Genomic DNA, 55,513 nt, shown 5'->3' with positions numbered 1-55,513 from the left:
GCGATGCCGGCCCCCACGGCCGCGGCGAAGCCAGCGGCGGTAGCGGCAAAACCTGCCGTAACAAAGACCGCAGCTAAAAAGGCCGAGCCGAAGCCTGCACCGGCAGCGGTGAAGAAGCCGGCTGCAGCCGCCAAAAAGACGGCGGGAGCCACCAAGTGAGCGTTTCGGAAAAGGACGAGGTCGAACAATCGGCGGCTCCCCTGATGGAGCATCTGATCGAGCTGCGCCGGCGGCTGATGTGGTCGATCGGCGGGTTCTTCGTCGCCTTCCTAGTCTGCTTCTTCTTCGCCAAGCAGCTGTTCAACCTGTTGGTCATCCCGTTCAAATGGGCGACCCAATGGGCAGGGCTCGACCCGCATAAGGTCGAGCTGATCTACACGGCGCCGCAGGAATTCTTCTTCACCCAGGTCAAGCTGGCGATGTTTGGCGGCATGGTGATCGCCTTTCCGCTGATCGCCACGCAAATCTACAAGTTCATCGCGCCCGGCCTCTACAAGAACGAACGCAACGCTTTCCTGCCGTTCCTGATCGCTTCGCCGATCCTCTTCGTGATGGGCGCATCGCTGGTCTATTTCTTCTTCACGCCGATGGTGATGTGGTTCTTCCTCGCCATGCAGCAGGCCGGCACTGACGACCAGGTGCAGATTTCGCTGCTGCCGAAAGTGTCGGAATATCTCAGCCTGATCATGACACTGATCTTCTCCTTCGGCCTGGTGTTCCAACTGCCGGTGGTGACCAGCCTGATGGCGCGGGTGGGCATGCTGTCGTCTCAGGCGCTGGTCGAAAAGCGCAAATGGGCCATCGTCATCGCCTTCGTCGTGGCGGCTGTGCTGACACCGCCCGACCCGATAAGCCAGATCGGCCTGGCCATTCCCACGATCCTTCTCTACGAGGTTTCGATCTGGTCGGCCCGGCTGATCGAGCGCAGCAAGGAACGGGAACGTCTGGCGCGCGAGAAGCGGGAGGCTGCGGAAGAGGTGGCCGAAAAACCTGCGGACGCGTCGTCGACGTAGTCTGCACCTACATAGGCTGCATCCTGTCGCGCGCCCCTCTGTCCTGCCGGACATCTCCCCCACAGGTGGGAGATCGGCTGTCATCGCGACTTTCGCTAATCTCCAGCGTGAAGAGTGAGCCTCCGGCGAAGCTGCCAATCTCCCTCCTTGTGGGGGAGATGTCCGGCAGGACAGAGGGGGGCGCGAAGGAACTCGGCCTTGACATCTTGCATCAATCAAGGATGCGGTTTACGCCCTCTGGTCTTTGTTTTTGGGCATGCCGTTGTCCCAAAACCGCTGCGCACTTATGGGCGACTAGCCCGCCGAGGACGAACAAACCATGCTTGACATCAAATGGATTCGCGACAACCCGAAGGTCCTTGTCGAGGCGCTCAAGAAGCGCTCGTGGTCCGGCGATGATGCGCAGTCCACAGTCGATGATCTGATCGCCAGGGACGAGGCGCGGCGCGAACATCTGACCGAGCTACAGACCAGGCAGGAGCGCCGCAACGCCGCGTCGAAAGAGATCGGCAACGCCATGCGTTCGGGCGACGCCGCCCTTGCCGAAAGGCTGAAGGTCGAGGTCGGCGAGATCAAGGCCTTCATCCAGAATGGCGAGGCGCGAGAACGCGAGCTCGACAAGGCGCTGAATGACGTGCTGGCGGTGCTGCCCAATGTGCCGCTCGACGACGTGCCGGTCGGCAAGGACGAGCACGACAATGTCGTCAAGCGCACGGTCGGCAAGGTGCCGACGCGGTCGAACTGGGTGAAGGAGCATTTCGAGATCGGCGAAGCGCTCGGCATGATGGATTTCGAGCGCGCGGCGAAACTGTCTGGCTCGCGTTTCACGGTGCTGAAGAGCGGTTTGGCGCGGATGGAACGCGCGCTCGGCCAGTTCATGCTCGACCTGCACACTACAGAGCACGGCTATGAAGAGATCCAGCCGCCGCTGATGGTCAATTCGGCGACGATGTACGGGACGGGACAGCTGCCAAAATTCGCACTGGATTTGTATAGAATTCACGACGAAAGCAGCCATGCGCATTACGGCATGGAAGAACATGCTGCAGTCATCCCCGGAATACTGAACCAGATCGATCTCTTTCCAAAACTTGTAAAATACCTGAGCACCAGACGCTCGGATCCGGAAAGTGAAGCGCTGCTTCAAGCTCTTGCTAACGGCTTCGGCGATACGACGCTGGAAAGTGTCGAGTATTTTGCGGATTTTCTGAACTCAGTTGTCGATGGCTCGGAGGACCGCAACGGTTTGCTCTCGGATCGATGGCTCATCCCGACCGCCGAAGTGCCGCTGACCAACCTCGTTCGCGAAGAAATCACGGCGCATGAAAAACTGCCGCTGCGCTACACCGCGCTGACGCCGTGCTTCCGCTCGGAAGCCGGTTCGGCCGGGCGCGACACGCGCGGCATGTTGCGCCAGCACCAGTTCTACAAGGTCGAGCTGGTGTCGATCACCGATCAGGAGTCTTCGCTCGCCGAACACGAGCGGATGACCGAATGCGCTGAAGCGGTGTTGAAACGGCTGGAATTGCCGTTCCGCACCATGACGCTGTGCACCGGCGACATGGGCTTTGGCGCGCGCAAGACCTACGACATCGAGGTCTGGCTGCCGGGCCAGAACGCCTATCGCGAGATTTCGTCCTGCTCGGTCTGCGGCGATTTCCAGGCGCGACGGATGGATGCCCGTTACAAGGACAAGGACGGCAAGGGCAATCGCTTCGTCCACACGCTGAACGGCTCCGGCACCGCCGTCGGCCGCGCTCTTATTGCTGTCATCGAAAACTACCAGAATGAGGATGGCAGCGTAACCATTCCTGAAGCGCTTCGGCCTTACATGGGCGGTCTGGAAACGATCGAATCGAAATAATGCGCATCCTCCTGACCAATGATGACGGCATCCATGCCGAGGGCCTTGCATCGCTCGAACGCATCGCCCGCACGCTGTCGGACGACGTCTGGGTGGTGGCGCCGGAGCAGGACCAGTCCGGCTACGCGCATTCGCTGTCGATCTCGGAGCCGCTGCGCTTGAGGAAGATCGGCGAAAAGCACTTTGCGGTGCGCGGCACGCCGACCGACTGCGTCATCATGGGCGTGAAGAAGATCCTGCCCGCGGCACCCGACCTTATCCTGTCCGGCGTCAATTCCGGCGCCAACATCGCCGACGATGTCACCTATTCGGGCACCGTCGCCGGCGCCATGGAAGGCGCGCTGCTCGGCGTCCGCTCGATCGCCTTCAGCCAGGCCTATTCCTACGTCGGCGAGGACCGCGTCGTTCCCTATGAGACCACCGAGGCGCTGGCGCCGGCTTTGCTCAAGAAGCTTGTCGCGACGCCGTTGCCCGATGGCGTGCTGCTCAACGTCAATTTTCCGAATTGCCACCCCGAGGAAGTCGCCGGCACGGTGGTGACCTCGCAAGGCAAGCTCGTCCACAGCCTGTGGGTCGACGAGCGCCGCGACGGGCGCGGACTTCCCTATTATTGGCTGCGCTTCGGCCGCGAGCCGGTCGAGGGCAAGAAGGGCACGGACCTCTACGCGCTGCGCAACCGTCTGGTGTCGGTGACGCCGCTGCAGCTCGATCTCACCGCTCACGAAATCCGCGATCAACTGACCAAGGCGCTCGCATGAATCTGAACCACGGTCCGGTCGACGACCGCGAAGGCTTTGCCGCTTTCCTGCTTCGCTTGCGTGGCAGGGGCACGGTGCCGAAGGCGCTGATCGCCGCCTTCGAGGCGACGCCGCGGCGTGGTTTCCTCGCTGCTCACTTCCATCCGATCGCCTGGTCGGATCGCATGCTGCCGATCGAATGCGGCGAGGCGATCGAGGGGGCCGATCTGCAAGCCGCGGTGATCGCAGCGCTTGCCATCGAACCGGGCAACCGCGTGCTCGAGATCGGCACTGGGTCCGGCTACACCGCGGCGGTGATATCGCGGCTTGCCGTGCGGGTCGTCACCATCGACCGCTACAAGACGCTGGCCGAGCAGGCCAGACAGCGCTTCGAGGCGCTCGGCATCGGCAATGTCATCGTGCGCCAGGCGGACGGCTCCAACGGACTGGCGAACGAAGCGCCGTTCGACCGCATCGTCGCATGGGCGGCCTTCGACAGTCTGCCGCGCTTCCTGCTCGATCAATTGTCGAGCGGCGGCATCGTCATCGCACCGATCGGACCAGCGGAGGGCGAGCAGGTGCTGGCTAAATTGACCAAGGTCGGCAGCCGCTTCGAACGCGAGGAAATCGGCCTCGTCCGCCTGCAGCCGATCCTGCGCAGCATGGCGGCAGTCATCTAGGGGTATGTCGATATTCAGGTAATGCCCGCAGCCGACCTGTCTGGTCGCTTCTCACCCGTCTCCGACTCCGGCTCGGCCTGACCTGGAACCTCATCCATCCAAGTCCAGCTTTAAATATTTTAAGAAAATTTGCGTCTGATTCTAGCGGTTTAACCGACCGGTAACATTAACGCGCTTTAATCGCGGTTAGTTTGTACCGGGTATCTGCGGGTAAATGCGATGCAATTCAGTGTTTTGAAGGCAAACGGACGCAATCTGGCGCGTGGCTTCGCTGTCCTCATGGTCGCGGGTACTGCCGCGGGATGCAGTTCCCAGGTCTCGCGGTTCAACAGCGTCGATGATGTTTTCACCTCCTCGACCAACAACCAGCGCGCCATCATCGACAAGCAGGACGCCGCCCAGCCTTATCCCGGTGACGCTCCGGTTTCGGCCACGCCGCTCGACGGCAGCCATACCCAGTCAGTCACCCGCTCAAGCCTCGAACCGGTGACGACGCAGCAATTGCCGCCGGTCAGCCAGGCGCAGCCGGCCCCCGCGCTAGCGCCTGCCCCCCAGGTCGACCGGACCGCGACCGGGACAGTGGCAAAGCCGTTCAAGGATGCACAGCCTGACGCCCGCGTGGCGACGGCAGGCGGCGAACCGCGTGCCACCGAGGTCGTCGTCAAGGACGGCGAGACCATTTCTGGCCTGTCGCGGCGCTACGGCGTGCCCGCCGACGCCCTAATGAAGGTCAATGGGCTGAGCGCCACCAACGGGCTGAAGGCCGGCCAGAAGATCGTCATCCCGGCCTATGCCTATTCGAGCAAGAAATCGGCGCCGAAGCTTGCCGACGCCAAGCCTGCGAACGACACCAAGCATGATTTGCCGGCCAAGGCGCCGGAGATGGTGGCCGTGCTGCCGCAGCAGCCGAAGCTCAAGGAGGGCAAGTCCGCCGCGCAGGTGGATGCGTCGGCCGCAGCAAGCCAGCCGAAGGACGGAAAAGCCGCCCCTAAGCCGGCTGGCGCCGGTGGCACCTACACGGTCCAGCAGGGCGATACGCTGTCGGCCATCGCCAGGAAGACCGGCGTCGGCGTGGCTGCGTTGAAGCAGGCGAATGGAATGCAGGACGGTCTGCTCAAGATCGGCCAGACCCTGAAAGTGCCGGCCGGCGGAACCGCGACGGTTGCCAGCGCCAAGCCGGCAAAGGTCGATCCGGTAACGACGGCCACCACCCAGCCCGCGGCGAAGACCACTCCGTCGGAGACACTCGCCGCCTACACGCCGCCGAAGAAGGATACGAAGCTCATCCAGCAGGCCGAGGACGATGACGCGGTGGCACCGAACGCCACCGGTATCGGCAAGATGCGCTGGCCGGTGCGCGGCCGCGTGATCTCCAGCTTTGGCGGCGGCAAGGATGGTGTCGACATCGCCGTGCCGGAAGGAACGCCGGTCAAGGCGGCCGAGAACGGTGTCGTCATCTATGCCGGCGACGGCCTCAAGGAATTCGGCAATACGGTGCTGGTGCGCCACGAGAACGGGTTGGTCACGGTCTATGGCCACGCCCGTTCGATCGAGGTCCAGCGCGGCCAGAAGGTCAAGCGCGGCCAGGAAATCGCGCAGTCCGGCATGAGCGGCACCACCGACTCTCCGAAACTGCATTTCGAAGTGCGCAAGAATTCGGCGCCGGTCGATCCTTCGACCTATCTCGAATAAAAGAAAAGTCGATCCTTCGACCTATCTCGAATAGAAGAAGAAAAGCGTTTGCAGGCCGCCTGACCTCCAGTCCGGCCCGCCGGCTCAGCCCGCCCTGCCAAGGGGCGGGCTTTTTCAGTTGCTTTCTAGACCATGATCTTGTCCGAACCGAAGGTTCGGGATCATGGTCTAATCCTTGAGCGATTTGCCGAGCCGGCCTGCCAGGTCCTGGGTGAACTGCCAGGCAACGCGGCCCGAACGGCTGCCGCGTGTCGTCGCCCATTCCAGCGCCTCGGCGCGCAGCGTCTCGGGATCGACGGCAAGGCCGTGATGGCGGACATAGCCGTCGACCATGTCGAGATACTCGTCCTGCGAGCATTTGTGGAAGCCGAGCCAGAGGCCGAAACGATCAGACAGCGAAACTTTTTCCTCGACCGCCTCCGACGGGTTGATGGCGGTCGAGCGCTCATTGTCGATCATGTCGCGCGGGAGAAGGTGGCGCCGGTTCGACGTGGCGTAGAAGATCACATTGGCCGGGCGGCCCTCGACGCCGCCTTCGAGCGCCGCCTTCAGCGACTTGTAGGATGTGTCGTCGTGGTCGAAGGAAAGGTCGTCACAAAACAGGATGAAACGATAAGGCGCCGCCTTCAGCAGCGCCATCAGCTTCGGCAGCGTGTCGATGTCCTCGCGGTGGATCTCGATGAGCTTGAGCGGCAGGTCCAGTTTCGCCGAGGCATTGATGGCGGCATGCACGGCCTTGACCAGCGAGGATTTTCCCATGCCGCGCGCGCCCCACAACAGCACGTTGTTGGCTGCGTAACCGGAGGCGAAGCGCTCGGTGTTGTCGACCAATATGTCGCGGACGCGGTCGACGCCGCGGATCAGGCCGATGTCGACGCGGTTGACCTTGCGCACCGGCTCCAGATAGCCGGGATCGGCCTGCCAGACGAAGCAGTCGGCCTCGCCGAGGTCGCTTTCCGGCACCGGCGGCGGGGCGAGGCGGGCGACCGCCTCGATCAGGCGGTCGAGCTTCTTGTTCAGGGATTCGATGGTGCTGTCGCTCATCTTGTCTTTTTTGTGTTGCATTCGGGAGGGCATGAGACGGAACCTGTTTGGTTCCGGCGATTTCGGAACCGGTCCCAACCTTTTGTTAGAGCATGATCTTTTCTGAAAATCGGCGTTGTTTTTCGGGATCATGCTCTAACACGGCTCAACCAGCCGGAAAAGCAGCTGAAATGCTTGGCCGCAGTTGCATTGGCAACGTTACCGACTATATTCCGGCCAAATTTCACGGGGCCGCCAAATTTCCCAAGGACGGTTTGGCGGCTGTTTTTCAAAATTCAGGAGTACCTCGATGTTCGTGACACCGGCATATGCCCAAGGCGTCGGCACCTCTCCGGATATGTTCATCAGCATTTTGCCGTTTGTCCTGATTTTCGTGATCATGTATTTTCTGATCATCCGGCCGCAGCGCACGCAGTTGAAGAAGCGCGGCGAGATGCTGGCGGCGGTCCGCCGCGGCGACACTGTCATCACGGGCGGCGGTTTCGTCGGCAAGGTGACCAAGGTGATCGACGACAATGAGCTCGAGATCGATCTCGGCGGTGGCACCAAGGTAACGGCGCTGCGTTCGACGATCGCCGACGTGCGCGTCAAGGGTGAGCCGGTGGCGAACCAGAACGCCAAGAAATAGCCGAATTATCGGCGGAACGATCCGCCAGAACGCCCTGACGGACGACGCCATATGCTTTATTTCTCGCGCTTCAAGATGATCCTGATCTGGCTGGCCGTGGCCGCCACAGTGATCCTCGCAGCGCCCAATCTTTTCTCTGCAAGCACGCTGGCCCAGCTTCCTAACTGGGTGCCGAAGCGCCAGATGACGCTCGGCCTCGATCTGCAGGGCGGATCGCATATCCTGCTCAGGATGGATCCGAACGATCTGATCAAGGATCGGCTGGAGACGACCCGCGACCAAATCAGGACATTGCTGCGCGACGCCAAGATCGGTTACACCGGCCTTGCCGGATCAGGCCGGACCGTGCAGGTCCGCATCACCGATCCCGGTCAGGTCGATGCCGCCAAGACGGCGCTGAAGACATTGACCGACCCGGTGGCAGCCGGCCTTTTCAGCGGCGGCTCCGTCCAGGAGATGTCGCTGGATGATTCCGAGCCCGGCCTGCTCAAATTCACCGTCACCGATGCCGGCATCAAATACCGCACGTCGGCGGCGCTGACGCAGTCGATCGAGGTTGTCGGTCGCCGCGTCAACGAACTTGGCACCACCGAGCCGATCGTGCAGCGCCAGGGCGACGACCGCATCCTGGTCCAGGTGCCGGGCCTGCAGGATCCGCAAAGGCTGAAGGACATTCTTGGCCAGACCGCCAAGCTGACCTTCCAGATGGTCGACCAGTCGATGCCGGTGCAGGACGCGCTCAACGGCCGTCCGCCGGCGGGATCCTCGGTGTTGTATTCGCAGGACGATCCGCCGGTTCCGTATCTGATCGAGAACCGCGTCATCGTTTCGGGCGAAAACCTCGTCGATGCGCAGGCGACGTTTAACTCGCAGACAAACGAACCGGTGGTTTCGTTCACCTTCGATTCCAAGGGAGCGACGCGCTTCGGCCAGGCGACCTCGCAGAATGTCGGCAAGCTGTTCGCCATCATCCTCGACAATCAGGTGATTTCGGCGCCGCAGATCCGCGAGCCGATCCTTGGCGGCACCGGCCAGATCTCGGGCGATTTTACCGCCGAGAGCGCCAATGACCTCGCCGTGCTGTTGCGTGCGGGCGCGCTGCCGGCAACGCTGACGGTGATCGAGGAGCGCACGGTTGGGCCGGGCCTTGGCGAGGATTCCATCCGCGCCGGCAAGGTCGCCGGCGTGATCGGCTCCATCCTCGTCGTCGTGTTCATGTTCGTCGCCTATGGCTTCCTCGGCATCCTCGCCAACATCGCCCTGGCGGTGCATGTAGCGATGATCGTCGCATTGCTGTCGTTACTTGGCGCGACGCTGACCTTGCCGGGCATCGCCGGTATCGTGCTGACCATCGGCATGGCGGTCGATTCCAACGTTCTCATCTTTGAGCGCATCCGCGAGGAGCGGCGAAACGGCCGCTCGGTGATCCAGGCGATCGACACCGGGTTCACCAAGGCCCTGGCGACTATCGTCGATTCCAACGTCACCTCGCTGATTGCGACCGTGGTGCTGTTCTGGCTCGGTACCGGGCCGGTGAAGGGCTTTGCCGTAACCTTCGCCCTCGGCATCCTGACCACCGTCTTCACCGCCTTCACCCTTACCCGGCTGCTGGTGTCGATCTGGCTTCGCCGGGCGCGCCCGAAGGAGTTGCCGCGCGCGCCGGTGACCTTCGTTCCGGCGGGCACGAGAATTCCGTTCATGGGTATCCGCCGCTGGACATTCGCGCTGTCGAGCGCGCTTTCGATCCTGTCGGTCGTGGCGTTCACGACGGTCGGCATCAATTACGGCATCGACTTCAAGGGCGGTTCGCTGCTCGAGGTCCAGGCCAAGGATGGCACTGCCGATATCGCCGACATCCGCGGCAGGCTTTCGGAACTCAACATCGGCGAGGTGCAGGTGCAGCAGTTCGGCGACCCGAACGACGTCTTGATTCGCGTCGGCACGCAGGACGGCGGCGAGAATGCCGAACAGACCGTCATCGACAAGTTGCGTGGCGAGTTGCAGGACCATTACGATTTCCGCCGGGTCGAGGTGGTGGGACCGACGGTTTCCGGCGAGCTCGCCAAGCAAGGTACCATCGCCATGCTGATCGCGCTGCTCGGAATCCTGATTTATGTCTGGTTCCGCTTCGAATGGCAGTTTGCGGTCGGCGCCATCATCGCCACAGTCCACGATGTGGTCATGACGATCGGCTTCTTCGTCATCACCGGCCTTGAATTCAACCAATCGTCGCTTGCGGCAATACTCACCATCATCGGGTATTCGCTGAACGACACGATCGTCGTCTACGACCGTGTTCGCGAGGATTTGCGAAAATACAAGAAGATGCCGCTGCCGCAACTGTTGAACAACGCCATCAACGAGACGCTGTCGAGAACGACGCTGACCTCGTTGACGACGATGCTCGCGCTGCTGGCGCTGGTCCTGTTCGGCGGCGAGGTGATCCGCTCGTTCACGCTGGCGATGCTGTTCGGCGTTATCTTCGGAACCTATTCGTCGATCTTCATTGCCGCCCCGCTGCTCATCCTGTTCAAGCTGCGGCCACAGGCGGCGACGGCTGACGAGGAGAGGCCGGTGGGCGGCGGCAAAGCCGTGGCAACCTGACGATTGCCGCGCCCGTGGCAAAAGGCATCGTCATCCGCGAAGCGCATTTCCCCGGCCGCGCGCCGATCGAGGCCTATGGCAATGGCGGATTCCGTTTCGCCGACATGTCGCATCGCGGCTCGCTTCTGTGCCTGCCGTCGGGCATCTACGGCTGGGAGCCGGCTGATCCCCTGGCACTGACGGTGGGGGATTTCGCCAAGCTGCTCAACGAGGCCGACAAGGTCGAGATCCTGCTGGTCGGCGCCGGCAAGGATCTCAGGCCGTTGCCGGCGGCGTTGCGTGCCGCGCTGAAGGCGGCGGGCATTGCGGCCGATCCGATGTCGACGGGTGCTGCCGTGCGGACCTACAATGTTCTTCTGGCGGAAGACCGCGCGGTGGCCGCTGCGCTTATCGCCGTCGAGTGACGTGAGCGAAAACGCCAAAATCGTCATGGAAACGGTGCGAGCCGCCGACCATGACCGCTATGTTTCCGCGCTCTATGCGCCTGAAGACAAGCGTGAGGCACTTTTTTCGCTTTATGCCTTCAATGCCGAGATATCCGGCATTCGCGACCGTATCCGCGAGGCGCTGCCCGGCGAGGTGCGACTGCAATGGTGGCGCGATGTCATCGTGGCCGACGACGACGGGGCAGCCAGGGGCGACGGGGCAAACATCGGCCATCCTGTCGCGGATGCCTTGAAGGCAACGATTTCCGCCCACCGTCTGCCAAAACTCGCCTTCGAGAGCATGCTCGAAGCCCGCGTCTTCGATCTCTATGACGACCCGATGCCGTCGCGCACCGATCTGGAGGGCTATTGCGGCGAGACCGCAGCGGCGCTCATCCAGCTTGCGGCGATGGTGCTTGATCCCGCCGAAGCGCCGCGGTTTGCCGAACTTGCGGGCAGGGCAGGTTGTGCACAAGCGATGACCGGCCTGTTGCTCCTGTTGCCGCTGCACCGCAAGCGCGGGCAATGCTTCGTCCCGGCCGATATTCTGGCGGCGGCAGGGTCATCGCCGGAGGAATTCGTTGCAGGCGATGGCGGACCGGGGGCGCAACGCGCCGTGGCCGCGATGATCGCCCTGGCGCGGGAGCACTTGTCTGCTTTCGAAAGCGGCGCATCGGCTTTGCCAGTTTCGTTGCGCCCGGCATTTCTGCCGCTGGCCTTGTCGCGCGCCTATCTCGGCAAGATGGAAAGTGGCCGCCATTTTCCTCTCGACGGCGCGGCGCGACTCTCGGCCTTGCGCCGGCATTGGCTGCTGTTTCGGCGCGCGACACGAGGCTGGCCGGACGCCTGAAGGCAAGTATGAAGGAACCCCGGGGAGGAAACGGAAAGCCGGAACTGCTACCGTGATCGTTGAGCCGGATGACTACTATCCATCACGATGGATCGCTCGAACCACCATCGCGCATCAGCGTCTCATAGTCGCGGCCGCCGTAGAAGATGTTGACGATGTGGACGAAATCGTCATCCACGACATAGGCGATGACGGCGGAATGTTCGAATGGCACAGCTCGTAGTCCCGGCACGATGTCGTCGCGCGGGCGGCCACCGCGAGGGGCGTTGCCGATGTTCTGGCAGCGATCTTTGATCCGATCGACAAAACCATTTGCGATGCTTTCGCTTCCGCTGCTCGCAAGGATGTAGGCAGCAATCGCTTCGAGATCGGTGATAGCCTTTTCACTAAGAACGACGGCGAGACGCTGTACCATCACTGTCTCGCGCGAGTTGCGAAATCCGGCTCTTTACTCTGTCGATTGCTTCTTCGAGCGGAACAGCGGGTCTCGTATCCTCCATCGACGCCTTCACACGCGCCCTGATCGACGCCATACGCTGGGCGTGTTCTTCCTCTTCGCGCTGGAATGCGCGAAGCGCTGCGCGGATGACCTCGCTCGCCGATCCGAAGGAGCCGTCCTCGACTTTTTCGCGGATCATGCGCGCCATGGCGGGCGTGACGGTGACTGACAGTTTCTCGGCGGGCTCCATGGAGTTGCTCCTATGATGGAGAGTAGGATAGTATCCTACTCTCATGCCGCCCGACCGACAATAACAGAAAGGCGGCTATTCCGCCGCTTCCGCTCGCGAAGGCAGCCCCAGCCATTCGCGGCAGTCCGCCAGCGCGCGCGACGTCACCGCTCGCCGCTTGGCGACGGTCTTGTCCTTGCCGCGCAGGCGCTTCCCCTCGGCTTTCGGCGCTTCCACCGGAGGGAACAGGCCGAAATTGACATTCATCGGCTGGAAGGAGCGCTTTCCCGGCTCGTCGTCGGACACGATGTGGCCGCCGGTGATGTGGTTGAGCAGCGCGCCGAAAGCCGTGGTCAAGGGAGGCACCAACGGCGCATGGCCCAGCCGCTCGGCGGCGGCGAAACGGCCGGCAAGCAAACCAATAGCGGCACTTTCGACATAGCCCTCGCAGCCGGTGATCTGGCCGGCGAAGCGCAGGCCGGGCCGCGACTTCAGCTGCAGCGAGGCGTCAAGCAGGGTCGGCGAATTGATATAGGTGTTGCGGTGCAGGCCGCCGAGGCGGGCGAATTCGGCGGTTTCGAGCCCCGGGATGGTGCGGAACACGCGCACCTGCTCGGCGTGCTTCAGCTTGGTCTGGAAGCCGACCATGTTGTAGAGCGTTCCCAGCGCATTGTCCTGCCTCAGCTGCACGACCGCATAGGCTTTCACACCGGGATTGTGCGCATTGGTCAGCCCCATCGGCTTCATCGGCCCATGGCGCAGCGTCTCGACGCCGCGCTCGGCCATGATTTCGATCGGCAGGCAGCCGTCGAAATAGGGTGTGCCTTCCCATTGCTTGAACTCGGTCTTTTGGCCGTCGACGAGCGCCTGCACAAAGGCGAGATATTGTTCCTTGTCCATCGGGCAGTTGATGTAATCCTTGCCGGTACCACCGGGCCCGACCTTGTCGTAGCGCGACTGGAACCAGCAGATGTCCATGTCGATCGTATCGAAGTGGACGATCGGCGCGATGGCATCGAAGAAGGCGAGCGCATCGGCGCCGGTCACATCGGCGATCGATTGGGCGAGCCCAGCTGCGGTCAGCGGGCCAGTGGCGACGATCGCCTGGTCCCAATCCGCTCGCGGCAGGCCCGGCACTTCCTCGCGCCGGATGGTTATGAGCGGGTGCGCCTCGATCTTTCTGGTCACCGCTTCGGAAAATCCGTCGCGGTCGACGGCCAGCGCGCCGCCGGCAGGCACCTGGTTTGCATCGCCGGCGCTCATGATCAGCGATCCGGCAAGCCGCATTTCGGCGTGCAACAGGCCGACGGCATTGGTTTCGGCGTCGTCGGAGCGAAAGGAATTGGAACAGACGAGCTCGGCCAGCCCATCCGTCTTGTGCGCATCGGTGCCGCGGACGGGACGCATTTCGTGCAGCACGACCGGAACGCCAGCTTCGGCCGCCTGCCATGCCGCTTCGGAACCGGCGAGGCCGCCGCCGATGATGTGAATGGGATTCTTGTTCATGAGCGCCGAAATAATCTCTTGTAGCTGCGAATGCAATTGCACGAGTTAGCCGTGCTGTTGCCGCCAAGTGCTGCAATCGCTACTGTCGGAGAATGGGCGGGAATCTTGGGGTCTTTGTCAGAGCGACATTTCTGACAGTGGTGATAGCCGTAGGCGGATCAGCGGCCGCCGGCGAACTGGCCGCGACGGCTTCCAAGCGGATCCCCATATGCCACGGCTACAGTTGCAACTATCGCACGATGCTCGCGCTTGGCCCCGGCGACGGCGCGCGTTTCCGCTCTATCCTGCGTGCGGGCGCGGGTTCGCCTCAAGCCGAGCGTTCCGCCATTTCGAAGGCTGTCCGCTATTTCGAGCAGCGCATTTTCCGGGCCACCGGCGTTCGCGATCTGCCGCAGTCGGAATTCGGTGCATCGCGCATCAGGGGCCAGATGGATTGTGTCGACGAATCGACCAATACGCATGCGCTGCTGGTCTATCTTGCCGAGCGAAAATTGCTCAGGTTTCACAAGGTCGAGCGCAATGCCTCGCGAGGCCTGTTTGTCGACGGGCGCTATCCCCATTGGACGGCGGTGATCAGCGACCGCGGGGGCACCGAATGGGTGGTGGATACCTGGTATGCGCCGATGGGCGGCGCACCGGACATTTTTCCGCTGAGCCAGTGGAAGAAACGGGGCGTGCTGGAAAGCGGTGCGCTGAACTGACGACCGGGACTCCCGCCAAAACGGCCCTCAGAGTGCTTCGACCCTGAAAAACAACAACACCCGCCGGGGGAGGAGGTCCGGCGGGTGTCGTTTTGTTGGTCGATCCTCGGGAGGAGGTGAAGATCGACCGTATTCGTCATCGCCGGGGAGGAGGTCGGCTCTGACGAAATTCCTTTCGCCTGATGAAAGGGGGGCGAAACCCCAGGACGAAACTCGTTTTCGTCCTTGGGGACGAAAAACGCTGTTTTTCGCCCCTGGAAACAGCGCCCGCCGCGGGAGGAGGTGCGGCGGGCGCCGTTTTTGTGGTCAACCCTCGGGAGGAGGTGAAGGCTGACCGTATTCGTCAGGATCGGGGAGGAGGTCGATCCTGGCGAAATTCTTGTGACTAGATCGCCTTGCGGGCGACGGTCTTGATCTCGTCGCGGACGATGCCGAGATCATGGAGCTGACGGTTGGAAAGGCGACCCAGCTCGTTAACGGTGTCGCGGTAAACGCGCCAGTTACGATAGTTGCGGATCAGGTTCATTGTCGTTCTCTTTCAAAACTGGTTCGGACCATTTGCGGTCCGAAGAGGATTAGACCGCCTTGCGGGCGACGTAGTGAATGTCGCTGCGGCTGATGCCGAGGTCGGTCAGTTCGCGGTTGCTCAGGCGGCTCAGCTCGGAAACGGTGTCCCGGTAGCGGCGCCAGTTGCGGTAGTTGCGGATCAGGTTCATGGTATTCTCGTTTCGTCTTTCTTTCGGATCATTCCGTCTTTGTGTACGCCCTGAAGATAGGTGGGGTCATATCGATTTAAAAGCGCTATTGGTGCATGGCAGCAATGCAAATTGTGCAATGCACCATCACCGCGCGCTCACGTCTTCGACATAGATAAACCCGAATCGGAAAATGCCGTGGCGTCAACGGCTTGGCCGGATCGGCTGAAAAAAAGACCAAGCTGGGGGAGAGAGACATGGCGAGCTATTCGTCACGGGTCAGGACCGATATCGCACGATGGCTGCAGACCGGCCTGATCGATGCCTCGACGGCCGCCGCGCTGACGCGCGACGTCGAGACCAGTCAACAGAGATCGCTGAGCTTCGGTTCGATCCTGGCGATGATGGCGGCGCTGCTGTTTGGCGCCGCCATCCTGATCTTCGTCGCCGCCAATTGGGAAGCCATCCCGCGGCTGGCGCGGGTGGCAGCGCTCTTCGCGATCATCCTCGCCGGCTATGTCGGCGGCGCGGTGCTGAAGACACGCGACCATGCGGCGATCGGCGAGGCACTCTGGATCGTCGCCGCGGCAGCCTTCGGCGGATCGATCGCGCTGATCGGCCAGATGTATCATTTGTCCGGCGACGAGGCCTGGGCGTTGATCACCTGGGGCGCGGGCGCGGCCCTGGCGGCGGTCGCGCTGCGATCGAGCCCGCTGACCGTCGCTGCCGTCGGCATTGCCGACGCGTGGCTGTTCCTGAGAGCGTTCGACTATTTCGGGCGCGCGGAATTTCCGCATCTCTTTGTCGTGATGGCGCTGGTGCTGTTTGCCATTTCGTTCTGGACGCGCAGCCGGGCGGCGCGGCACCTGATGATCCTGTCGGTCATCTTCTATCTCGTGCTGATGGCTATGGAATACGAAACGCTGCAGGTCGCTGTCCCGCTCGTCGTCGTGTCGGCGCTGCTTTTTGCGGCTGCGATCTTCGCGGCCGAGCCCGTAGAAAGGATCATGCAGCTTGGTGGCCGGCTGCCCTTGCACGCGCTGATCGGATTTCTTGCCGGCCTGGCGATGATCCAGTTCGAACTGGCCGATGAAAGCGGCTACAATAGCGGCTTCGCAATTGCCTCGGCCGCGGCACTTGCCGGCATTGTCGCGGCAATCGTGCTGGGCGGCCGCGAAAGCAGGGGCCTGCGCTGGATTGCCTATGCCGGCTTCGCTTTCGAACTCGTCATCATCTATGTGGTGATGCTGCAGTCGATGCTCAACACGGCAGGCTTCTTCCTTGCGGCCGCCGTGCTTCTCGGCATCCTTGCCCTTGTCATCATCCGCGTGGAAAAACGCATGAGGGCCCCGAGCGTGGAAGGAGCGGCGGCATGATGACCGGCAAAAGACTTGTTATCTCGGCGTTGGTGCTGGCGCTTGTCCAGATCGGCTTCCTGAGCTGGATCATCGCCGGCCGGGCGGCGATCCTGCGCGACGGCAAGCAAGTGCTGCTCAAGGTCGAACCGATCGATCCACGCGATCTGCTGCGCGGCGACTATGTTCGCCTCGGCTACGAAATTTCGCGCATACCGGTGAAGCTGATCGCCAACGTCCCGGCCGGCAAGCTGACCAGTGACGATACATCCATCGTGGTCAGGCTGAAGCGGGGCGCCGACGGCTATTGGGCGGCGGCCGCGGCCTGGTTCGGGCAAGCGCCGGCGCCGGCGGCAACCGACGAAGCCGATATCGTCGGGCATGTGGCCGAGGGCTGGGATCTCAGCGCGGCCACGACGATCGCGCCGGATTACGGCATCGAGCGCTTCTACCTGCCGGAAGGCGAGGGGATGGCGATCGAGAACGACATGCGGGTGCGGCCGTTCGGCGTCCGCGTCGCAATCGCAGCCAACGGCACCGCGCAGATCAAGGCGCTGATGGACGGCGACAAGACGCTGTTCGAGGAGCCGCTTTATTAGAATTGGAAAGCGTGGCCCGATTGGAATTGGAAAGCGTCGGACAGCATCAGACATGACAATTATCCTGACGACACGAGAGGACATAAATCTCGACACCGTTTTCCGCGTCGCCTGGAAAAGAGACACGGTGCAGATCAGCGACAAGGCGCTGCAGCGCATCGCCGAGTGTCGCGCGTCGTTCCTGCGTCTTATTGAAACCGACCCTGTGCCGGTCATCTATGGCGTAACCACGGCCATGGGAGAACTGGCGAGCAGGCGGCTCGAGCTTGGCGAGCGGGATCGCCACGCGCGCATCAAGGCGTTCGCGGCCGCCACGTCATTCGGCGAGCCTTTGCCGGATCGCGTGGTCAGGGCGATCGTGCTCGCCCGCCTGGCGAATTTCCTCGAAGGAAATGCCGCGACCACGCCACGCATTGCGCTCGCAGTCGCCGCGATGCTGGACGGCGGACCCATGCCCATGGTGCCATCCTCCGGCCAGGGCGGCGCCGGTGAAATCCTCGCCCTCTATCCGCTGTTTGCGGAACTTTCGACGCGCTTCGACCTGGAAGTCAAGGAACGGGGCTCCCTCATAAACGGGTCGCCCTGCGGTGCCGCGCTGGTGGCCGACTCGGCCCTGGCGGCTCGCCGCCGCATTCGCCTTGCCGAAAAGGTCTTTGCGCTTTCGATCGAAGCGTTTCGCGCGCCGCTCGAACATTACGACCCGGCGCTCGACGCGCTTTGGGGCGATGAACATGAAGCAGCGGCCTTGCGGGGGTTGAGAGCGTTTCTTGCCGGCGCCGGCACCGGGCGCCGCAATTATCAGGCGCCGGTCAGCTACCGCATCGTCCCTCGCATCCTCGGACACGCGCATCGCGCGCTGGCAGCGGCGGAGCGGGCGGCCACCGTGTCGCTCGCTTCGGTCTCCGACAACCCGGTCTATATCCCGCCTGACGACATGCATCCGCTCGGACGCTGCATCAGCACGGGCGGCTATCACAATGCCATGGCAACGCCTGCCCTGGACGACTTGGCGGCGATATGGGCCGATATCTGCCTGTTATGCGACCGCCACGCCTCGAAGCTTCTGAACGGCAAGGTGTCGCTGCTGCCCGATCTGCTTTTGACCGGGCGTGACTGGAGCGACAGCGACGGTCACGGCAATGTGGGCTATGTGCCGATGGCGATCACGGGGTATCTGGAGCAGGCGAAACTTGCGGCCCAGCGCACCTTCATCCCGGGAACGGAATCGGCCGGCGCCGGGCAGGACGATGTCGCGACGACGGTCTTCCTCGCATGGACGAAGGAAGCGCGCGCCGGCCGCTGCCTCGATGCCGCGATGGCGATGCTGGCCGTGATCGCCTCGCAGGCCTTGCATGTCACCGACCGCGCGGCTCCTCTAGCGCTTCAGTCGTTCGTCGTGGATATCAGAAGCATCGTGCCGCCGGTCGGCGACGACCGCGTGCTGGGACCTGAACTTGCGAATTTGACCGAATGGTTCACGCGCCAGGTTTTCGAGGAGTAGGCCACCGTAGTGGTGCGGATGAAGGGACTCGAACCCCCACGCCTTTCGGCACTGGAACCTAAATCCAGGGCGTCTACCAATTCCGCCACATCCGCGCTGCCCGGCAATCCCATGTAGCCATCATTCTGTCAATGTCGCGGTCAAAATGGGGGCTATTCGCGGGGAGCGCGAAGATGGTTGAAAATTAGCCGCGCCTGTGACAAAAGGCGTGTCGAATGTGACGGGACGCGACGATCCGCTTCTGCTGAATGTGATAAGAAGTAGGAAAAACAAAGACTTATTCACATTTTGGAGCGTATTTTTGGACGAGTTGAGCCGCTTTGAGCGGACAGATCGCCAAGTCCCGCACCAAAAGCCATTCCCGGCGAGATCATACCGGCAGGCTGTAAACGGCAGGAGCCGTTTGGCGGCCCCATTGATGAAAACAAAGGTTTTATGATGCAGGTCACCGAAACGCTCAATTCCGGTCTCAAGCGCGAGATCAAGATCACCGTGCCGGCCGGTGACATGGAAGCCAAGCTGATGGCGCGGCTTTCCGACGCCAGGAGCAAGGTCCGCATCAACGGCTTCCGCCCCGGCAAGGTGCCGGTGCAGCACCTGCGCAAGGTCTACGGCAAGTCGTTCATGGCCGAAGTGGTCAACGAGATCCTCAACGATTCGACCCGTTCGATCATCACCGGGCGCGGCGAAAAGGCTGCCATGCAGCCCGAAGTGATCATGACCGAGGACGAGAAGGAGGCCGAGAAGATCCTGGCCGGCGGCGCCGACTTCGAATTCCGCCTGAATTACGAGATCATCCCGCCCATCGAGATCAAGGATTTCTCCGACATCAAGGTGACGCGTCAGGTGTTCGACGTGCCTGACAGCGAGATCGACGAGCAGGTCCAGCGTGTCGCCGAATCGGCGCGCACCTACGAGCCGAAGGCCGGCAAGGCTGCCGAAGGCGACCGTGTGACGATCGACTATGTCGGCAAGATCGACGGCGAGGCCTTCAACGGCGGCGCCGGCACGGACCAGCCTCTGGTGCTCGGCTCCAAGGAATTCATTCCCGGCTTCGAGGATCAGCTCATCGGCAGCAAGGCCGGCGACGAGAAGCAGGTCACGGTCACATTCCCGGAAAACTACCAGGCGGCGCATCTTGCCGGCAAGGAAGCCACCTTCGACGTCACCGTCAAGGAAGTGTCCCAGCCCGGGGCTTTGGAAATCAACGACGAAACGGCCAAGAACCTCGGCCTGGAGTCGCTGGAGCGCCTGCGTGAAGTGGTGCGCACCCAGATCGAGAACCAGTTCGGATCGATGACGCGCCAGAAGGTCAAGCGCCAGCTGCTCGACCAGCTCGACGCCGCTTACTCGTTCGAGGCGCCGTCGAAGCTCATCGAAGCCGAGTTCAACAACATCTGGAACCAGGTCAACCGCGATCTGGAAACCGCCGGCCGCACCTTCGCCGACGAGGAGACGACGGAAGAAGAGGCGCGCGCCGAATATATGCGACTTGCCGAGCGCCGCGTGCGTCTCGGCCTGGTTCTCGCCGAAATCGGCGAAAAGGCCGGCGTTACCGTGTCGGACGAGGAATTGCAGCGCGGCCTGTTCGAGCAGGTGCGCCGCTATCCGGCCGCCCAGCAGCAGGAAGCCTTCGAATTCTACCGCGGCAATCCCGAAGCATTGAACACGCTGCGCGCGCCGATATTCGAGGAGAAGGTGGTCGATCATCTCCTCGGTCAGATTTCCGTCACCGACGTCAAGGTCAGCAAGGAAGAGCTGATGGCCGACGACGAAGACACCGAGACGGCCAAGGCGAAGCCGGCGAAGAAAGCCGCTGCCAAGAAGGCCGACGCTAAGCAGGCCGACGCCAAGACGGCCGACGATGCGGAAGAGCCGAAGAAGAAGGCCGCGCCGAAGAAAAAGGCTGCCAAGGACGCCGAATAACACGGCGTTGTGCTGAATTCTGAATTTGAAAGGCCGCCCTCGAGGCGGCCTCTTTTCTTTTTTCTTTTCTAGGCGACCTGCAGATCGTCGGCGGCGATGTCGAGCAGCCGGTTCATCGCGGCCCTGGCTCCGGCGGTGTCGCGCATGCGGATCGCCTCGAGCACGGCCTGATGCGCCGCCAACGCCCGCGACTGCGCTTCCATCAGCCTGTTGGTGACGAGGAAGGATGCGCTCAGCGCCGCCTCCAGCATCCCGATCAACCCTTTCAGAACGACGTTGTGGCTTGCCGCGATCACGCTGCGGTGGAAAGCCAGATCCGCTCGGCAGACTCCATCGAGATCGTGCGGGATCGAATCGCGCATCGCGTTGAAGGCAGCCTCGATCGCCGCGAGATCGGAGCCGGTGCCACGCCTGGCAGCAAGTTCGGCCGCGGCCGGTTCGAAGATGCGGCGGGCCTCGATCAGACCGGAAATCAGCTCGCTGTCGTTCTGGATGTCAGGGTGCCAGCTCAACACCACAGGATCGAGCAGCCGCCACTCGTCGCGCGACAGGACGCGCACGCCGACCCGGCGCCGCGCCTCGACCAGCCCCTTTGCCGACAGCACCTTGATCGCTTCGCGTACCGAGGTGCGGCTGACACCGAGCATCGCGCAGAGCTCTTCCTCGCGTGGCAGCATGTCGCCTTGCCGATAGGCGCCGCCAAGGATGCGGCTGCCGAGCACGTTGACGACGGAATCGTGGATGCGGCTGCCGCCGGCGCCCTCGGTTTCGGCGCGGTGCAATGAACCGCCTTCAGCCACGCCAAGCTCAGATGCCATGTTTTCCCAGCCCTTCTCCAGCTTGCAACTCATAGGCGCGACCGGCGCGCCGCGCAACGACGCCGTCAGTCATGGTACAGCACCGAACGGCCGCCATCGACGACGATGCAGGCGGCGTTGATGAAGGGTGCCTCGTCGGAAGCGAGGAACAGCGCCGTCATCGCCACCTCCTCGGGTTTGCCAATGCGCTTCTGCGGATGCAGATCATAGGTACGCCGCCGCTCGGCCTCGGGGTCCGGAAAAGTGTTCCAGTAGTCGACGGCGATCTGCGTCTCGATATAGCCGGGCGCGATAGCGTTCACCCGGACACCCCTTGCTGCGTAGTCGATGCCGAGCGCCCGGGTCAGGCCCAGAAGTCCGTGCTTGGCGACGGGGTAGGGGAAGCAACCGGGGATGATCGAAAAACTGTGCGTGGAGGCAATGTTGACGATCGAGCCGGCGCCCCGGTCGAGCATGGCCGGCAATACGGCCTTGCTCATGCGCCAGACGCCGTCGAGATCGATGTCGAAGCAGCGCCGCCATTCGGCTTCGCTTGTCTCCAGCGGCTCGTGGAAGACGTTGATGCCGGCATTGTTGACGAGAATGTCGATACGGCCAAAGGTCTCCTTCGCCAGCGCGGCGACGGCTTCGACGGAAGCGTTCTGGCGGACGTCGCATGGCACAAACAGTGCGCTTGCCCTGTTTGGCGAAAGGTCGCTTGCGACCGCCTCGCCGGTCATCTTGTCAATTTCGGCGACGACGACCTTCGCGCCTTCGCGGTGGAAGGCGCGGGCGATCGCCGCGCCGATACCGCGTCCGGCGCCGGTTATGATCGCGACCTTGTCCTGCAGACGTCCGGTCATTTCATCCTCACCAGTGGTCCATCCTCACCAGTCGACGATTGTGCCGTCCGGCATCACGGCGTTCTGCGTGTGCAGCACCTCGGGTGCGAACGGATGGCGCGCGCAAGCCGCCTCGTCAACCTCGATGCCAAGGCCGGGCGCGTCCGGCACCTGCCAGAAACCGTCGACCATGCGGATCGGACCTCTGACCACGTCGAAATACCATGGCACCGCGCCGACCATTTCTTCCTGGATGACATGGTTCGGCGTCGAGACGGCGAAATGCAGCGCGGCAACGCCGGCGATCGGTCCGAGCGGATTATGGGGAGCGACGCCGACGCCGACGGCCTCGGCATGGGCCGCAATCTTCTTGGCCTCCGAGAGGCCGCCGCAATGGCAGATGTCGGGCTGGATGATGCTGACCGCGCTGGCTGAAAGCAACTCTACGAACTCCGCGCGTTCGACCAGCCGCTCGCCGGTCGCCAGTGGCACCGAAGTGCGGGCGCAGAGCGACTTCAGCCCGGCCGTATCGCCGGGCGGCAACGGCTCCTCGACAAACATCGGCCGGTTGGGGGCGAGCGCCTCGACATAGGCAAGTGCCGCGGCAACCGACGCCGGGCGGCCATGAAAATCCACCATGATCTCGATCCCCGGCCCGACTGCCTTGCGCAGGGCCTCCATCAGCCGCGCCACCTTGTCCACGTCGGGCAGCGGCGCGTGATAGTGCGTATAGGGAATGAACACCGCCTTGAAGGCACGGTAGCCTTTCTCGACCACGGCATGCGCGCGCTCGACCAGCGGATCGGTCTCCATAGTCTCGTAGACGGCGCGCATGTCGCCAAGGCCGAGATGGGTATAGACGCCGACCTTGTCGCGCACCTTGCCGCCAAGCAGGCGCCACACGGGCACGCCGAAATGCTTGCCCATGATGTCCCACAGCGCCATCTCGATGCCGGAGATCGCGCTCATACCGATTGCGCCGAGCCGCCAGAACGACTGCTTGCGCATGATCCGCACGGCCTGTTCGATGTCGCGAGAGTCGCGCCCGACGATCAGCGGCGCCAGATCCTCGACCGCGCCGACCACTGCCCGGGTCTTCCATTCCAGTGTCGCTTCGCCCCAGCCATGAAGCCCCGGCTCATCGGTCAGCACCTTCACGAATACCCAGTTTCGCATTTCCGCGTTGACCACGCGGGTCTCGATACCTGTGATCTTCACCTGGAAACTCCCACGCAATCGCTTGATAGATCATATCTATATGGCACATTAGTCGGCTTTGGCGATGCGTTCAACGCCAATTGTGATGCTGTGCTATGTAGCAATCTGGCGCTATTTGTGTCTCCACAGCGCCGAGAAAGGCGTTGACAGTCGCATTAAACATAGTATCTATAAATTAGTTTGATCCGATCTAGATGTTCAAGTCGATCTCGGATTGGGCAAGTCCCGTAGGGAGAGGTTTGCCTGCAGCCCGATCCGGCTGCGGCGCCGCGACGGGCGCAATTCACCATCCGTTGGGAGGACGACATGAAATCCATGCAGCAGTTCGCAATCGCCGCGCTTGCGGCGGCCACGCTTGCCTCGGCGGCCGCCCCGGCGCTGGCCGATTCGACCGGCATCGGCGCCATCTATCTCGACGACGTCGGTTTCTATGCCGCCGTGCGCAAGGGCATCCAGGACGGCGCCAACTCGATGGGCAAGGAGATCGAACTCCTCGAGACGAATGCACGCGCCGATCCGGGCGCCGAAGCCTCTTTCATCGACCGCCTTGTCTCGGCCGACGTCAAGGCGATCATCCTGTCCGCCGTCTCCGCCGACGGTTCGGTGCGCGCCATCAAGCGGGCGCATGAGGCCGGCATTCCCGTCGTTTGCTACAACACCTGCATCAACGACGCCGACATGAAAAAATATGTCTATGCCTATGCAGTCGCCGATCCGACGGAGTTCGGCCGCCAGCTCGGCGACGTCGCAGCCGACTATTTCATCGCCCAAGGCATCAAGGAGCCGAAGATCGGCGTGCTGAACTGCGAATTCGTCGAAGTCTGCGTCAAGCGCCGCGAAGGTTTTGAGGCGGCGCTCAAGGCCAAGGTTCCCGGCTATGTCATCTCGGCAAACCAGCGCGGCACCGTGCTCGATGACGCCGTATCGGTCAGCGACCAGATGCTGTCGGCCAATCCGGATATCGACGCTTTCTTCGGCGAGGGCGGCGATGCCGGCACCGGTGCGGTGCGCACCATCAAGCAGCGCGGCCTGGCCGGAAAGGTCGTCGTCTTCGCCGCCGACATGACGTCTTCAGCCGCGACCGAACTCGCCGACTTCTCGGTGATGAAGGCAGTCGCCGACGTGTCCGGCCAGGGCATTGGCAAGCTGGCGCTCGAACAGGCGCTGAATGGCGCCGAAGGCAAGAAAGCCGCTGATATCATCGTGCCCATGGGCATATCGATCTTCAAATCGGCCGACGAGGCCAAGAAGTGGCTCGAAACCCACAAGGACGGCCTTTCCTGATCGCATCCTCCCGAACCATGCGATGCTGGCCGCCGCATCACGGCGGCCAGTCCTTTCGGGGAATGACAACTTTTCGGGAAACCGACAATCTCGCATACTGCCCACGGCCGAAAGAGCCGGGGTCCGGAGCCTGAATCATGCCGAAAATGCTCGCCGCCTATCTTCCGGGCAATTCCACCGTCGACCTGCGCGAAATCGACCGTCCGAAGCCAGGCATCGGCCAGGTGCTCCTGAAGATGAAGGCTTCCGGCATTTGCGGCAGCGACATCCACTACATTTATCACAAGCATCTCGGCGACGATCCGCGCACGTCCTACCAAGGCGTCGTGGCGGGGCATGAGCCGGCCGGGCAGGTCGTCGACCTTGGCGCCGGCTGCCGGCATTTCAAGCCGGGCGATCGTGTCGCCGTGTATCATATCTCGGGCTGCGGCTTCTGCCGCAACTGCCGCAAGGGTTTTCAGATCTCCTGCACCGACCCGCAGCGTGCCGCCTATGGCTGGCAGCGCGATGGCGGCCATGCCGAATATCTTGTCGCCGACGAGCGCGATCTCGTGCACCTGCCTGACACACTGTCCTACCGCGACGGCTGCTTCATCTCGTGCGGCGTCGGCACCGCTTACGAGGCGGTGCTGCGCGGCAATGTTTCGGGCAGCGACGCAGTGCTCGTCGTCGGCCTCGGGCCGGTCGGCATGGCTGCGCTGATGCTGGCCAAGGGCCGTGGCGCACGCCTGGCGATCGGTGTCGATACGCAGCCCGACCGGGTCGAGACGGCGAAGAAGCTCGGCCTGCTCGACCACGGCCTCGTCGCCGGGCCGAACGCGCTCGACGCCATCAATGAATTGACCAAGGGCGGTGCCGCTGTCGCCATCGACTGCTCCGGCAATCCGCGCGGCCGGGTGCTGGCGCTGCAGGCCACGCGTACCTGGGGGCGCTGCGTCTATATCGGCGAAACCGGCAAGGTCGAGTTCGACGTCAGCGACGACCTTCTGCACCGCCAGCGGACCATCTACGGCTCCTGGGTAACCAGCGTCCACAATATGGACCAGTGCTGCGAGGACCTCGACGCCTGGGGCCTGCATCCGCATGACATCATCACCGATGCCTTCCCGCTGGAAAAGGCGCCCGAGGCCTATGCGCTGATGGCAGGCGGGCGCTCGGGAAAAGTCATCGTCGAATTTCCGAACTAAGCGATGGCCGATATCGAAATCGCCAACGAAGCACTGGGCCTCACCGTCACCACGACCGGCGGAGCGATCTGGCGGTTTCTTTCGCGTTCGGGCGATGTGGAGGTGCCGCTGTTTCGCGACCCACCGCAAGGGCGGGAACGCGCAGCGCTGAAATCCGCCTGCTTTCCGCTGGTGCCTTTCGGGAACCGAGTGCGCGACAACCGCTTTTCCTTCGAAGGCCGCGAGTATTCGCTCACCCCCAACATGGACTGGGACAGGCACTACCTGCATGGCGACGGCTGGACCGGCGAGTGGCAAATTGTGCGCCACACAAACACTGAGATCGCACTTGGGTTCAGCCATCGCGGCGCCGGCACGCCGTACGCCTATGATGCCGAACAGCGCTTTTCGATCGACGGCCCCACACTGACGACAACACTGTCCGTCACCAATCGCGGCGAGTTCGCGCTGCCGTTTGGCCTCGGCTGGCATCCCTATCTCCCACTGACGAAAGAGACCACGCTCAAGGCAGCCGCTCGCTCCTGTTGGGACGAGGATTCCTCCTGGCTGCCGACCGTCGAGCATCCGGTCGCCGGCGACATCGACTTCGCCCAGCCGCGCGGCCTGCCGCGCCGCTGGGTCAACACGGTTTTCGAGGGCTGGAACGGCGGGGCTGATATCGACTGGCCAGAGCGCCGGATTTCATTGGAGATCGATGCCGATCCGGTGTTCTCCCGCTATCTGATCTTCGTCTCCGATCCGGCCTTCGATGCCGGCTACGACTATGATTTCTTCTGTTTCGAACCGATGAGCCATAGCGCCGACGGACATAACATGCCCTCCGGCGGCGGGCTGGTGAGGCTGGCGCCTGGCGAAAGCCTCACGGGTTCCGTCCGTTACACCTGTCACCGGCCCTGACGAGGAAGATTGCAATGAGTGCGACCACAACCACAACCAGCCGTCGGCGCGGCTTTCGCCTGTTCGCGCTCGATATGAACGAGATCGGCCTGATCGCCATCCTGCTCGTCCTCTATTTCGGCTTCGGCGCGACCACCAACGGCTTTCTGTCGGCCAACAATCACCTGTCGCTGTTGCGCGACGCGGCTTCCATCGCGATTGCGTCCTGGGCGGTGACGCTGATCATCATCGCCGGCGAGATCGACGTCAGCGTCGGGCCGATGGTCGCCTTCACCTCCGTCTGCCTCGCCTTCATGCTGAAGGCCGACGTCAATGTCGCGCTCGCCATCCTGGCGGCGCTTGCCATCGGCGGCGCGCTAGGCACCTTCGCCGGATCGCTGCGCGCCTATTTCGGGGTGCCGTCCTTCGTCGCCACGCTCGGCCTGTGGAGCGCGTTGCGCGGCATGTCGTTCTTCACCACCAACGCGCTGCCGGTCACCTTCCCCGACAACGCCTTCCTCGACATCCTTGCCGACAAGATATTCGGCATACCCACCTCGGCCATCGTCATGCTGGTGCTGTTCGCCGTCTTCTCCTTCATCAGCCAGAAGACCGCCTACGGCCGGTCGATCTTCGCTGTCGGCGGCAACGCCAACGCCGCCGAATTATGCGGCATCAACGTCGCGCGCATTCGCGTGCTGATCTTCACCACGTCGGGCGTGATGGCAGCACTTGCCGGCGTGCTTTTGACCGCGCGGCTCGGCTCGGGCAATGCCGGTACCGCTTCCGGCCTCGAATTCGACGTGATCGCCGCCGTCGTCATCGGCGGCACGGCGCTGTCGGGCGGACGCGGCTCGATGCTCGGCACGCTGCTCGGCGTCTTCGTCATCACGCTGATCGGCAACGGGCTGGTGCTGCGCGGCATCAATCCATTCTTCCAGGAGGTGGTGCGCGGCGTCATTATCGTCGCCGCCGTGCTCGCCAACATACTGGTCACACGCTATCGCGAACGCCGCACTTTCGGCGCGTGACGGGAACCCGCGAGGATCAGCCCATGCAGACCGCCCGCCAGCAGGATCCGCAGACCTTGGTCGCCGCCGTGCGTGGCGCGACCAAGCACTATCCCGGCGTGCTAGCGCTGGACGATGTCGATTTCGAGATCAGCCGGGGCGAAGTCCGTGCCCTGCTCGGCAAGAACGGGGCGGGGAAATCGACGCTGATCCGGCTGCTGACCGGGGCCACGGTGCCTGACAGGGGCGAGGTCACGATCGATGGCGCGGCGCTGACCGGTTCCGGCACCCAGCGCACGGTCGAAGCTGCCCGGCTCGGCGTGCGCGCCGTCTATCAGGAGCTCAGCCTGATCGTCGGGATGAGCATCGCCGAGAACCTGTTCCTCGGCCGCTGGCCGTCCAGCATGGGCGTGCTTTCCCACGGCGAGATGGAACATCAGGCGCGCGAGACGCTGGCCCGGCTCGGGCTGACGCTCGATCCGCGCCGCCGCGTCGCGACGCTGAGCCCGGCCGAGCGACAGCTCGTCGAGATCGCCCGCGTCATGATCGGCGAACCTAAACTCGTCATCCTCGACGAGCCGACCAGCTCGCTCGCGGCCGCCGAGGTCGAACTCCTGTTCAAGGCCGTGCGCAGCCTGGCCGGCGCCGGCATTGCGGTGATCTATGTCAGCCATCGCATGAGCGAGATCCGGCAGATCGCCGAGGCCGCCACGGTGATGCGCGACGGCAGGGTTGCGGGGACCGTCGAGGTTGCCGGCGCCGACACCGCCGAGATCATCCGGCTGATGCTCGGTCGCAGCGAGCAGAACGATAGGCTCGTCGGCGAGGCGAGGGGAGGCGATACCGTGCTGTCGGTGCGGGATCTTGCCGTGCCGCCGAAGCTCGCCGGTGTCAGCTTCGATCTCAGGCGCGGTGAGGTGCTGGGCTTTGCCGGCCTGCTCGGCTCCGGCCGCACCGAGCTGCTCAGGGCGATCGGCGGGCTCGATGCCGTGCGCGCCGGCACGGTGCTGCTCGACGAAAAGGACATTACCCGCGGCTCCTATGGCGAGCGGGTCAGGAGCGGGATCGGCATGACGCCGGAAAGCCGCAAGGAGGACGGCATCATGCCGCTGCTCGGCGTGGACGAAAACACCGTCGCCACCGACTTCTCGAAGGTGACGGTGAACGGCGTGATCTCGGCATCGCGGATGGCGCAAGCGGCAGGCGACATCGTCCGTCGTATCGGCATCAAAACGGCGCGTATCGATACGCCGGTCGGCACGCTTTCGGGCGGCAACCAGCAGAAAGTGGTGATCGGCCGTTGGGTCTATGCCGGCAGCCGTATCCTGCTGTTCGACGAACCGACCAGGGGTGTCGATGTCGAAGCGAAGTCGCAAATCTACGCTATCATCCGCGAGCTTGCCGCGGAGGGCAAAAGCATCATTTTCGTGTCCAGCGAGATCGAGGAACTGCCCAAGGTCTGCGACCGTGTCCTGGTGTTGAGGGACGGGCGCTTCGTCCAGGAATTCGTCGCACCAGGGATCGAGACCGACGCGCTGATGGCCGCCTGCCTTTAGGACTTCGTCGATGGTATCGCTGAGGATCAACTCAGCGGCGAGAGAACGAATGGCGGCCAAGAAGAGGGTAGCAAGCCTTCCAGCCTAAGCTTGATCGCAACCCTGGCTGCTCCCGGATCGCCGCCATGAGAATGAAGTCGGCCGCCGCCGCCCTAATCGCGAGGCAATTGATTGACGAGGATTCGCATCACGGTCACTCGGTTGGGCAGTTCGACGAGAAACTCCTGGTCGCGCGGCAGGTGGTGGATCTTGTGCGGATCGCCGCCAGTGAAGCTCGCCATGGCTTCGACGTCTGGCCAGTACGAGATCGTCACGAACTCTGTTTCTCCTTCGCGATCTTCGCGAAACAACTGCACGCCGAGTGCCTTCTCCTGAAGCGGCGGAATGCCCTCGCGGCGCAGGTACGGCTCGTAGGCGTCCGCCAAATCACGGCGCGTCCTTCCGCGCCAGATCCGGGCAATCGTGGCGTTGTCGGTCATGAAGCGCTCCTCTCGATGGGTTGTGATGGGGATGGGCGCGACGGCGGAATCCGCTGCGGTGTCGTGCGGTGCGATCAATGCAGGACCTCACCGAGAAACCTGCGCACCAACGGCAGGGCGACCTCGAAATGGGTCTCCAGCAGCCAGTGCCCTGCGTCGTTCAGCAAATGCAGTTCGGCGTCGGGGAGATCGCGCAGATAGGCGCGCGCTGCCGGCTCGGGCATGTATTCGTCCTTCGGTCCCCAAAGGATCATTGCCGGAGGCCGATGCTCGCGCAGATATGCCTGGTAACGAGGGAACCAGTCGAGATTGGCCTCGAGCTTCTCCATCAGTCCGACTGAAAGCGCGCGGCGCACAGGCGTATCCATCAGCGGCCAATGCAATTCCCACAGATCGGGCGGGACGCGTTGAGCGACGTCGTCATCGACTTCTCCCACGAACTCGGCGCGAAAGCCGTCTTCGCTCACCGCCTTTTCGAGCGGCGCGCGGTTCGCTGGTGAGGGATCCCGCCAGAAACGCCGGATCGTTTCGTACTTGGGGCCAAGGGCATCCGCGTAAATATCGCCATTCTGGATGACGAGGGCCTTGATCCGCGATGGGTGCGCTATAGCGTGGCGCAGGCCGATCTGCGACCCGTAGTCGTGCAGCCATAGCGCGTAGCTGTCGAGCTCCAGCGCGTCGGTGAACCGCTCCAGGAAAGTTGCATAGGCGTCAAAATCATAACCGAACCGTGCCGGATCGGGGGTTCCACTGTAGCCAAAGCCGGGGAAATCCGGCGCGACCGTCCGCCACCGATCGGCGAGCGCCGGCATCAGCCGGCGATATTGGAAGGATGAGCAGGGATAGCCGTGCGGAAGCAGCAGCACCGGCGCGGCCTCAGGACCTGCTTTTCTGTAAAAGATCGTCTCGCCGTCGATCGTGAGGGTGCCGTGGCGCACCTCCAAGATGCTCCTGTCGTTCATGGATCTTCCCTGGTCTTTGATCTTGCGGACACTGAACCGTAGTTGGTCTAACGCCTTTAACCGGCATGCGTTCCGACCGCGCGCCGATCGAGCTGCCTCACCGCCCCGGCGCCAATCTTGCTGGTGGGCTTCTTCTATCTGCCAGCCAGATTCTGTGGTATGCAGGTGCCGCAATTCCATTCGGGAGACGCGGAATTTCCGCTCTCTCGTGCAAGGGGCGCATGCCGGCGAAAATGTCGGCACGCGCAGGTCGTCCCAGGCAGATCTGGCGATCGGGGAGGGAGATGCCATGCGTGCAATCGCGTTTTTCGCCGTCATGTCCGTTGCGACGTTCATCACGAACCACTCCCAGGCGCAGGACGCCGCCGCGGGCGAGAAGGTCTTCGCCAAATGCAAGGCCTGCCACGTCGCCGACGAGGACAAGAACAAGATCGGCCCGTCGTTGAACGGCGTCATCGGCCGGACGGCCGGCACGCATCCGGGGTTCAAATATTCCAAACCGATGACCGAGGCGGGGGCATCCGGCGTCAAATGGGACGATGCCACGCTGACGGAGTACCTTAAAGATCCGAAGGCCAAGATCAAAGGCACGAAGATGGCGTTTGCCGGCCTCAAGAAAGACGAGGACCTCGCCAACGTCATCGCCTACCTGAAGCAATTCTCCAAATGACCCGGTTCTTCCGCCAGGAAGTAACCTGGTTCTTCCGCCGGCCGATGGGCCGGCCAGATAGCCTGCCGCCATCAGTGGTCGTCTGAAATGTCGGCTCGGGAAAGCGGCCTTGAGGATACCGGTATCCAGATCTCGGAAGCGACGGCCAGTGACTTCTTCGCGCTTCTGAAACCACGTGTCATGGCGCTTGCTGTTTTTACCGCTTTCGTCGGCCTGATGGTGGCACCCGGGGTGATGAACCCGGTCATCGCGGTGATCGCAATCGGTGCAATCGCGGTTGGAGCAGGAGCGGCCGGGGCACTCAACATGTGGTACGATGCCGATATCGATGCGTTGATGTCGCGCACGTCGAAGCGGCCGATCCCATCGGGCCGCATCACGCCAGGCGAAGCTCTCGGCTTCGGCCTGGTGCTTTCCGTGCTTTCGGTCATGACGCTTGGCGTGCTGGTGGGGTGGCCTGCCGCATCGCTGCTGGCCTTCACCATCTTCTTCTACGTCGTCATCTACACGATGTGGCTGAAACGCTCGACGCCGCAGAATATCGTGATAGGCGGCGCCGCTGGTGCCCTTCCTCCGGTGATCGGGTGGGCGGCGGCCACCGGCGCCGTCGGGGTTGAAAGCCTCGTTCTGTTCCTGATCATTTTCCTCTGGACGCCGCCGCATTTCTGGGCGCTCGCGCTGTTCAAGATCGGCGACTATGCCGCGGCCGGCATCCCGATGATGCCGAACGTGGCCGGCCAGGCTTCGACCAGAAAACAGATCTTCGCCTATTCACTGATCCTGGCGCCAATCGGCGTGCTGCCTTGGGCTGTCGGGTTCGCGAGCGGACTGTACGGGATTGTCTCGGCCGCATTGGGCGCGGGGTTCATCTGGCATGCCTGGAAGGTTCTGGCCGACAAGGAGATGAAACGCGCAAAGGCGCTGTTTGCCTATTCGATTCTCTATCTCTTCGCGATCTTTGCCGTGCTGCTTGCCGATACCATTGCCATGCGTGCCGTCATGTCAGCTGGAAATTGAACGGCATGACCTGCCTCGTGGCGGCGTTGCCCGTCTCGTGGCTGCATTGAACGTCGATTGGGGTTGAGACGGCCGGTCGCCGATTGCTGCAATGACGACGTTGGGCCTCACGTTGGCAGTGCACAGAATCCCAGCAACAGCAGAATAACCACGCCAAGGCCGAGTATGAGAACGGTCTTTCCATCCATGACCTTCACCCTTCAACCCACTTTTGAGAATATCGAAGAAAAGCCGTTAGAGCTAGCCTGATCACCGGAGCCGCGCTGTTCTGACAAAGGGCGACAAACGCCGTGCAAGGGCGTATGTTGATCATGGTGCAGGTCGCGGTTTTGCGTGGCCAGTCACGCTGAACGACAGCACCGTGAAACCGCGATCCACCGGACCTGGTCTGGAGGAATGGGCATGGCAAGTTTTCACGTGATTGCAGGCGCCAGCGAGACGCTGGAGCACACCAGAATTCGAAAGATCGGCATTTCCGACCTTTTCGATGCGCTCAGGCGTGGCGTCGACGATTTCATGGTCAAACCGTCGCACATCGTTTTTCTCTGCCTGATCTATCCGCTTGTTGGCATCGTGCTCGCTGTCTGGACATCGGGCAACAATGCGTTGCCGTTGTTGTTTCCGCTGGTGTCGGGTTTTGCGCTGATCGGTCCCTTCGCGGCGCTCGGCCTCTATGAGATCAGCCGGAGGCGGGAAGCCGGCCTCGACGCCTCCTGGAGCCACGCCTTCGAGATCAGGAATTCTCCGGCGCTGCCGGCTATCGCGGCGGTCGGGATCATGCTGCTTGCGATCTTCGTCGCCTGGCTTTTGACCGCGCAGGCATTTTACCAGCAGGTGTTCGGCCCTGCGCCGCCGGAATCGCTCTCCAGCTTCATCAGTGAAATATTCGCCACGGGACGCGGCTGGACGCTGATTGTCCTGGGCCACGCTATCGGCTTCGTCTTCGCCGCGGTCGTGTTGTGCACTACGGTCGTCGCGTTCCCGCTATTGCTCGACCGCGACGTCGGAGCCTACGAGGCCATCCACACCTCGGTGCGCGTGGTCCTGGCGAACCCGATCGTGATGGCTGTCTGGGGATTGATCGTCGCCGTGGCGCTGATCATAGGCTCGCTGCCGGTGTTCGCAGGGCTGGCGATCGTCCTGCCGATCCTCGGTCATGCCACCTGGCACGTCTATCGGAAAGTTGTGGAATCGCCGACGTCCACCAAACCGGTGGGCTGAAAAATCCTGCCTTGCCGCACCGGCCGCGAGAGCGCCGGTGCGGGCAGAGCTTTCAATAAGCCGGATGGCTGAAGCGCGCTTGGCGTGCGTCCATCGTCAGGTCGCGGAAAGCCTTGCCGCTGACATGCACCAGCGTCCTGTGGTCGCCGCCCTCGAAATAGATGTCATCGGCATTGCCGAGGCTTTCATCAAGGATGACCGGCACATCATAGGCCGCACCGATTGGCGGGATGGCGCCGATGTCGCAGTCACCGAAGAGCGAAACCACCTCATCTTCGGAGGCGAGTCCGATGCGCTTGTCCATGATGTCCTGCAACGCCCCGAGCTCGATCCTGTGCGTGCTCGGAACCACAGCCAGCGCATAGCCAAGTTCGTGGTGAACGACCACCGATTTGGCCATTAAGCTGCCGGGCACATGCGCAGCGATTGCGGACTGCCTTGTTGTCGATGTGCGATGATGCGCGACGGTGTCGTAGGGAATTCCTTTCCCGTCGATATAATCCTTCAGTCTGTTTGCGATCGTCATCTTGGCCTCCCTTGCCGGAGCTCGCGACGCGTGGGGAAACGAGGGCAATCATTCTCCTTCTGTCGTTTCCCGTGCTAACAAAAATGGGCCGACTGTCGATTGTTTCAAGGCGAGGGGGCCAGAACCGGATGACAAGCGGCACCTCCGGCCCTTGACGGAAAATGCCGACGAAAAGCCTGAATTCGGATTGCGCGTCAGGGCTCGGCCCCAAAAAACACCATCCGGGTGAGAAGCGTGTAGTCCGATTCGAAGACCATCATTGCCACGAACACCAGCACCAGGATCGGCGGCAATATGACCGCATACGTCAGCGCCAGCCTTTCCCAGGCCATATGCATGAAGACCGCGACGATCAGCCCGGCCTTGAGCATCATGAAGATCAGGATCAGCGACCATCTGAGATAGCCCTGGAGGCCGACATAGTCGACCAGATAGGAGCAGGCGCTGAGGACGAACAGCCATGCCCAGACCACCAGGTAGAGCTTGATCGGGTGCTCCTGATGAACCTCCGCAGGGGCGATGCCGGTTGCTGTCGCATCATGCGCTTGAGCTTCGTGCAGCGTATGTTGCCCCAGACCGTTTGCGGTTGCTTCAGCCATGTCTGCCTCTCACCAAAGATAGAAGAACGCGAAAATGAACACCCAGACCAAGTCGACGAAATGCCAGTAGAGACCCATGATCTCGACGCTTTCGTAGCGGCCTCTGCGGCTGGTGAAGAAGCCGGGCCGTCCCGTATCGTAATCTCCGCGCCAGACCTTTCGCGCCACGATGATCAGGAAGATCACCCCAAACGTGACATGGGTGCCGTGGAAGCCGGTGATCATGAAGAAGGATGACCCGAACTGCGCCGCTCCCCACGGGTTGCCCCAGGGCCGCACCCCCTCCGTGATCAGCTTGGTCCATTCGAAGGCCTGCATGCCGACGAAGGTCGCGCCGAGCGCTGCGGTCAGAAGCATGAGGATCGCCGTCTTGCGGCGGTCGCGGCGATAGCCGAAATTCACCGCCATGGCCATCGTTCCGCTGCTCGAGATCAGCACGAAGGTCATGATGGCGATAAGGATCAGGGGAATGTCCGAACCGCCAATGTGAAGGGAAAAGACCTCGCTTGGATTGGGCCACGGCACTCGGGTGGACATGCGCGCGGTCATGTAGGAGAGCAGGAAGCAGCCGAAGACGAAGGTGTCGCTGAGCAGGAAGATCCACATCATGGCCTTGCCCCAGGACACATTCTTGAACGTGCGCTGATCCGAGGACCAGTCGGCGGCGACGCCTCGCAGGCCCGCCGGCCGCGGCTGTGTCTGGCCGATATGCGTCAGTGTCGTCTCTGCCATCCGCCCGGCCCTCCTAGGTCAGCAACTGTCGGCAAATCTCGATAAAACTCGCGGCCCAACCGGCCAGAAGCGCGAAGATCGCGAGCCAGACGAAAAGCAGGAAATGCCAGTACATGGCGCACAATTCGACGCTGAGGCGAAGCCGCTCCGGCCGTGCTCCGTTCCAGGCGCCGGCAGCGGTTCTGCCCAGGCCGACCAGCCCTCCCAGTATGTGCAGGCCATGCATCCCGGTTATCAGGTAGAAAAAACTGTTGGCCGGATTGGCGGTCAGCAGGTAGCCGTCGGCGGTCAGTTCCCGCCATGCCACAAGCTGTCCGATCAGGAAGGCAAGCGCGGTGAGCCCAGCCGTGGCGAGGCCGAGCCTGACCGTATCGATTTGGCCCCGGCGCGCGGCGACCGAGGCGCATTGCAGCGCGATGCTGCTAAGGACCAGCACGCCGGTGTTGAACCAGAGCACGCGCGGTAACGGCAGCGCCTGCCAGTCCGACAGCGCCATGCGCATGAAATAGGCGCTGGTGAACAGCGCAAACAGGCAGCCGACGACGGCGAGGAAGACGCCGAGGCCGATCTTGGCGGTCGGCAGCGTCGATCCTTCCAAGCCGATAGTATCCCCGATCACACCTTGCTCGAGCCATGGCTTCGCCATCAGCCGCTGGTGGGAAAGCCACCAACCGGCAAAGCCGGCGATCACGAGAAGGAAGACCAGAATGACGCTCATGCCGGCTCCCTTGAGGAGCCCGGCATGTTTTGCGGGATAAAGTCCTCCTTGGCGCCCGGCACGCTGTAATCATAGGCCCAGCGATAGACGATCGGCAGTTCCTTGCCGAAATTGCCATGGGCGGGCGGTGTTTCAGCCGTCTGCCATTCGAGCGTCGTGGCACGCCACGGATTGCCGCCGGCCTCCCGACCATGGCGGATGCTCCAGATCAGATTGAACAGGAACACGACCTGAGCAAAGCCGACGAGAAATGCCATGATGCTGATGAAAGAGTTCAGATTGTGGGCCGACTCGGTCATCACCGTCATGTCGGTCAGTTCGTTGTAGCGCCGCGGCACGCCCATCAGGCCGATGTAGTGCATGGGAAAGAAAATCAGGTAGGCACCGAGGAAGGTGACCCAGAAATGGAACTGGCCCATTGCCTCGTTCAGCATCCGGCCAGTGACCTTCGGGTACCAGTGATAGATCGCGCCGAAAATCACGAGAATCGGGGCGACGCCCATGACCATATGGAAATGGGCAACGACGAACATCGTGTCCGACAGAGGAACGTCGACGACGACATTTCCGAGAAACAGCCCGGTCAGCCCGCCATTGACGAAGGTGACGATGAAGGCGAGGGCAAAAAGCATCGGGATGGTGAGGTGGATGTCGCCGCGCCACAGCGTCAGCACCCAGTTGTAGACCTTGATCGCGGTCGGGATGGCAATGATCAATGTCGTGGTGGCGAAGAAGAAGCCGAAATAGGGATGCATGCCGCTGACATACATGTGGTGCGCCCAGACTATGAAGCTCAGCGCGCCGATGCCGACGATGGCCCAGACCATCATCCGGTAGCCGAAGATGTTCTTGCGCGCATGAGTGCTGATCAGGTCGGATACGATGCCGAAGGCCGGGAGCGCCACGATGTAGACCTCCGGGTGGCCGAAGAACCAGAACAGATGCTGGAACAGGATCGGGCTGCCGCCGCCGTGCTGCAATTGTTCGCCCATCTCGACGATGGCCGGCATGAAGAAGGAGGTGCCGAGCGCACGGTCGAACAACATCATCACGCAGGCGACGAATAGCGCCGGAAAGGCGAGCAGCGCCATGACGGTCGCGGTGAAGATACCCCAGACGGTCAGCGGCATGCGCATCAGCGTCATGCCGCGCGTGCGGCCCTGCAGCACCGTCACGACGTAATTCAAGCCGCCCATGGTGAAGCCGATAATGAACAGGATCAGCGAGACGAGCATCAGCATGATGCCCCAGTCCTGACCGCCTGGCGTGCCGGTCATGATCGCCTGCGGCGGGTAGAGCGTCCAGCCGGCACCCGTCGGTCCGCCGGGCGCAAAGAAGCTCGACACCAGAACCAGCACGGCGAGCAGATAGATCCAGTAGCTCAGCATGTTGACATAGGGAAAAACCATGTCGCGAGCGCCGACCATCAACGGGATCAGGTAGTTGCCGAAGCCACCCAGGAAGAGTGCCGTGAGCAGGTAGATCACCATGATCATGCCGTGCATGGTGATGAACTGGTAGTAGGCTTCCGGGGTGATGAAGTCGAACGTGCCGGGGAAGCCGAGCTGCAGCCGCATCATCCAGGACAGCACCAGCGCCACCATGCCGATTGCGGTCGCCGTCGCCGAATACTGGATGGCGATGACCTTGGCGTCCTGCGAAAAGACGTATTTCGTCCACCAGCTGTGCGGATGGTAGAGTTCCATCTCCGCGACTTCGGCCGGCGGTACCGCATCTGCAGGTGTGACATCGACCATAGGAACACCTCCGTGCCCTTTTCGGCCAGACTCGATAGTTTCGAGCCCTGCCGCAATTTCAACCCACGTCGCCGTTTTCCCGGCGTCTACTCTGCCGAGCCCACCTGCTGGGGGGCCGACAATTGCGCAAAGGTCTGCTGTTCGCCGAGCCACGCCAGATAATCTTCCTGCGTGTCGACCATGACCACACCATTCATCAAAGGATGTCCCTGGCCGCAAAGTTCGGCACATAGGACCTGGAAGGTTCCGGTCTTGGTCGGGGTGAACCAGAAATAGGTGACCGAGCCCGGGATCATGTCCATCTTGGCGCGGAATTCCGGGACATAGAAATCATGCAGCACGTCGATCGAGCGGAGCAGCATCTTGACCGGCTTGCCGACCGGCAGATGCAGATCGGCCGCTTCGACCACCACGTCGTCCTGGCCATTGGGGTCGCCAGCGATGACGCCCAGGGGATTCTCAGCGCTGACGTTGCGGGTGTCGGATGTGCCGAGCTTGCCGTCCTTGCCAGGCAGGCGGAAACTCCACTGCCACTGCTGGCCGACGACTTCGACAACGGTCGCGTCGCTTGGAACGCTGACGAACTGGTTCCAGACGAACAGGCCGGGAACCAGCATGGCCGTGACCCCGATTGCGGTGACGATCGTCAGCCACCATTCGAGCCGCTTGTTCTCGGGTTCGTACGCCGCCTGATTGCCTTCCCGATGACGGAAGCGGAAGACGCAATAGGCCATGAATAGGACGACGGCGGCGAAGACGACGCCGGTGATCCAGAAGGTGATGATGATGGTGTTGTCGATATAGTCCCAGTTCGAGGCTATCGGCGTCCACCACCATGGGCTCAGGAAGTGGAACAACACTGAGCCCACAACGACCAAAACGAGTACAAGCGCGATGGCCATATCCCGTTTCCTCCCGGCATTCCAAGGGGCGTGAAGTCGTCCCAGGAAATGCCGCGTGCATCATAGCTCGATTTTCGATCGAAATTCTAGTGCGGGTCTTCCGGTCGCCCGAAAACGCAATGGCGACGATGTGGAAAAACCAAGAAGACGGCCGGCGAAGAAGAAGGCTGCGGTGAAGAAAAACCTGCCAAGGACGCCGAATAACCCAGCAATTCTGCCGAATTGTGAAAGGCCGCCCTCGTTGCGGTGTCCGCTTGGACGCACAAAGTACACTTTTGAACTCTTATCTATTTACGCAACGTGCTGTCCGAGAATCGATTCCGATTTTGGACCGATACGGTAGGCAATTGATTCGTGCCCTAGCAGCGTTTGGCGGCTGGCGGTGCGAGGTTTTGATCATTATCTCCACCGTGTCGCAAAGTGCAGAGGCTGTTGGAGGGATCGTTGAAGCTATTCGTCGGTACCGGAGGCGTGGTCGCCACGGCGTTGCTCCTCGCCTCGGTCTGCGGCATCGCCCAGGCCTATAGCGCTCCTGACAATTGGCGGTTCGACACGGGCAGCGACGGTCGAGTCACCGCCTCGCTCCACGCCACCAACAAGCTCATCACCGGCGGCGGCGCCTTGAGCTACAGCCCGGTCCTGACCATTGCCTGCCGCGCGAATGGCGAACCGCGCTGGAGCGAATGGCTGCGGTTGAACGATGCCGTCTCCGCCAGCCGGACCATCACCGTGTCGGTGACTGTCGACAAGGCCAGCAAAGTCAACGAGAGCTGGTCGGTCGGCACGCGAGGCAGGACGCTGGTTCGGGACGGTGCCGACGGCATCAGGCGACTGGTTTCCGCAGACCGGCTCCTGCTGTCCTGGCGCTTCGGGCTGCTGTCGGGGCGAGGCGAGGCCGATTTCGACCTTGGCGGGCTCAGCGAGGCGGTCGGCCAGATCGCCGGCGCCTGCAACACCGAACTGCCGTGATCGGGTCAGCAGCGGGGGCCCTTCATACGGGAGTGGTCCTGCTGTCGATTGCGCGCCGGCCGCCGGTCCGCTCTCGCCGGAGGAAATCGCCGCGATCGACGCGCCGCGGCTGCGACAACGAGTCCGGAGCGGCCGCCCCGATGCGCTCAGGGCGGTTCGGAGCGACGCTTCGATGTATCGGTGAATTGCTCCGTGCAAGCGTCTCGAATGCAGCCGCGCAGCCAGCGATGCGCCGGATCGGCATCCAGTCGCGGGTGCCACAAAAGTGAAACCGTGATTTCCGGCAGGGAAACGGGCAGGGGGAAACAGAACATTCCATCGCGCAGGTTTCCCGTATGGCGTTCGGGAACGCTGGCGATCAGGTCCGAGGCACGCGCCAGAGCCAGAGCTTCCGAAAAGCCGCCGACGACCGTCACGATTTCTCGCTTCAACCGTAGCGGCTCAAGGGCATCGTCGATCGATCCCCTGTCGAGCCCGCGACGGGAGATGAGGATGTGCCGGCCGGCCGCATAGCGGGCAGGGGTGATCGCGGCCTTGCATAATGGATGGCCCATCCGCACGACACCGACGAAACGATCACGGAACAGCGCTTGCGCGCGCACCTCTGGTCCCGTGGACTTTCCGACGACCCCCGTTTCAAGGTCTACGCTGCCGTCGCGCAGGGGCGTGCTGTCCCTGTCCGGCTTGAGCACAAAACGCAGCCGCACGCCCGGTGCCTGTTCGCCGATGCGCGCAATGAGATCCGGTCCGAAATTCTCGACAAAGCCATCCCTGTTTCTGAGCGTGAAGGTTCGTACAAGCCGTTTCAGATCGAGCGTCTCGACAGGACGCAGAACGGCTTCGGCGTCCTGCACAAGCCGACCGACGCGCTCGCGGAGCTCGAGCGCCCGGGGGGTGGCGACGAGGCCGCGTCCCGCCCTGACCAACAGCGGATCGCCCGTCGTCTCACGCAATCGCGCCAGCGCCCGGCTCATCGCCGACGGGCTCAGCCGCAGCCGCTTGGCGGCGCGCGCAACGCTGCCCTCCGTCAGCAGCACATCGAGGGTGACAAGCAGATTGAGATCGGGATGCGGCATAAACGGATCATAGCATGGCCGGCACGTTCTGACATGGCGTCAAATGCAATGATTGAGTGCAAATGATGCACCTTCCGCCATATTAAGCAAAGGACTACGTGTCTGCCAGCTCCGCTCGGGAGTCGCCAGGAACGGAGTTCATGTTGAAGCCAATCTATGCAGGACCAATCAATGCAGAACAGGCAGTCGTTGGGAATGCGGAACGGGCACCTTCGGTTCGCTGGGCGCTCACCAGCCTTTCGCTCTCCATGTTGTTGTCCTCACTCGGCATCAGCATCGCCAATGTTGCCTTGCCGACGTTGGCGCAGGCGTTCGACGCCTCGTTCCAGGACGTCCAGTGGATCGTGCTGGCTTATCTCCTCGCCATCACCACCCTGGTCGTCAGCGTCGGACGGCTCGGTGACATCGCCGGCCGCCGGCGGCTGCTGCTGGCCGGGCTGTTCCTGTTCACGGCGGCCTCGGCCCTGTGTGGCGTCGCGCCGACGCTCTGGCTGCTGATTGCCGCCCGGGCGGCGCAGGGCTTAGGGGCGGCCATCATGATGGCCCTCACCATGGCTGTTGTCGGCGAGACGGTTCCGAAGGCAAGGACCGGCAGCGCGATGGGGCTGCTCGGAACGATGTCGGCGATCGGCACCGCTCTCGGTCCATCGCTCGGCGGCCTTCTGATTGCCGGAGCGGGTTGGCGGGCGATCTTCCTCTTCAACGTGCCACTGGGCTTGCTGGCCGTTGTTCTCGCCTATCGCTATCTACCGGCCGACCGCCGGGAGCCGAAGACGGATCGGGCCGGCTTCGATGTTGTGGGTACGCTGCTGCTTGCCTTGACGCTTGGCGCTTATGCGCTCGCGATGACGATCGGGCATGGCAATTTTGGTTCGCTCAACATGGCTCTGTTGGTGGCTGCAACCTTCGGGGCCGGGTTCTTTGTGCTTGTGGAGGCGAGAGTGGCATCGCCTTTGATCCGATTGGCCGAGTTCCGCAACGCGCTGTTGAGTGCCAGCCTGGCGATGAACGCGCTCGTTGCGACGGTGATGATGGCGACGCTGGTGGTCGGGCCGTTCTATCTGTCTCGAGCGCTCGGGCTCGACGCGGCTGTTGTCGGGATCGTCATGTCGATTGGCCCGATAATCTCCGCACTGAGCGGTGTCCCCGCCGGTCGCATTGTCGACCGTTTGGGCGCGCCATTCATGGTCATCGTCGGACTCATCGGAATGGCGGCTGGTTCAATTGGTCTGTCCGTGCTTCCGACAATGTTCGGGATTACGGGCTACATTGCCGCCATCGCCATCTTGACCCCCGGTTATCAGCTGTTCCAGGCGGCCAACAACAGCGTCGTCATGACGGATATCCGTCCGGACCGGCGGGGCGTCATTTCCGGCTTGCTCAATTTGTCGCGCAATCTCGGGCTCATCACAGGCGCATCCGTCATGGGGGCTGTGTTCGCGTTCGCCTCGGTGGCGATCGACATCACAACGGCGGGCTCGGAGGCCGTTGCCGCCGGTATGCGGATCACGTTTGCGGTCGCGGCGATTCTGATCGTCGTCGCGCTCGCCATCGCGGCCGGAGGCCGTGCTCTCGCGGCACGCCCTTCGCTGCCTGGAGGCGCGTCGTGACGCGAGCCAGGCAGCGTAGTCTGAGCGTAAAGTGCTTGCACGTCTCTGCTGCGAAATCGTGCCACCAAGACCTACGTCCGGACGTCGGAATTGCCGCCGTGACACAAAGAGCTTCACAGTAGCCCCGCTTCGTGCCATCGGGACTGTCCGCCTCTCACATTGCTCTGGGCGGCGCCCGCGTTAAGTCGTTCTCGGCGTTCGTGGCAAGTGCGAAGTCCCGTAAATTCCTGCTGATCCGGAGGGGGAGTTGGCCGATCAGAAACCCGCCGACAAATACTTCAAGATAGAGGTGACGCAGCGCGTCTTTGTCGACGAGGCCAACGAGGACGTCGTGTTTTATTCCCGGCGCGCCGTGACGAAAGAAAAGCCGCGGGTCGTGCGGGAGAAAGATCTTCGCGATGCGCTGCTGATCCTCCTGGATATTTTGATCGCGGTCATCGTCCCGCGCCGGTATTGGGCTCGCCTTTGTCACTTCCAGGCCGGTGCGCGGCTTGGCAAGCATGCCCGCAAGGAATTTGCCGGGTTCGTCGAGAGCGTATCGTGCGTACTTGGCGGCGCCGCCAAGTCGCAGGCCCGGGCGCTGTTTCGCGCAGGTCGCGACGCACGCCATCGCCGCATCATGCTGCTGGCGGGCGAACTCACGCGGTTGCGCTGGCAGCCGCGTATCCGCCTTAGCGGCGTTGATGGAGTGAAGGCGGCGTTGCAACGCGGCAACGGCGTCATCATCTGGTGCAACCAGTTCACAGCGCAGAACCTGATCGGCAAAAGGGCGCTGCATGAAGCCGGCATCACCTGCCATCAGGTCAGCGTTTCCGAGCACGGATTTTCGAATTCGGCTTTCGCGAGACGGTTTCTGAATCCGTTTCTGGTGCGCGTTGAGAATCGCTATTTGGCCGGCAGGATCGTTTTCGATCGCGGCGACGCCTATCAGGTCACCAAGCGCATCAGCGCCATCCTGAAGAACAATGGCGTGGTCCTGATGACGAACAATGTCTATTCGGGATCGACCTTCGTCGAAACAAGGCTTGGCGGGTCCGGCCATGCGCAGTTTGCCACGACGCCTCTCAGCTTTGCCGCGCGATGCGGTGCCGCCTTGTTTTCGATGTCAACGCTCGAAATACAGCCCTTCGAGACTTATGACGCGGTGATCGGCAGCGAAATCCAGGTCCTTCGAAGCGAAAAGCCAGGCCTCGGAGGTGAACGGTCGCCGGCGAAGGCTTTCGGCACGCTGGCCGGCGCCGTGCTCGATTTCCGCGACCAGTTCGAGGCCGACCTGCGCAGATGCCCTGAACAGTACATGCTCTGGGGGCGTCAGGCGCACAGCGTGGTCGGCTCGTCGCAACGGCACGAAACGGACGGGTGAGGCGGCCCGAAGATGTTTTTCACGGCCACAGCCCATTGCGCAGGCGATAGTTGCTGACGGCAACGGACTGACCGCCGAAACGGTCTTTCCACGCGTCCCGCCCGATCATGAAGTCCACTGTTCTGACACCTGCCGTGCATGCTTCGCCAATGATGTGCATCATCAGCACCCAGCCCGGCGAAACCTTTCGCCACGCGGGGTCATAGGCGAGTTTCGACGGAAAGATCGTTCCGCCGCACCTGAAAAGCAGCACTGCCGCTATGATCTCCTGCTTCACCTCCAGCGCCATGACGCTAGCGCGGCCGCGCCTGGATTCGAACGCGGTTACGTCCAGAAACATCTCCTCGACACCCGCGGCTGCAATCCAGTTGGCCGCGCCGAACCGCGCCTCGACCCATTTCCGCTTGTGAGCGAATATCCAACGTATCGAGGCCTCGAGGTCTCCGGCCGAGCCTATCTCGCGGAACCGCACCGGACCTTCGCGCTCCATCAGCCTGATGTAGCGGCCAAGATTGTAGCGCGTATTGGAGGACTGGCTTGCCAGGAAATCGTCCCGGCTTGCGAACGCCGATATATCCAGCGCAGGCGCTGCCGTTTCCCATGTGCGCGTGGCGCCGGCTTTGTCGAGTATCGGTGCGATCTCGGCATCGTCGCGAACGCAACTCAGTTTGAGCGCCCGGATCGACCATTGCCGCCGGATATGCCGCCATAGCGCCTGCTTCAATGCATCCGAACGCTGGTCGCTCACGACGAGGATATCGTTGTAAAGCGGCGTCATCGAATCGAGCCACGCAAGCGTGGCTGTTCCGTACCAGTCCGCGATGCGCACGAATGGCGCGGCGAGAACCAATTCCGCGCCGTCGCGGATGACGACGATGTACATGGAGCGCCCGTGCATCGCCTGATGGCGCTGCCAGCAGCGCGAAACCCATGCGTGGCTGCGGAACACCGCAAGGTCTGCCGCTCCCTTGGCGAGTTCATCCCACTCGTCGGCGAGACGGGCGAACGCAGCCGGACGATCGATGATTTCCACCTGAAAACAATCGTTCCGGGAAGGCCCAGGCGTCATGGCGTCCACCCACGTGACAAACGCACGACAAGCCGCTTGACGAGAGCGCGGGTGCGCCCAGCGAAGGTCCGTCGGCGTCCGGCGATTTGAATGCCGGATGCTTCAAGAACAGCTTCGCGGGCAGCGACGGCTTCCTGCGACTCGCCGAATATAAGAAAGCGGCCGCGTGCCGGTCCGGGGCCAGCCTGTCCATAAATGGGGTCGAACATTGCCAACGGCACCAGCCAGCCGGCATTGATGTGAAGCCGGCATGTCCGCAGCAACTCGTTCAGGGAGCCGTCGAACGCGCAAAACGCGAGCCTTGACGCAATGAGTCCCCGCTCGCGCGAAAGCCTGGGATGCAACAGCACCTGCGCGGTGCTCGAAACAAGACGGAAGTTGAGGTCGATCGCCATCGGACGGCCGTCACCGGTGACGACGATATCGAAGCCGGCGATGCCGCGAAAGCCGAGCGCTGCTCCACGCAGCGCGATTTCGCGCCCAAGTGCGATCACCTCGTCGGAAGGGGCGAGATCGGGGTCGATCAGATTGCCGGCATGCACGCCGTTGGGCAGGCATAATTGCGAAGACGCGCCGACATAGGCGACCGTCGCGTCGGGAAGTACGGCATACTGAACGCAGTGATTTTCGGCGATATCAAGCACGTCCTCGAAAATCAGCGTGTCGCCATTGCCGAAGCGCCGGTCCGCGCGTGCCCGATGACGCGGTCGGCGGCAGATCATGACGTCCTGCCCGCCGCCGTTCGGCAGGTCGGTCGCGACTTTCAGCACCGTTGGCAGCGGCATGGCGCGCAGCGCAGCCGTGACCTCGGCTCCACCAGCGGCCAGTTTTCGCCGGGGGACGGCCTGTTCCGGCACCAGCTCCGCGAGGTTGCCCTTGTTGTTCAGATATTGCTGGACCGCGGGGTCGATCCACGTCATGCGCGGTGGCGCCACCTCAGGGGGCGTCCAGTAGATCGTCACGGCCTTGAGCGCTTTTCCGGCAAGCGACAGAATGTGGTCGCGATACTGCGCACGCGTCTCATAGACCAGGCGCGTGTCCGCGACCGCCAGCCCGGCATCGCGCATGGCGGCAAGCCCATCCGGCGCAACCGTTCCACGATGACAGATCAGCGGCAGGCGGCCGGCGCACGAAAGTGAATGACCCGTGATGAACTCGACCATGTGAGGTTCGTTGGGAAACCAACGGCTTGCCTCTTCCCAGATGCGCGGGGCGAGAAATGTATCGTTCGCATAATATGCGTCGAGTGTTTCCGCCGAACTGGCCATGCATCCTTCCCGCCTCACTCGTCCCGGCAAACACGCCGCGCCCCGGTGCGCAGTCTTATCAGCGCGCAGACATTGCGCAACGCTGAGAGTGTCGGTTAAATCGTCGCTTGGGGAGGCGGCCGTTTCGCTTGAGACTCTGGAAAAAAATCAACGGGAGGGAAGGGCCCCTGCGCCGGCTGGTGCGCGGGGTGAGACGCGGCTGGCGGATTCCCGTGGCAATGATTTGGCGAAGGGGCCTTCGACCGCAGCATCTCGTGGCAGTGACGGGCAGCGGCGGCAAATCGACTACGGTGGCACTTCTTGGAAGCATCCTTTCCGCTGTCGGGCCGACCCGCATCGGGGTCGGCTTCAACACCCGGTACGGTGTCGCAAGAAGCATCGTTCGGGCCCGCCGGTCCGACCGCTACTGGGTGCAAGAGGTCAGCGGCCACGAGGTTGGTGCCGTGACGCTGACCGCGCACCTTCTTCGGCATACGGTCGCGGTGGTCACGACGATCGGAACGGACCACTACAAGGAGTTCAGGAGCCAGCAAGCGATCGCCGACGAGAAATCAGCCCTGGTGGCAATGCTGCCGCCCGGAGGGACGGCGATTTTGAACGCCGACGACCCGCTGGTTCTGGCGATGGCACGGAAGACCAACGAGCGCGTGGTAACGTTCGGCAAAAGCGAGGCCGCCGATATCCGCGCTGTGGATCATTGTTCGAGATTTCCGAAACGCCTGCATCTTACCGTTACCGACGGGAACCAGACATTGCCCGTCAGGACAAGGCTGGTCGGCGAGAGATGGATAACGCCCGTGCTCGCCGCCATTGCCTGTGGGCAAGCGCTGGGGATCGATCTGCGGACGTGCATTCAGGCGGTGGAAGCGCAGGAGCCGTCCCACGGAAGGGACTCCGTCCATGAAATGGAAAACGGTCCGACCATTATACTCGACACCGCCAAGGCGCCCCTGTGGACGATGCAGTCGAGCATCGACATCGTAGGCGGTTCCACGTCGCTGCGGCGGACGATGGTTTTCGGGACAATTTCCGACTATGCGGGCGCATCGGGCCAAAAATATCGCCGAATTGCGCAAGCGGCGCTTGGTGTGTGCGATCGCGTGCTTTTTGTCGGCCGGAACAGCGACCGCGTGGCGCGGATGCTGCCGGACAACAAGGACCGGCTGTTTGTGTTCGCGAGCACCAAGGACGCGAGCGATTTCCTGATGGCCAGCGCGTTGGCCGGCGAACTGATCTACATCAAATCGTCTGGCATCGATCATCTGGAGCGCATCCTCTATCAGTGGCGAGCGCCGATCCGATGTTGGGCCGAGAATTGCGGGAAGGCGTTCGCCTGCGATCATTGCAAGCAACTGTACGAACACGGCCGCACGAGACGGACCGGCTTCAACCCCGATGCGCCGCCCGCCAATATCGGTAGCGGCGTTTCAGCCGCTTGAAACGTCGCTTCAGCTCAGGCAGCCGCAGAACTGCGTTGATCTTCTTTTTTGTCTCGTACCACCGCATCGCCCGATCGATTTCATCGACGAGGCGGCGCGACCGACCGGTCGCGGTCGCCGCGGCCTCCAGATGCAAGAGGTCCGACTTGCTTCCTTCACCGGTCACTTTGATCCGGCCGCCGGCCGAAGCGCCGGTGGGAAACGTTGGAGCCCGGTCCAGCCCGCCCAATGTATCCAGCGCCTGCACCATGAAGGTGCAGTCTTCGCAGATGCCACAATTGTCGTGCTGGTAGTCGCAAACCCTGAGGTTGTTCATCAACATGGGCTCGCTCAAAATCCGTTGGATTTTCGCCAACCTGTGAACGAGGCCATGGTGCTCGATCCGCGCGCCGTCCGTGCCGAACAGAGGATCAAGAGCCGGGTGCGAGCCCCATCGGCGGGTCCATGACGATTCATCCGCCGACGAGGCTATGAGCTGATTTTCGAACCGATCCGCAAGCATATGGCGGACCGCGCCAAGCACCGCTCCATGATATTCGACCCAGCCTATCATCCGGTCGAATACCGTCCTGATATCGGTTTCGATGATGATTGTTTCCAGGCCATAGGCGGCGCCGACATTTCGAGCCACGGCTTTCAGATGGCCGGCTTCGCGACTGTTTGAAAGCGCGACATCGGCACCGATCAGGGTAACCAGCCCGTCGAGACGGGATCGCGCATCCACAAGGGAATAGGACGAATCGACGCCGGCCGAGAAGAACACGCCGGATCCGCGCGACGGCGGATACTGCGCGGTCGCCCGTTCCGCGTGGATGTTCACTGGCCGGTAGCCAGGATACCAGTCGCAGAGCATGGCCTGGATCCTTTGGGCGTTTTCGAACAGCGACGTATCGATCGGCATATCTATGACGAGGTCGCAGCCGAGCTCCATCGCGGGGATGAGGCCGAGACAAAGCAGAACATCGCCGGACTTCCTCAAGCCCGGTCCGGACGATTTGAAGATCACGCTCCGCCTGAGTCGGCCGCCCTTGATGGCGACGACCAGCAGGGACGGGTCCGGGATACCGCTTTGTTCTTCGAATGAAAGCTCAAGGGGTGGCAGCATCAAGCCTCTGGCGCGTTTTGTAACGTTTCAAACATCTGTGGCCCGGCCTGCATGCAAAATCGCGGCAACAGTGTCGAGCGAATTTCGCCGGCGCCCCAGTTGCCGGCGCCGTCTCAGCCGTGTTCGCGCCTGTTTCGTCAACGCAGGCGACGGCCTCAGGCCACTGCCTCGGTCAAAATGCCGGATTTCGGCGATCTAATTGCCCGTTCCCAACCAGGAATCGAAAACGCGCGCCGCAACCCAGCAGCTTTCTGGGACATAGATCGCGCGGTGCCGCTTCCTCGCGCCTGATGTTTGTGCCATTGTTTTGTGTGAACTCGCCGCCGGCCAACGCGTCGGGTTTGCGGGGGGAATAATAACGTATGTGGCCCATTTTCATCATCAATCTGGACCGCGCGCAAGATCGCATGTCTGCAACTCAAGCGCTGATGGATCGCTGTGGGCTGCCGTTCATCCGCGTTGCCGCTCACGATTGGCAAACGCTGACCGACGCCGATGCGCGGCGCTTTGTCGCAAATCCGCCGCCGCGGTTCAGCAAGCGCGCGCTTGCGCTGTCGGAGGTCGCCTGTTTTCTCAGCCATATCGACGTCTGGGCGCAGATCGGCGGCGGGAAATCTCCGGCCGCTTTCGTTTTCGAGGATGACGTCGAATTCGACGGCTCGCTATACAAGCTGCTCTCAGAAATCAGCGGCAGAGAGCCGGACTGGGACATACTGAAACTCTACAGCAACAAGGTAAAAACCCTCGGCGATGCGGTGACCCTGCCGAACGGTTACAGCTACGGCACGCCCAGAATTATCCCGATGTCGACCGCCGCCTATGCGATTACGAGACCAGCCGCCAGGGAACTTGCCAGGGCAAGCGTACCGTTTGGGCGCCCCGTCGATCTTTTTATGAAGCATTGGTGGGAACACGGTTCATGCGTGAAGCTTGTACAGCCGTCGCCGGTGTCGCGGCGCGCCGATCACCTGTCGAGCAGCGAGATCGAAGCTGGTCGAGGTCAATCGTGCCACCAGAGTTTTTTGACGCGCTTCGTCCGAAACAGCCTATACCAGTTGCAGTTCAGGCATAGAACCCATGTCAATGCGGCACACAGGCCGCCAGGCCGGAGATGGCTGGAAACAACCGGCCACGCGAGAATGGTAGGCGATGAGCTCGACGCCATCTGAGAGACGGCCCCCGACATCCCTGAAATCGGTTCTTTTCGACAGGCTTATGCCCGTTCGCACCAACGCGCCCTATGCCCTGATCGACTATCCGGATTATTTAAATCCCGGCGATGCGGCAATCTGGCTCGGCACCCGAGCCGTCCTCGACAAGCTCAACGGAACACCGCCAGCCTACACCTCGGCGCTGAAGAATTTTTCGGCGCAAAGGTGTCGTTCCGCGATCGGCGACGGAGTGATCTATTTTCTGGGCGGGGGGAATTTCGGGGACTTTTATTCCCGGCACCACCGCGCGCGCCTACGCGTTCTTTCGCTCGTTCCGAGGAATCCCGTCGTCCAGCTTCCTGCAAGCTGCGCATGGATGGCCGAAACCGATGCCGCGGTGCTCGAGGAGACACGGCGCGTGCTGAGCAACCGGGAGCCGGTGATCTTCTTTGCGCGTGAGGAAAAGTCACGGGCCGATCTCGAACGGTTGCTTGGCCTAGAAAGCACGCTTTGCCCGGATCTCGCCCATGCGCTGCATTTCGAACCATCCGCACCCACCGCCGACCTCCGCGCCGTCCTGCGAAACGATCGGGAGGCGTCGCAGCCCGTGGACCCAGCGGCAATCGAGGTGTTCGACTGGCGCGATCTGAAGGCCCAGGTCGCCTGGAACCGCTTTGGCAAGTTCGCTCTCGCGGTTGCTCCGCGCTCCAAAAAACTCGGCACGCAGGACTGGGTGACCTCTGCCAAGGTGGCAAGCGCGGTGTCGCTGCTGCGGCCGGCGCGGACTGTCATCACCGACCGGCTGCATGCCTTCATATTGTCGAATGAGCTAGGGCGAAACGTGCTGGTTCTGGACAACCGGACCGGAAAGGTGTTCGCCTATATCGACGCATGGCGGGAGCATTTTCCTCATGTTCGCAAGGCCGCCAATCTGCGGAGTGCCATTGGCGCGGTGTCTGGTTTCCAGACCGCGTCCAACCTGATGATGAGCCATGGTGACTGACCTGGGCCTGGCCGGTCATTTCAGTCGCGGTTTGATGCTCCTGTATCGAGAGGCATGGCGCGGTCGATGGCCGCAGCTTAGATCAGCAGCAGGCCCTTCATGCTCGAGTGGCCCTTCTTGCCGATGATGATGTGATCGTGGACGGCAATGCCGAGCGGTTTGGCCGTTGCGATGACCAGCTTGGTCATCTCGATGTCGGCGCGCGAGGGCGTGGGGTCTCCCGAAGGATGATTGTGCGCCAGAATGATCGCCGTGGCGGAGAGTTCGAGCGCGCGCTTGACCACCTCACGCGGATAGACCGGCGTGTGGTCGACGGTGCCGACCTGCTGCACCTCGTCGGCGATCAGCGCGTTCTTCTTGTCGAGAAACAGGATACGGAACTGCTCACGTTCCTCGAAGGCCATGACTGACCGGCAGTATTCGAGGACCTGCGTCCACGTCGACAAGACCTCGCGGCCCGTGATCTCGCTGCGTGCCGCGCGTTGGGCGGTCGCGGCAATGATCTTCAGATCGAGCGCCACCCGCCGGACCGATCCCCTTGACCTCCTCAAGCCGCGCGACGGGCGCGCCAAGCACCTCGGCCAGCGTGCCGAAGCGTGTCAGCAATGCCTTGGCGACGGGTTTGGTGTCGGCGCGGGGGATCAGGCGAAAGAGCAAGAGCTCCAGCAACTCGTAGTCGGGAAGGGCGTCGGAACCCGCGGTGGCGAACCGTTGGCGCAAGCGGTCGCGGTGACCGAGATAATGCGGCTTTTCTTCGGTCGCCCTGGTTTTCGCTGGAGGCTGGATCTGATTTTCGGAGAAGAAACTCCGCTCGTCGTCGCTCTTTGTCGCCATAGGCTGCCCACTTCCCCCGACCGGAAAGGTCCGGCGCCGGGAGAAACACTATGCCGGCAGGCCGGGGCGGTCGAGGTTTTTTGGCGACAGCGTGAAAATCTCGCATCCGGTCTCGGTGACGCCGATCGTGTGCTCGTACTGCGCCGACAGCGAGCGGTCGCGTGTCACTGCCGTCCAGCCGTCCGACAGCACTTTCACGTGCGGCCGGCCGAGATTGATCATCGGCTCGACGGTGAAGATCATGCCCGGCCGCATCTCGACGCCCTCGCTGGCGTTGCCATAGTGCAGGATGTTGGGCGCATCGTGAAAGAGCTGGCCGACGCCGTGGCCGCAGAAATCGCGGACCACCGAGCAGCGCTCGCTTTCGGCATAGGTCTGGATGGCGGCGCCGATGGCGCCGGTACGGGCGCCGGGCTTGATGGCGGCGATGCCGCGCATCAGGCATTCGTGCGTGACCTCGAGCAGGCGCTCGGCGGCGCGCTTGATCGTGCCTACCGGATACATGCGCGAGGAATCGCCGTGCCAGCCGTCGAGGATGTAGGTGACGTCGATGTTGACGATGTCGCCGTCCTTCAACGGCTTGTTATCGGGAATGCCATGGCAGACGACATGGTTGATCGAGGTGCAGGACGACTTGGTGTAGCCGCGATAGTTGAGCGTCGCCGGCAATGCGCCGTGATCCATGCCGAACTCGAAGACGAAACGGTCGATCGCTTCGGTGGTGACGCCCGGCGCGACCATCGACACCAGTTCGTCGAGACAGCGCGCGGTGAGATCGCAGGCCTTGCGCATGCCGGCGAAGCCTTCCTCGCCGTAGAGGCGGATCTGGCCGGTGTTTCTGAGCGGTGCCGTGGCGGCGTCGAGATAGGTGACCATTCTTGTCCGTCTTGCCGGAAGAAAGGGCTCCTGATGAGCCCGCGCGAAAATCCTCCCAGATTTGGCACCGGACGGCACAAGGTTCAAGGACGAACTGCCGGCGACGGGCATAAGCCGGCGAATTTCATGCCTTGCGGGCTCACCTTTGTGCCTCCGAGCCCGCGTTGCGCGAAGGCGTGCAGCCCAAATTAGGGCAGCCAACCCAGGTTGATGCTTTTTCGCGGCGACGGATTGGTTGAGGCGGGTTTTGTGTTTCAGGCTGCGACGCCAGCCCGTCGCGGGGCTTCGAATCGAGGTGACGGCGCGATTTGACCTTGCCGTCAGCCACCTCCGAGAAGGTTGAGCCCCAGGCGCGAAGCCGGCCAAGGCAACTTCTTGCGACGAGCGGCGTTGCTGCGGGAACGCCGCTCGGGAGAGAAACGAATGGACAGGTTGCAATTCCAGCTACCGGTGCGCATCACGCCCGCGCCCGGTTTGCCGATCGAGGAGATATACAGCGTCGAACAGGCGCTCGATTTCCTGCAGGGCTGGCCGGTTCGCCGGCAGGGCCCGGTTTATCAGGCTGCGTTCAATGCCTGCTTCGGCGCCACGGTCGACCTGGTCAAGACCGAGGATGCTTGCCGGGCGTTCATGGCGTTCTGCCGGGTGAGCAGCCTGCTTGCCAGGGACATGATGATTCCGGGCAAGCGAGGAGGCGGGGCTAGGGGGCTGAGAGCTTAGGGGCCGGGCAGCCAGGCAGCCCCAGCGAACTGCCTGATGCATCACATAGCTTCATGCGTTCGACGAGTGGAAAATCTACCCCCAGAGTGGCGTGGTCTTCGGCGGCTGTGGGCGAACCCGGTTCGAATCGGCTATGGCTCCGGCATGCAGGAAACGTCTCTGTATATCCCGGTGAAGCGGTTTCTTGAGAGCCTGGAATTCACCGTCAAAGGTGAAGTTGGCGGCTGCGATGTCGTGGGGCTGCGTGACGGCGAACCGCCCGTGGTCATCATTTGCGAATTGAAACTGCAGTTCAACCTGGAGCTTGTACTTCAAGGTGTCGATCGCGCCGCGGCATGCGACGAGGTCTGGCTCGCGGCGAGGATGTCGGCCCGCGGCAAGGGCCGCGAGCACGATCGCCGGTTCCGCGCGCTCTGCCGGCGGCTCGGTTTCGGCCTTCTGGGGGTTGGCTCCGCCGGCGATGTCGAACTGCTGCTCAGCCCGACCGCCTTGCCGCCAAGGCGAGACCCGAAGCGAAGATCGCGCCTGGTGGACGAGCATCGGCGGCGGCGCGGCGATCCTGTGGTCGGCGGTGGTTCCCGAACCCCGATAATGACCGCTTACCGACAGGATGCGCTGGCCTGCGCCGCTGCGATGGCGGACGGCCCGAAGCGCCCACGCGATCTGAAAACCATTTCACCGCGCGCCGCCAAGATCCTGCTTCACAATGTCTATGGATGGTTCGCCCGGGCCGAGCGCGGCGTCTATGCGCTTACCGACGTTGGCCATGCCGCGTTACAGCGGTGGCCGCAGCGGGTTCCATGATATGCGATACGGATTCCCCAACCGTCAGTTGCCGGCACAGCATCTTGCCGCCTCATGTGCGGAGTGCCAGAAGCAAACTCTAAGGCGCGTCTTTCGAGGTTGTGTGCGTCAAGTTCTGCAAAAAGGGGCGGCCATGGAGCTGGTCATGCGGCTTGGCGCAGAGCGAGCTTCTTGTGCTCGCGCAGGTCGTCCATGTTGATGTAGCGGTTGGCCTCCATCCAGTTTTCGTTGGTTTCGACGGCCAGTGCCCTGACGAGGCGCAGGCAACTCTGTGAGTTTGGAAAGATGCGCACGACATAGGTGCGCCGTCGGATTTCCTCGTTGAGCCGTTCAAGCATGTTGGTGCTCTTCAGATGTTTGTGGTGCTGGCGTGGCAGACGAAAGAAGGTCAGCGTGTACTCGATGGTCTCCTCCACCCATGTCGTCAGTCGTGGGTAGCGGGCCGACCATTTGGCAAGCCATGCGGCGAGATCGGCCTTGGCCTCGGCGAGATCGCGCCGGTCGTAGAGCCAGCGCAGTTCCTGCAGGCAGTCGTCGCCATGCTTTCTCGGCAGGTGATCGAGCGCGTTCCTGAGGAAGTGCACGTAGCAGCGCTGCCATGCAGCTTCCGGGATCACCTCGCCGATCGCCGCGACCAGGCCGGCATGATCGTCGGACACGACCAGTTCGACGCCCCTGAGGCCGCGTGCCTTCAAGCCGACGAGGAAGTCCCTCCAGGCCGAGCGGCTCTCGCGATTGGCCATCTCCACGGCCAGGATCTGGCGGCGACCGTCCCAGTCGATGCCGACCGCGATCAGCACCGCCTGGCTCATGACGATGCCGGCTTCGCGCACCTTCTCGTAACGGGCGTCGAGGATGAGGTAGGCAAACGGCTCTTGAAGCGGGCGCTCGGCAAAGGCCTTCAGGCTCTCGTCCAGGCGTTTGTTGATGGCCGAGATCGACGAGGCCGAGAAGGCATGGCCACACAGCTCTTCCGTGATCGCCTTGACCTTCCGGGTCGAAACGCCCTGCACATACATCTCCGCAAGTGTGGCCACCAAGGCCCGCTCCGAACGCTGGTAACGCTCGAAAAGCTCGGTGGAGAAGCGCCCGGCCCGGTCCTGCGGAACCCGCAGCTCAAGCTTGCCAACACGGGTGACAAGAGTGCGGCCATAATAACCCGAGCGATAGCCGAGCCGCTCCGGTGTGCGCTCGCCTTTCGAAGCACCCAGAGCCTCGTCCATCTCGGCCTCGAGCACCTCCTGCATCACCGCACGGATCACTTCATGCAGACCTTGCGGGTCCGAAAGCAGAATGTCTTTGACGGCGGCGCTGGCGGTCTTACTTTCAGTCTTGGTCATGGTGGCGTTCCTTCGCGGGAATCAGGTGACGTTGAACATCACCAG

General features: G+C 62.5%; 54 protein-coding genes, 1 tRNA gene and 1 pseudogene (1 of these 56 cut by a window edge). 31 read left to right on the top strand and 25 right to left on the bottom strand.

Annotated elements, in window-relative coordinates:
* From tatB to IQ26_RS18860, 6 genes are all read left to right on the top strand, one after another.
* A protein-coding gene (gene tatB, locus IQ26_RS18890) for a Sec-independent protein translocase protein TatB (RefSeq protein ID WP_145719868.1) crosses the window boundary here: on the top strand, positions 1 to 159 show its end. 534 nt of this gene lie to the left of the window's left edge; 159 of the gene's 693 nt are visible here — the last part of the coding sequence; its start codon lies off the left edge, out of view; its stop codon occupies positions 157 to 159.
* 44 nt (positions 160 to 203) lie between these two features.
* Positions 204 to 1,013: a twin-arginine translocase subunit TatC gene (tatC, locus tag IQ26_RS18885; RefSeq protein WP_145719932.1), complete on the top strand. Its 810-nt coding sequence runs from the start codon at positions 204 to 206 to the stop codon at positions 1,011 to 1,013.
* A 319-nt stretch (positions 1,014 to 1,332) separates the two neighbouring features.
* Positions 1,333 to 2,877, top strand: a complete 1,545-nt coding sequence (serS, locus tag IQ26_RS18875; protein ID WP_145719867.1) for a serine--tRNA ligase — start codon at positions 1,333 to 1,335, stop codon at positions 2,875 to 2,877.
* A complete protein-coding gene (surE, locus tag IQ26_RS18870; RefSeq protein WP_145719866.1) occupies positions 2,877 to 3,635 on the top strand; it encodes a 5'/3'-nucleotidase SurE in 759 nt (252 codons plus the stop codon). Before serS ends, surE begins: the two co-directional genes overlap by 1 nt.
* Positions 3,632 to 4,294: a protein-L-isoaspartate(D-aspartate) O-methyltransferase gene (locus IQ26_RS18865; RefSeq protein WP_208760181.1), complete on the top strand. Its 663-nt coding sequence runs from the start codon at positions 3,632 to 3,634 to the stop codon at positions 4,292 to 4,294. Before surE ends, IQ26_RS18865 begins: the two co-directional genes overlap by 4 nt.
* Positions 4,295 to 4,513: 219 nt before the next feature.
* Entirely contained in the window at positions 4,514 to 5,986 is a 1,473-nt protein-coding gene (locus tag IQ26_RS18860; RefSeq protein ID WP_145719865.1) for a peptidoglycan DD-metalloendopeptidase family protein, read from the top strand.
* Positions 5,987 to 6,154: 168 nt separating this feature from the next.
* On the opposite strand, the gene IQ26_RS18855 is transcribed toward IQ26_RS18860, so the two are convergent.
* A complete protein-coding gene (locus tag IQ26_RS18855) occupies positions 6,155 to 7,030 on the bottom strand; it encodes an ATP-binding protein (RefSeq protein WP_145719864.1) in 876 nt (291 codons plus the stop codon).
* 289 nt (positions 7,031 to 7,319) lie between these two features.
* On the opposite strand from IQ26_RS18855, the gene yajC reads away from it, so the two are divergent.
* Genes yajC through IQ26_RS18835 form a run of 4 tightly spaced genes read left to right on the top strand, consistent with a single transcriptional unit; the run spans position 7,320 to position 11,537 of the window.
* Positions 7,320 to 7,658 carry a preprotein translocase subunit YajC gene (gene yajC / locus IQ26_RS18850; RefSeq protein WP_065007771.1) on the top strand — a complete coding sequence of 113 codons (339 nt, stop codon included), beginning with the start codon at positions 7,320 to 7,322 and terminating at the stop codon, positions 7,656 to 7,658.
* Between the two features lie 51 nt (positions 7,659 to 7,709).
* The gene (gene secDF / locus IQ26_RS18845) at positions 7,710 to 10,262 is read left to right on the top strand and encodes a protein translocase subunit SecDF (RefSeq protein ID WP_145719863.1); all 2,553 of its coding nucleotides are present in this window, start codon (positions 7,710 to 7,712) and stop codon (positions 10,260 to 10,262) included.
* Positions 10,263 to 10,276: 14 nt separating this feature from the next.
* A complete protein-coding gene (locus tag IQ26_RS18840) occupies positions 10,277 to 10,666 on the top strand; it encodes an Mth938-like domain-containing protein (protein ID WP_145719862.1) in 390 nt (129 codons plus the stop codon).
* A 1-nt stretch (position 10,667) separates the two neighbouring features.
* Positions 10,668 to 11,537, top strand: a complete 870-nt coding sequence (locus IQ26_RS18835; RefSeq protein WP_240547172.1) for a phytoene/squalene synthase family protein — start codon at positions 10,668 to 10,670, stop codon at positions 11,535 to 11,537.
* Between the two features lie 82 nt (positions 11,538 to 11,619).
* Here IQ26_RS18835 and IQ26_RS18830 read toward each other — a convergent pair whose 3' ends face one another.
* From IQ26_RS18830 to trmFO, 3 genes are all read right to left on the bottom strand, one after another.
* Positions 11,620 to 11,952, bottom strand: a complete 333-nt coding sequence (locus IQ26_RS18830; protein WP_145719861.1) for a type II toxin-antitoxin system RelE/ParE family toxin — start codon at positions 11,950 to 11,952, stop codon at positions 11,620 to 11,622.
* Positions 11,924 to 12,226 carry a type II toxin-antitoxin system ParD family antitoxin gene (locus IQ26_RS18825; RefSeq protein ID WP_145719860.1) on the bottom strand — a complete coding sequence of 101 codons (303 nt, stop codon included), beginning with the start codon at positions 12,224 to 12,226 and terminating at the stop codon, positions 11,924 to 11,926. The genes IQ26_RS18830 and IQ26_RS18825 overlap by 29 nt, the downstream gene beginning before the upstream one ends.
* 75 nt (positions 12,227 to 12,301) lie before the next feature.
* On the bottom strand, positions 12,302 to 13,711 hold the full coding sequence (gene trmFO / locus IQ26_RS18820) for a methylenetetrahydrofolate--tRNA-(uracil(54)-C(5))-methyltransferase (FADH(2)-oxidizing) TrmFO (protein WP_145719859.1): 1,410 nt from the start codon (positions 13,709 to 13,711) through the stop codon (positions 12,302 to 12,304).
* A gap of 137 nt (positions 13,712 to 13,848) precedes the next feature.
* On the opposite strand from trmFO, the gene IQ26_RS18815 reads away from it, so the two are divergent.
* On the top strand, positions 13,849 to 14,412 hold the full coding sequence (locus tag IQ26_RS18815; protein ID WP_240547171.1) for a hypothetical protein: 564 nt from the start codon (positions 13,849 to 13,851) through the stop codon (positions 14,410 to 14,412).
* 385 nt (positions 14,413 to 14,797) lie between these two features.
* On the opposite strand, the gene IQ26_RS18810 is transcribed toward IQ26_RS18815, so the two are convergent.
* Both IQ26_RS18810 and IQ26_RS18805 read right to left on the bottom strand, forming a co-directional pair.
* Positions 14,798 to 14,938 (bottom strand): DUF1127 domain-containing protein, encoded by a 141-nt coding sequence (locus tag IQ26_RS18810; protein ID WP_006203482.1) that lies wholly within the window; start codon positions 14,936 to 14,938, stop codon positions 14,798 to 14,800.
* A 49-nt stretch (positions 14,939 to 14,987) separates the two neighbouring features.
* Positions 14,988 to 15,128 carry a DUF1127 domain-containing protein gene (locus IQ26_RS18805; protein ID WP_006335194.1) on the bottom strand — a complete coding sequence of 47 codons (141 nt, stop codon included), beginning with the start codon at positions 15,126 to 15,128 and terminating at the stop codon, positions 14,988 to 14,990.
* Between the two features lie 236 nt (positions 15,129 to 15,364).
* Here IQ26_RS18805 and IQ26_RS18800 point away from each other — a divergent pair, with 236 nt between their 5' ends.
* From IQ26_RS18800 to IQ26_RS18790, 3 genes are read left to right on the top strand one after another with little or no spacing between them, the layout of a single operon-like run.
* Positions 15,365 to 16,483, top strand: a complete 1,119-nt coding sequence (locus IQ26_RS18800) for a DUF2157 domain-containing protein (protein ID WP_145719858.1) — start codon at positions 15,365 to 15,367, stop codon at positions 16,481 to 16,483.
* Positions 16,480 to 17,061, top strand: coding sequence for a GDYXXLXY domain-containing protein (locus IQ26_RS18795; protein WP_145719857.1), 582 nt, complete (start codon positions 16,480 to 16,482; stop codon positions 17,059 to 17,061). The genes IQ26_RS18800 and IQ26_RS18795 overlap by 4 nt, the downstream gene beginning before the upstream one ends.
* Before the next feature lie 52 nt (positions 17,062 to 17,113).
* Positions 17,114 to 18,562 (top strand): aromatic amino acid lyase, encoded by a 1,449-nt coding sequence (locus IQ26_RS18790; protein ID WP_145719856.1) that lies wholly within the window; start codon positions 17,114 to 17,116, stop codon positions 18,560 to 18,562.
* A 10-nt stretch (positions 18,563 to 18,572) separates the two neighbouring features.
* Here the strand turns inward: IQ26_RS18790 and IQ26_RS18785 are convergent.
* Positions 18,573 to 18,657 (bottom strand) — tRNA-Leu (locus IQ26_RS18785).
* Positions 18,658 to 19,000: 343 nt separating this feature from the next.
* Here IQ26_RS18785 and tig point away from each other — a divergent pair.
* Positions 19,001 to 20,488, top strand: coding sequence for a trigger factor (gene tig / locus IQ26_RS18780; protein WP_145719928.1), 1,488 nt, complete (start codon positions 19,001 to 19,003; stop codon positions 20,486 to 20,488).
* A 68-nt stretch (positions 20,489 to 20,556) separates the two neighbouring features.
* On the opposite strand, the gene IQ26_RS18775 is transcribed toward tig, so the two are convergent.
* The 3 genes from IQ26_RS18775 to dgoD form a co-directional block, all read right to left on the bottom strand.
* A complete protein-coding gene (locus IQ26_RS18775; protein ID WP_162458011.1) occupies positions 20,557 to 21,306 on the bottom strand; it encodes a FadR/GntR family transcriptional regulator in 750 nt (249 codons plus the stop codon).
* Between the two features lie 65 nt (positions 21,307 to 21,371).
* Entirely contained in the window at positions 21,372 to 22,148 is a 777-nt protein-coding gene (locus IQ26_RS18770; protein ID WP_145719854.1) for an SDR family oxidoreductase, read from the bottom strand.
* A 24-nt stretch (positions 22,149 to 22,172) separates the two neighbouring features.
* Positions 22,173 to 23,345, bottom strand: a complete 1,173-nt coding sequence (dgoD, locus tag IQ26_RS18765) for a galactonate dehydratase (RefSeq protein ID WP_145719853.1) — start codon at positions 23,343 to 23,345, stop codon at positions 22,173 to 22,175.
* A 306-nt stretch (positions 23,346 to 23,651) separates the two neighbouring features.
* On the opposite strand from dgoD, the gene IQ26_RS18760 reads away from it, so the two are divergent.
* The 5 genes from IQ26_RS18760 (at position 23,652) to IQ26_RS18740 (ending at position 29,258) form a co-directional block, all read left to right on the top strand.
* Entirely contained in the window at positions 23,652 to 24,629 is a 978-nt protein-coding gene (locus IQ26_RS18760) for a substrate-binding domain-containing protein (RefSeq protein ID WP_145719852.1), read from the top strand.
* Positions 24,630 to 24,766: 137 nt separating this feature from the next.
* Entirely contained in the window at positions 24,767 to 25,816 is a 1,050-nt protein-coding gene (locus IQ26_RS18755) for a zinc-dependent alcohol dehydrogenase family protein (RefSeq protein ID WP_145719851.1), read from the top strand.
* A gap of 3 nt (positions 25,817 to 25,819) precedes the next feature.
* Positions 25,820 to 26,713 (top strand): aldose 1-epimerase, encoded by an 894-nt coding sequence (locus tag IQ26_RS18750; protein WP_145719850.1) that lies wholly within the window; start codon positions 25,820 to 25,822, stop codon positions 26,711 to 26,713.
* 14 nt (positions 26,714 to 26,727) lie between these two features.
* The gene (locus IQ26_RS18745; protein WP_145719849.1) at positions 26,728 to 27,723 is read left to right on the top strand and encodes an ABC transporter permease; all 996 of its coding nucleotides are present in this window, start codon (positions 26,728 to 26,730) and stop codon (positions 27,721 to 27,723) included.
* A gap of 23 nt (positions 27,724 to 27,746) precedes the next feature.
* Positions 27,747 to 29,258 carry a sugar ABC transporter ATP-binding protein gene (locus IQ26_RS18740; protein ID WP_145719848.1) on the top strand — a complete coding sequence of 504 codons (1,512 nt, stop codon included), beginning with the start codon at positions 27,747 to 27,749 and terminating at the stop codon, positions 29,256 to 29,258.
* 152 nt (positions 29,259 to 29,410) lie between these two features.
* Here IQ26_RS18740 and IQ26_RS18735 read toward each other — a convergent pair whose 3' ends face one another.
* Both IQ26_RS18735 and IQ26_RS18730 read right to left on the bottom strand, forming a co-directional pair.
* On the bottom strand, positions 29,411 to 29,737 hold the full coding sequence (locus IQ26_RS18735; RefSeq protein ID WP_145719847.1) for an antibiotic biosynthesis monooxygenase family protein: 327 nt from the start codon (positions 29,735 to 29,737) through the stop codon (positions 29,411 to 29,413).
* 74 nt (positions 29,738 to 29,811) lie between these two features.
* Positions 29,812 to 30,699 (bottom strand): alpha/beta fold hydrolase, encoded by an 888-nt coding sequence (locus tag IQ26_RS18730; protein ID WP_145719927.1) that lies wholly within the window; start codon positions 30,697 to 30,699, stop codon positions 29,812 to 29,814.
* 289 nt (positions 30,700 to 30,988) lie between these two features.
* On the opposite strand from IQ26_RS18730, the gene IQ26_RS18725 reads away from it, so the two are divergent.
* From IQ26_RS18725 to IQ26_RS18715, 3 genes are all read left to right on the top strand, one after another.
* Positions 30,989 to 31,369: a c-type cytochrome gene (locus IQ26_RS18725; protein ID WP_145719846.1), complete on the top strand. Its 381-nt coding sequence runs from the start codon at positions 30,989 to 30,991 to the stop codon at positions 31,367 to 31,369.
* An 87-nt stretch (positions 31,370 to 31,456) separates the two neighbouring features.
* Positions 31,457 to 32,386: a heme o synthase gene (locus IQ26_RS18720; protein ID WP_145719845.1), complete on the top strand. Its 930-nt coding sequence runs from the start codon at positions 31,457 to 31,459 to the stop codon at positions 32,384 to 32,386.
* Positions 32,387 to 32,788: 402 nt separating this feature from the next.
* The gene (locus tag IQ26_RS18715; protein ID WP_145719844.1) at positions 32,789 to 33,607 is read left to right on the top strand and encodes a DUF2189 domain-containing protein; all 819 of its coding nucleotides are present in this window, start codon (positions 32,789 to 32,791) and stop codon (positions 33,605 to 33,607) included.
* 52 nt (positions 33,608 to 33,659) lie between these two features.
* Here IQ26_RS18715 and IQ26_RS18710 read toward each other — a convergent pair whose 3' ends face one another.
* From IQ26_RS18710 to coxB, 6 genes are all read right to left on the bottom strand, one after another.
* On the bottom strand, positions 33,660 to 34,133 hold the full coding sequence (locus tag IQ26_RS18710) for an aminoacyl-tRNA deacylase (protein ID WP_145719843.1): 474 nt from the start codon (positions 34,131 to 34,133) through the stop codon (positions 33,660 to 33,662).
* 194 nt (positions 34,134 to 34,327) lie between these two features.
* Positions 34,328 to 34,732 (bottom strand): cytochrome C oxidase subunit IV family protein, encoded by a 405-nt coding sequence (locus tag IQ26_RS18705; protein WP_145719842.1) that lies wholly within the window; start codon positions 34,730 to 34,732, stop codon positions 34,328 to 34,330.
* A 9-nt stretch (positions 34,733 to 34,741) separates the two neighbouring features.
* A complete protein-coding gene (locus IQ26_RS18700; protein ID WP_145719841.1) occupies positions 34,742 to 35,464 on the bottom strand; it encodes a heme-copper oxidase subunit III family protein in 723 nt (240 codons plus the stop codon).
* A gap of 13 nt (positions 35,465 to 35,477) precedes the next feature.
* A complete protein-coding gene (locus tag IQ26_RS18695) occupies positions 35,478 to 36,182 on the bottom strand; it encodes a cytochrome c oxidase subunit 3 (protein WP_145719840.1) in 705 nt (234 codons plus the stop codon).
* On the bottom strand, positions 36,179 to 37,939 hold the full coding sequence (gene ctaD / locus IQ26_RS18690; protein ID WP_145719839.1) for a cytochrome c oxidase subunit I: 1,761 nt from the start codon (positions 37,937 to 37,939) through the stop codon (positions 36,179 to 36,181). The genes IQ26_RS18695 and ctaD overlap by 4 nt, the downstream gene beginning before the upstream one ends.
* Before the next feature lie 86 nt (positions 37,940 to 38,025).
* On the bottom strand, positions 38,026 to 38,841 hold the full coding sequence (gene coxB / locus IQ26_RS18685) for a cytochrome c oxidase subunit II (RefSeq protein WP_145719838.1): 816 nt from the start codon (positions 38,839 to 38,841) through the stop codon (positions 38,026 to 38,028).
* A gap of 444 nt (positions 38,842 to 39,285) precedes the next feature.
* Between coxB and IQ26_RS18680 the strand changes: the two genes are divergently transcribed.
* Positions 39,286 to 39,810, top strand: coding sequence for a hypothetical protein (locus tag IQ26_RS18680; protein WP_145719837.1), 525 nt, complete (start codon positions 39,286 to 39,288; stop codon positions 39,808 to 39,810).
* Between the two features lie 146 nt (positions 39,811 to 39,956).
* Here IQ26_RS18680 and IQ26_RS18675 read toward each other — a convergent pair whose 3' ends face one another.
* Positions 39,957 to 40,886, bottom strand: coding sequence for a LysR family transcriptional regulator (locus IQ26_RS18675; protein ID WP_145719836.1), 930 nt, complete (start codon positions 40,884 to 40,886; stop codon positions 39,957 to 39,959).
* A 140-nt stretch (positions 40,887 to 41,026) separates the two neighbouring features.
* Between IQ26_RS18675 and IQ26_RS18670 the strand changes: the two genes are divergently transcribed.
* Positions 41,027 to 42,496, top strand: coding sequence for an MFS transporter (locus IQ26_RS18670; protein ID WP_145719835.1), 1,470 nt, complete (start codon positions 41,027 to 41,029; stop codon positions 42,494 to 42,496).
* Between the two features lie 247 nt (positions 42,497 to 42,743).
* Positions 42,744 to 43,859: a lysophospholipid acyltransferase family protein gene (locus IQ26_RS18665; protein WP_145719834.1), complete on the top strand. Its 1,116-nt coding sequence runs from the start codon at positions 42,744 to 42,746 to the stop codon at positions 43,857 to 43,859.
* A gap of 19 nt (positions 43,860 to 43,878) precedes the next feature.
* Here IQ26_RS18665 and IQ26_RS18660 read toward each other — a convergent pair whose 3' ends face one another.
* Both IQ26_RS18660 and IQ26_RS18655 read right to left on the bottom strand, forming a co-directional pair.
* Positions 43,879 to 44,892 carry a GNAT family N-acetyltransferase gene (locus IQ26_RS18660; RefSeq protein WP_162458010.1) on the bottom strand — a complete coding sequence of 338 codons (1,014 nt, stop codon included), beginning with the start codon at positions 44,890 to 44,892 and terminating at the stop codon, positions 43,879 to 43,881.
* Positions 44,893 to 44,924: 32 nt separating this feature from the next.
* Entirely contained in the window at positions 44,925 to 46,196 is a 1,272-nt protein-coding gene (locus IQ26_RS18655) for an ATP-grasp domain-containing protein (protein WP_145719832.1), read from the bottom strand.
* A 254-nt stretch (positions 46,197 to 46,450) separates the two neighbouring features.
* Here IQ26_RS18655 and IQ26_RS18650 point away from each other — a divergent pair, with 254 nt between their 5' ends.
* Complete coding sequence (locus tag IQ26_RS18650; RefSeq protein ID WP_162458009.1) at positions 46,451 to 47,635, top strand: Mur ligase family protein; 1,185 nt, start codon at positions 46,451 to 46,453, stop codon at positions 47,633 to 47,635.
* Here the strand turns inward: IQ26_RS18650 and IQ26_RS18645 are convergent.
* The gene (locus IQ26_RS18645) at positions 47,583 to 48,740 is read right to left on the bottom strand and encodes a hypothetical protein (protein ID WP_145719830.1); all 1,158 of its coding nucleotides are present in this window, start codon (positions 48,738 to 48,740) and stop codon (positions 47,583 to 47,585) included. The genes IQ26_RS18650 and IQ26_RS18645 overlap by 53 nt on opposite strands.
* A 362-nt stretch (positions 48,741 to 49,102) precedes the next feature.
* Here IQ26_RS18645 and IQ26_RS18640 point away from each other — a divergent pair, with 362 nt between their 5' ends.
* Positions 49,103 to 49,909, top strand: a complete 807-nt coding sequence (locus tag IQ26_RS18640; RefSeq protein WP_145719829.1) for a glycosyltransferase family 25 protein — start codon at positions 49,103 to 49,105, stop codon at positions 49,907 to 49,909.
* A 46-nt stretch (positions 49,910 to 49,955) separates the two neighbouring features.
* On the top strand, positions 49,956 to 50,894 hold the full coding sequence (locus IQ26_RS18635; RefSeq protein WP_162458008.1) for a polysaccharide pyruvyl transferase family protein: 939 nt from the start codon (positions 49,956 to 49,958) through the stop codon (positions 50,892 to 50,894).
* Between the two features lie 77 nt (positions 50,895 to 50,971).
* Here the strand turns inward: IQ26_RS18635 and radC are convergent.
* Both radC and map read right to left on the bottom strand, forming a co-directional pair.
* Positions 50,972 to 51,728: pseudogene (radC, locus tag IQ26_RS18630) on the bottom strand (RadC family protein).
* Positions 51,729 to 51,776: 48 nt separating this feature from the next.
* Positions 51,777 to 52,604 carry a type I methionyl aminopeptidase gene (map, locus tag IQ26_RS18625; RefSeq protein ID WP_145719827.1) on the bottom strand — a complete coding sequence of 276 codons (828 nt, stop codon included), beginning with the start codon at positions 52,602 to 52,604 and terminating at the stop codon, positions 51,777 to 51,779.
* A 423-nt stretch (positions 52,605 to 53,027) separates the two neighbouring features.
* Between map and IQ26_RS18620 the strand changes: the two genes are divergently transcribed.
* On the top strand, positions 53,028 to 53,324 hold the full coding sequence (locus tag IQ26_RS18620; protein ID WP_145719826.1) for a DUF982 domain-containing protein: 297 nt from the start codon (positions 53,028 to 53,030) through the stop codon (positions 53,322 to 53,324).
* Positions 53,325 to 53,468: 144 nt separating this feature from the next.
* Complete coding sequence (locus IQ26_RS18615) at positions 53,469 to 54,128, top strand: DUF2161 domain-containing phosphodiesterase (RefSeq protein ID WP_145719825.1); 660 nt, start codon at positions 53,469 to 53,471, stop codon at positions 54,126 to 54,128.
* A 143-nt stretch (positions 54,129 to 54,271) separates the two neighbouring features.
* Here IQ26_RS18615 and IQ26_RS18610 read toward each other — a convergent pair whose 3' ends face one another.
* The gene (locus IQ26_RS18610) at positions 54,272 to 55,468 is read right to left on the bottom strand and encodes an IS256 family transposase (RefSeq protein WP_145715523.1); all 1,197 of its coding nucleotides are present in this window, start codon (positions 55,466 to 55,468) and stop codon (positions 54,272 to 54,274) included.
* Between the last annotated feature and the right edge of the window lie 45 nt (positions 55,469 to 55,513).

The organism is Mesorhizobium tianshanense, from assembly GCF_007830515.1.
In the GTDB taxonomy this organism is placed as follows: Bacteria; Pseudomonadota; Alphaproteobacteria; order Rhizobiales; family Rhizobiaceae; genus Mesorhizobium; species Mesorhizobium tianshanense.
This window is presented reverse-complemented; position numbering and strand designations above follow the sequence as displayed.

What these genes read in the sequence shown, in the direction of transcription:
- IQ26_RS18865 (WP_208760181.1), top strand. Translation starts at nt 3,632, where the DNA reads ATGAATCTGAACCACGGTCCGGTCGACGACCGCGAAGGCTTTGCCGCT.
- secDF (WP_145719863.1), top strand. Translation starts at nt 7,710, where the DNA reads ATGCTTTATTTCTCGCGCTTCAAGATGATCCTGATCTGGCTGGCCGTG.
- IQ26_RS18700 (WP_145719841.1), bottom strand. Translation starts at nt 35,464, where the DNA reads ATGGCAGAGACGACACTGACGCATATCGGCCAGACACAGCCGCGGCCG.
- IQ26_RS18860 (WP_145719865.1), top strand. Translation starts at nt 4,514, where the DNA reads ATGCAATTCAGTGTTTTGAAGGCAAACGGACGCAATCTGGCGCGTGGC.
- IQ26_RS18770 (WP_145719854.1), bottom strand. Translation starts at nt 22,148, where the DNA reads ATGACCGGACGTCTGCAGGACAAGGTCGCGATCATAACCGGCGCCGGA.
- IQ26_RS18645 (WP_145719830.1), bottom strand. Translation starts at nt 48,740, where the DNA reads ATGCTGCCACCCCTTGAGCTTTCATTCGAAGAACAAAGCGGTATCCCG.
- coxB (WP_145719838.1), bottom strand. Translation starts at nt 38,841, where the DNA reads ATGGCCATCGCGCTTGTACTCGTTTTGGTCGTTGTGGGCTCAGTGTTG.
- IQ26_RS18710 (WP_145719843.1), bottom strand. Translation starts at nt 34,133, where the DNA reads ATGACGATCGCAAACAGACTGAAGGATTATATCGACGGGAAAGGAATT.
- IQ26_RS18740 (WP_145719848.1), top strand. Translation starts at nt 27,747, where the DNA reads ATGCAGACCGCCCGCCAGCAGGATCCGCAGACCTTGGTCGCCGCCGTG.
- IQ26_RS18825 (WP_145719860.1), bottom strand. Translation starts at nt 12,226, where the DNA reads ATGGAGCCCGCCGAGAAACTGTCAGTCACCGTCACGCCCGCCATGGCG.
- IQ26_RS18775 (WP_162458011.1), bottom strand. Translation starts at nt 21,306, where the DNA reads ATGGCATCTGAGCTTGGCGTGGCTGAAGGCGGTTCATTGCACCGCGCC.
- IQ26_RS18755 (WP_145719851.1), top strand. Translation starts at nt 24,767, where the DNA reads ATGCCGAAAATGCTCGCCGCCTATCTTCCGGGCAATTCCACCGTCGAC.
- IQ26_RS18635 (WP_162458008.1), top strand. Translation starts at nt 49,956, where the DNA reads ATGCCCGTTCGCACCAACGCGCCCTATGCCCTGATCGACTATCCGGAT.
- IQ26_RS18615 (WP_145719825.1), top strand. Translation starts at nt 53,469, where the DNA reads ATGCAGGAAACGTCTCTGTATATCCCGGTGAAGCGGTTTCTTGAGAGC.
- IQ26_RS18730 (WP_145719927.1), bottom strand. Translation starts at nt 30,699, where the DNA reads ATGAACGACAGGAGCATCTTGGAGGTGCGCCACGGCACCCTCACGATC.
- IQ26_RS18720 (WP_145719845.1), top strand. Translation starts at nt 31,457, where the DNA reads ATGTCGGCTCGGGAAAGCGGCCTTGAGGATACCGGTATCCAGATCTCG.
- surE (WP_145719866.1), top strand. Translation starts at nt 2,877, where the DNA reads ATGCGCATCCTCCTGACCAATGATGACGGCATCCATGCCGAGGGCCTT.
- trmFO (WP_145719859.1), bottom strand. Translation starts at nt 13,711, where the DNA reads ATGAACAAGAATCCCATTCACATCATCGGCGGCGGCCTCGCCGGTTCC.
- IQ26_RS18675 (WP_145719836.1), bottom strand. Translation starts at nt 40,886, where the DNA reads ATGCCGCATCCCGATCTCAATCTGCTTGTCACCCTCGATGTGCTGCTG.
- IQ26_RS18830 (WP_145719861.1), bottom strand. Translation starts at nt 11,952, where the DNA reads ATGGTACAGCGTCTCGCCGTCGTTCTTAGTGAAAAGGCTATCACCGAT.
- IQ26_RS18735 (WP_145719847.1), bottom strand. Translation starts at nt 29,737, where the DNA reads ATGACCGACAACGCCACGATTGCCCGGATCTGGCGCGGAAGGACGCGC.
- IQ26_RS18810 (WP_006203482.1), bottom strand. Translation starts at nt 14,938, where the DNA reads ATGAACCTGATCCGCAACTATCGTAACTGGCGCGTTTACCGCGACACC.
- serS (WP_145719867.1), top strand. Translation starts at nt 1,333, where the DNA reads ATGCTTGACATCAAATGGATTCGCGACAACCCGAAGGTCCTTGTCGAG.
- IQ26_RS18655 (WP_145719832.1), bottom strand. Translation starts at nt 46,196, where the DNA reads ATGGCCAGTTCGGCGGAAACACTCGACGCATATTATGCGAACGATACA.
- IQ26_RS18610 (WP_145715523.1), bottom strand. Translation starts at nt 55,468, where the DNA reads ATGACCAAGACTGAAAGTAAGACCGCCAGCGCCGCCGTCAAAGACATT.
- IQ26_RS18750 (WP_145719850.1), top strand. Translation starts at nt 25,820, where the DNA reads ATGGCCGATATCGAAATCGCCAACGAAGCACTGGGCCTCACCGTCACC.
- IQ26_RS18620 (WP_145719826.1), top strand. Translation starts at nt 53,028, where the DNA reads ATGGACAGGTTGCAATTCCAGCTACCGGTGCGCATCACGCCCGCGCCC.
- IQ26_RS18745 (WP_145719849.1), top strand. Translation starts at nt 26,728, where the DNA reads ATGAGTGCGACCACAACCACAACCAGCCGTCGGCGCGGCTTTCGCCTG.
- IQ26_RS18715 (WP_145719844.1), top strand. Translation starts at nt 32,789, where the DNA reads ATGGCAAGTTTTCACGTGATTGCAGGCGCCAGCGAGACGCTGGAGCAC.
- IQ26_RS18790 (WP_145719856.1), top strand. Translation starts at nt 17,114, where the DNA reads ATGACAATTATCCTGACGACACGAGAGGACATAAATCTCGACACCGTT.
- IQ26_RS18705 (WP_145719842.1), bottom strand. Translation starts at nt 34,732, where the DNA reads ATGGCTGAAGCAACCGCAAACGGTCTGGGGCAACATACGCTGCACGAA.
- IQ26_RS18725 (WP_145719846.1), top strand. Translation starts at nt 30,989, where the DNA reads ATGCGTGCAATCGCGTTTTTCGCCGTCATGTCCGTTGCGACGTTCATC.
- IQ26_RS18695 (WP_145719840.1), bottom strand. Translation starts at nt 36,182, where the DNA reads ATGAGCGTCATTCTGGTCTTCCTTCTCGTGATCGCCGGCTTTGCCGGT.
- yajC (WP_065007771.1), top strand. Translation starts at nt 7,320, where the DNA reads ATGTTCGTGACACCGGCATATGCCCAAGGCGTCGGCACCTCTCCGGAT.
- ctaD (WP_145719839.1), bottom strand. Translation starts at nt 37,939, where the DNA reads ATGGTCGATGTCACACCTGCAGATGCGGTACCGCCGGCCGAAGTCGCG.
- IQ26_RS18640 (WP_145719829.1), top strand. Translation starts at nt 49,103, where the DNA reads ATGTGGCCCATTTTCATCATCAATCTGGACCGCGCGCAAGATCGCATG.
- IQ26_RS18760 (WP_145719852.1), top strand. Translation starts at nt 23,652, where the DNA reads ATGAAATCCATGCAGCAGTTCGCAATCGCCGCGCTTGCGGCGGCCACG.
- IQ26_RS18805 (WP_006335194.1), bottom strand. Translation starts at nt 15,128, where the DNA reads ATGAACCTGATCCGCAACTACCGCAACTGGCGCCGCTACCGGGACACC.
- IQ26_RS18855 (WP_145719864.1), bottom strand. Translation starts at nt 7,030, where the DNA reads ATGAGCGACAGCACCATCGAATCCCTGAACAAGAAGCTCGACCGCCTG.
- tatC (WP_145719932.1), top strand. Translation starts at nt 204, where the DNA reads ATGGAGCATCTGATCGAGCTGCGCCGGCGGCTGATGTGGTCGATCGGC.
- IQ26_RS18795 (WP_145719857.1), top strand. Translation starts at nt 16,480, where the DNA reads ATGATGACCGGCAAAAGACTTGTTATCTCGGCGTTGGTGCTGGCGCTT.
- IQ26_RS18670 (WP_145719835.1), top strand. Translation starts at nt 41,027, where the DNA reads ATGTTGAAGCCAATCTATGCAGGACCAATCAATGCAGAACAGGCAGTC.
- map (WP_145719827.1), bottom strand. Translation starts at nt 52,604, where the DNA reads ATGGTCACCTATCTCGACGCCGCCACGGCACCGCTCAGAAACACCGGC.
- tig (WP_145719928.1), top strand. Translation starts at nt 19,001, where the DNA reads ATGCAGGTCACCGAAACGCTCAATTCCGGTCTCAAGCGCGAGATCAAG.
- IQ26_RS18800 (WP_145719858.1), top strand. Translation starts at nt 15,365, where the DNA reads ATGGCGAGCTATTCGTCACGGGTCAGGACCGATATCGCACGATGGCTG.